Origin of the sequence: Chryseobacterium sp. P1-3, from assembly GCF_000738495.1 — a bacterium.
Lineage (GTDB): Bacteria > Bacteroidota > Bacteroidia > Flavobacteriales > Weeksellaceae > Chryseobacterium > Chryseobacterium gallinarum.
Map to the genome: position 1 here is coordinate 922,743 of NZ_JPEQ01000007.1, position 40,785 is coordinate 963,527.

Below are 40,785 nucleotides of genomic sequence, written 5' to 3' on the forward strand. Positions count from 1 at the left end.
GAAAGAAAGTTCTTTACCTCCAAGCTGTTCAAAGTCTTTCATAGCTCCGTTCTCGAAAGTAGAAACATAGTAAGCTGCAGTCTGATGAGGATTTTCACCGTATCTCAGATCAGATACTTTTTTGTATGAAGCATTTAAATACGTTGGATATTCTTCATCTAAAAGCATTCTTGAAATAGCAGCATCATAAGCAGAAGTAAGGTTGAATACTTTTCCTGCAAGCTTTTTACGGGTTTCAATGTAAGTGTCTCCATTTTGCTCCATTTCCAGCTTTACTGTTGTATAGTCCTCCACATCAGTAATTACGGTTACAGAATCAAAGTTTTTTGCTGCAGAACGAAGCATTGATGGCCCTCCGATATCAATAAACTCTACTTTTTCGTGTAAAGAAATGTCTTTGTTCACATTTTCAAAGAAAGGGTAAAGGTTTACGATAACCATGTCAATCAGACCAATTCCGTGTTCCTGAACGGTTTTCATGTGCTCTTCGTTGGTACGGACTGCTAAAAGTCCGCCATGAACTTTTGGATGCAAGGTTTTCACTCTTCCGTCCAACATTTCAGGGAAATTGGTAATTTCATCGATCTGAACAGGATTTAAACCAGCGTCTTTCAAATGTTTGAACGTTCCTCCTGTAGAAATCAACTCATAATTCTGAGCTTCCAAAAACTGTGCGAATTCTATTAAGCCACTTTTGTCAGAAACACTGATTAAAACTCTCTTTTTACTCATTACTTTCAATTTTTACTTTTCACAGTTATTTCAAACTGTACCCGGTTCTTTCACCTCCGGATTACTTTTTATTTTACTTAGATTTTTTTGATAATGTAGCAATGTATCAGTCTAGCAATGTAACAATACCTTCAACATTGGTAAATTGGTACACTGGTACATTGTTATATTTATTAGTTTCCCAGTACCTTATTGATCGCTAAGGGAAATATTTCATATTCGATCTGATGAACTTTCTGGGCTAATGTTTCAGGAGTATCGTCAGCAGTTACTTCAAAAGATTTCTGAAGAATAGCTTCTCCCTCATCAATACCCGGAGTCACAAAATGTACCGTTGCCCCACTTTCTGCTTCCCTGGCTTCAATAACGGCGTTGTGTACATTCATTCCCCACATTCCTTTTCCTCCGAATTTCGGAAGCAATGCCGGATGAATATTAATTATTTTACCGTTCCAGTTTTCACAGAATTCAGGTTTCAAAATGGATAAAAATCCTGCCAGTACAATAAGGTCTGTATCTTGTGGAATTACTTTAGCCAATTCGCTGCTGAAATTCTTTCCTCTTGGAATCAGTATGTTTTCTATATTATGATTCTTTGCTCTTTCCAATCCGAAACATTCTCTGTCTGCTACCACTAAAGCCACTTTTGCATTCTGGATCTCTCCCGAGTCAATAGTATCAATGATTCTCTGCAGATTGGTTCCTGAACCGGATACGAGTACTACAATGTTCTTCATTATTCAGATGCTAGATATCAGATATCAGATTACAGACTTAAAGTCTGATGTCTGGTGTCTGAAATCTGATGTCATTTAAAATTTCAAATTGATTTTTTCTGCTCCTTCAGTGATTTCCCCGATTTCGTAAGCATCATCTAAAAGGTGTAATATTTTTTCTGCATGTTCCGCATCTACTACGATCACCATCCCTACACCCATATTGAATGTTCCGAACATTTCTTCGCGGGCTACTCCACCTCTTTTTTCCAGTTCAAGCATTACACTTGGTATTCTGATTTTTGAACCGTCAATAGATGCACAAAGTCCTTCAGGAATAATTCTCGGAACGTTTTCATAAAGGCCTCCGCCTGTAATGTGAGCAATCCCGCTTACTTCGATTTCTTCCAATACTTTATGAATATCTTTATAGTATAATCTTGTAGGCACTAAAAGGGTTTCGTATAAAGGTTTTCCTTCAAATTCTTCTTCAAAATCCGGGAATACTTTTCTTACTAAAGAGAATCCATTTGAGTGGAACCCTGAGCTTGGCAATGCAATAATTTTATTACCTGCTTTAATTTTGGAACCGTCAATGATCTGGTCTTTTTCTACGATTCCTACACAAAATCCTGCCACATCGTAATCTCCCGGCTGGTACATTCCCGGCATTTCAGCAGTTTCTCCACCGATTAATGCACAGTTGTTATCTTTACAGGCTTCCACCATTCCTAAAACGATTTCTGCTGCAATTTCAGAATCCAGCTTCCCACAAGCCAGATAATCTAAAAAGAATAAAGGTTTTGCACCGTGGCACAGAATATCATTGGCACACATTGCGAAGCAATCTACTCCGATAGAATCGTATTTCTTAGTATCTAAAGCCACTTTCAGCTTGGTCCCTACTCCATCTGTTCCTGAAACAAGAACCGGATTCCTGTATCCTCCGATTTCATAGAAAGCACCAAAACTTCCCAAATGATTCAATACATTGGAATTGTGGGTTTCACCGACCGCTTTTTTGATCTTGTCAACCGTTTTGTATCCTTCTTCTTTGTCTACTCCTGCTGATTTGTAAGTGTTGCTCATGTCTGCTTAGATTTTTAGATTTTCAGATTTCAGATTTCAGACTATTGGTATCTGGCTTCTGGAGTCTTGTATCTTTAATATTTCAATTACTTTTATATTCAAATTTAGAAAACAAAAAAAGCCGACAATCTTTTCAGATTATCGGCCGTTATTTTATCTCAGAATTTCAGAGCCCACAATTTTCCCTTTATGAGAAAAACATTGTTTATAGGAGGTCTGAATTTTCATCTCTTTTTCTTTTTGCAAAAATAGTAATTTTAAATGAATATTCAAATTCTATTTTTCAAGAATAGATTCAATGGCTGCAATCTTTTTTATTTTCTCCTTTAACTCATTGTCTTTCTCTTCGTTAGAAATCTTTTGAGCTGCTTTATCAAAGTTATCATTGAAGAATGGAAGAGAGAAAGTTTCCACCACATTTCCTCCATGGAAAGGGAAACGCTTCGATGCAGCTTCCAAAACTCCTGCTCCACCTCTTCCTCCGGGAGATGTAGACATCAGTAGCATTGGCACTTCGTTCCATACGGTTCTGTCTTTGATTCTTGACACCCAGTCGAACACATTTTTAAACGCCGTGGAATAGGTTCCGTTATGCTCTCCTAAAGCTACCAATAACACCTCTGCTCCATCGATTTTTGCTGCAAAATTATAAGCTTCCTGCGGAACACCGTTTGCCAATTCTCTTTCATGCTTATAGATTGGCATTTCGAAAGGATTTAGATCGATTACTTCCACTTCTGCATTTTCAAACAATGTTGATGCATAGGTTACCAATTGTTTGTTCATGGAAACTTCTGAGTTACTTCCTGCTATTGCTAAGATTTTCATATATAATTTTTTTTTAAAGTTATATGAATAGCTACCGGTTGGTTGATAGCTATTTCATACTATTTTAAGTTTAAGTTTAAGTTTAAAGGATACAAATTTAGTTTTTTATTTAAGATAAGAAGGCAATTCCATGGGTACTTCCATTAATAATATTTCTGTGTCTTCCACTGCTTCGATATTAAAGCTTTGGGTATCCCAGATTCCTAATCCGTCTCTTTCATTCAGAACACGGTCCCCTACTTTTGCACTCCCTTTCAAAACAAATGCGTACACCCCGTTTCCTTTTTTGTTGAGCATATAATTTTTACCATTGCCTTTTTTAAAGTTGGCTATATTAAACCATGCGTCCTGATGGATCCAGACCCCATCATCATTTTTATTCGGGGATAAAATCTGTTGAAATCCGTTGATTTTTTCACCTTCTTTGATACTTTTCTGATCATATCTTGGCTCTACATTTAATTCTCTTGGAAAAACCCAGATCTGCAGAAATTTTACTTCTTCATCTTTATTTTTGTTGTATTCGCTGTGCATAACCCCGGTTCCGGCACTCATCACCTGGATTTCACCTTTTCTGATGACTGCAGTAGTTCCCATCGAATCTTTATGTTCCAAATCTCCTTCCAGAGGAATGGAAATAATTTCCATATCCCTGTGCGGGTGGGTTCCGAATCCCATTCCCTGGGAAACGGTGTCATCGTTTAACACTCTCAATACCCCAAAATTCATTCGGTCCCTGTTTTGATAGTTTGCAAAACTGAATGTGTGGTAAGAGTTTAACCAGCCGTGATTGGCATGGCCTCTTGAATCTGCTTTATGATATACTGTTTTCATTTCTGTGATTATTTATGATGCAAATGTACGGGATGCGGACGGTAATAAAGTTGATGTAGGTTAAGAAAGGAAATTGGGCAGCAAAAGGCAATGAAATGACTGATTATTTTGCGGTATGAATGTATGTTATTCGATTAAGCAATACCGCAGATTTGTAAATCTTTAATTTTAAACTTGGGTACACTTCAAATGCAATATTTTTAACTTAAAAAGACTAAAAAAACTTTTGTGACTTTTGTGGTTGAGTTCTAACCACAGATGACGCAGATTGACACAGATGTTTACGGATAGCTTTAGCACACAAGTAAGTAAACACACCAGTTTAATAATAAAAATCTTGGATTTTTTAAGCTTTTGTGTACTTCTAAACGCTAATGCTCTTAACTTCAAAAACTAAAGTGTTCAAAACTCTTGCGACTTTTGTAGTTTTAATTTTAACCACAGATGACTCTGATTTTCACAGATGTTTATGGATAGCTTTATTAATATGTAATTTGAATTCTATTAAATTAATTTAAAAATGTACCTGTTGAATCTCTTCTTCAATTTCCTTAGGAGTTTCATCTTCAGATTTAATAAAGATCATGGTTACTAATGCTCCAATCAGCATACAAATTCCACCAACAACTACATAATCCATTGCCTGTTTGCCAAAAATGCTGCTTACAACAGGACCTCCGAATAATCCGTTGATGATCTGTGGTATGACAATAAAGAAGTTGAATATTCCCATATACACTCCCATTTTCTTTTGTGGGATGACTTCAATCAGCATGGCATAAGGCATGGCAAGGATACTTGCCCAGGCAAATCCTAATCCTACCATTGAGATCCATAAATTGTTCACATCTTTGATAAAATACATGGAAATGAGTCCTAAACCTCCACAAAACAACGCCAGGGCATGGGTTTGTTTCTTTCCGATCCATTTTGCAATAGGAGTCAATAAAAACGCAAAAGGAATAGCCCAGAGATTATACATTCCGAAGAGTTTTCCTGTCAGGTCTCCTGCATCATTAAATGCTTTTGAATGTGTATCTTCCGGGGAAAGTCCCATATGATGCGTGGCCAGAGCGCTGGTTGTAAACACCCACATGGTGAAGAGTGCAAACCAGGAGAAAAACTGAACAATACCCAGTTTTTTCATTTGTACAGGGATAGTTGCAAAATCCTTAAAAATATCTGAAAATCCGGATTGTTTTTTTTCTATTGCTTTTCCATCTTCAAATTCAGCAAATTCTTCCGGAGAGTATTCCCTGGTTGTAATGATGGTATATAAAATGGCTATAATAAGTAACGCAGCACCTACATAAAAAGAATAGATCACGTTATCTGCCACATACCCTTTGGGAGCTTCATTGGAAATTCCAAGTTTTGTAAGCCAATCCGGCAAATATGAACCCAATACCGCACCGATACCTATTAAAATTGTTTGCACTGAAAAACCTATTGTCCCCTGATGTTTTGGGAGCATATCCCCCACCAGCGCCCTGAAAGGCTCCATAGCGATATTGACAGAGGCGTCCATCATCGCCAAAAAAATAACAGCCAGTAAAAGGGCATTCGCAGCAAACATCTGTGTAACTGATGCTGCATTCGGCAACAATACCAATCCTATGGCGCACAGAACAGCACCTATCAGGAAATACGGTTTCCTTCTCCCTAAGGGGCTCCAGGTATTATCTCCCATATGCCCAATGATAGGCTGAACGATTAATCCTGTAATGGGCGCCACTAACCAGAACCATGATAATTCATGAACATCAGCTCCTAAATTACCAAGAATGCGGCTCGCATTTCCATTTTGTAGTCCGAATGCCATCTGAATACCTAAGAATCCCATACTCATATTGATGATCTGGGCAAGTGAAAGTTCCGGTTTTATTTTTTTTGCCATATTATCTTCCAATGTATTATTTGGTTTTCAGTTGCCGGATCAATACCTCTTCAAGAGGTGTTTTTTCAGCCACTACTTTATCTACCACTTCATTAGGAACCGTCATAGACAGTACATATTGTCTGATCTTCCAGCTTCCATTGATTTTTTCTACCACCCCGGAGCCTCTGCATATTTTCATCTGGGTATCCAGTAATTCATCAAACCAGGCCAGTTTTCCGTCTTTACTGAAATAAACATTCCTTTTAAGAGCGGTAAAATTCCAGGTTTTCTTTTTATCAAAATGGGGTTTTGCCCAAATCATGAAAGCTTTTTTTATCCCAGATTTCTGTGGCATCGGTCCCGATGAAGGTGGACTCGTCAGCAAAATAATTAAAGTAAGTATTGTAATCTGCCTTTGCTGCTGCTACATTGAAAGCATCAAGCATTGTACTGATTTCTGTTTTCTCCTTTTCAAACCCGTTTTTAGATTGTGCTGAAAGCACGGTAAATCCAAGTAAAAGAATCACATAAGCGGTTAATAATTTTTTCATATAGCTAATCATTTATTTTTCAAGCTCAATAATCAATGAAGTTTTTGCAGGAATGACAATGTTGTTATGAAGCATCCATTCCTTTCCTGAAATCACGTCTTTTCCTTTTGAAAATCCTTTTAATGATTCTTCAAAACGTTTCAAATCTAACGCCTGATCTTTTTCATTATTGTTAAGGATCACCATAATACTTTCTTTTTCATTGTATCTGAAATAGGTAAAGACGCCATCCTGAGGAACATAATTTTTAGTTTTCCCGGTATGAATTACCTCTTTGCCTTTTCTCCAATTCAGTAATTTTTGGGTAAATTGAAAGAAGTCTTGTTGTTCCGGCGTCTGCCCTGCAGGGTTAAATGCGTTTTGCTTATCGGACTTCCAGCCACCCGGAAAATCTCTGCGAATATCTGCATCACCCCCTTTATTTTTGTCGCCCCGCATTCCGATTTCTGATCCGTAATAAATCTGGGGAATGCCACGTACCGTTGAAATCAGGGTAAGACCCATTTTGTATGCCTTAGGATCTGCATTAAAGATTTCATTCCATCTTTCCGTATCATGATTTTCAAAGAAAACCAGGATATTATTGATATCCGGATAGAGGAAATCGCTGGTAAAAGAGTCATAAATTCTGATCATTCCTGTATTCCAGCCTTCTTTTTCTTTCAGGGCTTTAGGCATATCTGCGAACAGCATAAAATCCATTACAGACGGCAAATTAGAATTATATCCTGCTGCTTCTCCCGTTTTAGAATTTTTCTGCCACGCTGAAATTTGCCCTGCCGTATACAACCAGGTTTCTCCTACAATATTAAACTTCGGGTATTCATCGGTAATAGCCTTCGCCCATTTTGCCATAACGTCCTTGTCATTGTAAGGATAAGTATCTACACGGAAACCGCCTAATTCTGCATATTCAATCCACCAGATGGCATTTTGGGTTAAATATTTTAAAACCAATGGATTTTTCTGGTTGATATCAGGCATTGTTGTATCAAACCATCCGTCCAGTGCATATTTTTTATCAATTTCTGAAGCATTGGTATCAAACTGGGTGGTTGTTTTATAGTTTGAGCGTTTGAAGCCTTTATCTCCGTCATTAAACCAATGGATCCAGTCTTTTGCGGGAAGATCTTTGATCATCCAGTGTGAAACGCCCCAATGGTTGGTTACGTAATCCATAACCAGCTTCATATTTCTTTTATTCAGTTCACGGGAAAGATTTCTGTATTCTTCATTCGTGCCATAGCGGGCATCAATTTTATATAAATCGGTTTGAGCATAGCCATGATAAGAGTAAACTTTCTCATTGTCTTCATTCACTGGTGTAAGCCATACTGCCGTAGCGCCAAGATTCTGAATATAATCAAGGTTGTTGATAATCCCTTTAAGGTCTCCACCGTGTCTTCCGTTAGGCAGGTTCCGATCTGCCTTTTCAGTTAATTCCGGGTTTGAATCATTTTTTTCATCTCCATTAGCGAAACGATCCGGCATAATCAGATACATAACGTCCTTAGAGGTAAAAGATTCACGATCTGCAGATCCGGGGTTTCTCTGCTTCAGTTCATAGGTATAAGTTCCCAGGCTTTTTTTACCCTTCTTAACATTGATGGTAAACTTTGGAACATTAATTTCATTGGTATTTACGGTAATAAAAGCATAATTAGGATTTTCTACTTTCTGAATATCTTTAACACGGATACCATCTGAAAGTGAAATTTCATTATGGGCAATATCTTTTCCATACACCAGGATCTGAAGTTCGGGATTTTTCATTCCCTTCCACCAGAAAGCCGGTTCTACTCTTTCCAGTGTTTTCTGAGAAAAAGCGGCAGAAGCTATGGAGAGGGTGAGTACTGCATATATTGTCTTCATATTAAAGTTCAATTTAGCATTAAATTTTCAAATATTCCTGCAATATATTAGAATTCATGCCTTATACCCAACATTTTTAAAATTTTTTATTGAAAATATTCACGTATCTAAAGTTCTTTAGAAAAAACAAACATATATAAAATACCCCGGACATTGAAAACAATGAACCGGGGCACCTTAATGTTTATTCTTTAAAATTATTTTACAGGTTTAACAGAGATTGCAAAACCTCCGCTTCTCGCCATTTTAAAATTAATTTTTGATTTGCTGGTAATTTCTTTTTTATAGATATTATAGCTTTGAGGATTGTCGATATAATCCGCATCTTTTCCATCTTCATAAACTGTCGCTACATATTTTTTTCCTTTATCCAGGAATGAGAAATCTACAGTATAATCACGTTTGTTTTCATCGGTAATACCTCCTACAAACCAGTTTTCGGTACCTTTTGCTTTTCTTGCAGTGATTACATAATCTCCCGGCTCTGCAGATAAGATTTTCGTATCATCCCAATCTGCTGCTACATCCTTGATAAACTGAAATGCATCCATATGCTTTTTGTAGTTCTCCGGAAGGTCTGCCGCCATCTGAAGAGGCATGTACATCGTTACATACAGTGCCAATTGCTTAGCCAATGTAGTTTTTACAAAACGCTTATCTCCAGGGAAGTAATAATCCAGCTTAGTCTGGAAAATTCCCGGTGTGTAATCCATAGAGCCACCCATCCATCTTGTAAACGGAAGTACGGTCTGATGATCAGGCTTATTTCCTCCGAATGCTTCATATTCTGTTCCACGGGCTGCTTCTGCAGAAATATAGTTCGGATAGGTGCGGCTCTCTCCTGTTGGACGTACAGATTCGTGAGAGTTTATCATAATTTTATAGTCGTTTGCTTTTTCAGCAATTCTATAATAATGATTGATGGTCCATTGAGAATAATGGTGCTCTCCTCTCGGAATAATATCTCCTACATATCCGGTTTTTACAGCGTCATATCCATATTTATTCATTGTCTGGAAAGCTTTATCTGCCCATCTTTCATAATTCGTTGCAGAACCTGAAGTTTCATGATGCATAATCAGCTTAATTCCTTTGGAATGAGCATACTCATTCAGCATTTTGATATCAAAATCCGGATAAGGGGTAATGAAGTCAAAAACATATTCTTTGGAATTCCCGAACCAGTCTTCCCAACCGATGTTCCATCCTTCAATCAGAAGTCCCTGGAATCCGTTTTCCGCTGCGAAGTCTATGTATTCTTTAACTTTTGTATTGTTTGCGGCATGTTTTCCGTTTGGAGTAAGCTTTGTAAAGTCTGTTTTGCCTAAGTGTACGTTTTCAGCCGTAGAATATGCCCATTGGGATTTTCCGATGATCATTTCCCACCATACTCCCATGTATTTTGTAGGATGAATATAAGACGTATCGGTATATTTTGTAGGCTCATTAAGGTTGAAGATCATTTTAGAATCCATCACTTCTTCTGCTTTTGGAGCAACGATGATGGTTCTCCAGGGTGTTACCGATGGAGTCTGGATATATCCTTTTGCTCCTTGCCTGTCAGCCGTTAAATGGGTTTTGAATTTAAAATTCTGTGCATCCACTTCAAGGTGTGAAGCAGGGTAATCTAATACTGCTGCTTCAGCAACGTTGATGTATAAAGGATTTTTTCCTTCTTTCTTAAGCATTAACGGAGACTGCACTGCATTTTTCACTAAGGTCTGTGAGGCATTGGCGTCAAATGCTTTATCCCATTGCGCGGGAATTTCAGACACTTTTGTTTCCTGGTACTGATATTCCTGGGAATCGTAATCTGCTACGATCCACCATGCTTTCATATCGGTAGGAAAATCGATTTCAGAATCTTCTTCCCTGATTACGAAATAGTTCAGGTTTTTCTGTTGTGGGAATTCATACCTGAACCCTAATCCATCATTGAACAATCTGAATTTTACCACAATACTCCTGTCTGTAGAAGCCTGATTCAGCGTAATTGCCAGCTCATTATAGTGGTTAATATAATTTTTCTTTTCTCCTAAAACCGGCTGCCAGGTTTCATTTTTAGAATCTCTTTTTTCATCGATTTTTGCAAAACCGTTATTCAGATCGAACTTTGCATCTTCCGGCTTGGCTATTTCAGAAGCAAATTTTATGGCTTTGTCTTTAAATAATCTTAATCCCAGTTTAGAATCTTCAACCACTACAGCCCCATTGTATTTCAGGTTATAGTAAGGTACCCCTTCTTTTAACTGGAAGTTCATTTCAAACTTCCCGTCCGGGGATTTTAAGGATTGAGCTTTTACGCCTGCAAACATCATTGAGAGCAAAAGTGCTCCAACTATAATTTTCTTCATAATGACTATTTATACTTAAAAAAAATAAATAAAGTGCTGCAATAAAGCAGCACTTTGCTTTATCAATGTAATACTTATTATAATTTTGTAATGGTTAACTTATAATACGCTGAATTATGCAAATCCAGTTCTATTTTATAGTTACCTGCTTCTGAAACCTTATATCCATGGTCATCAGTTACCGTACCTTCAGCATTGAAATAGGTTTGTACTCCTTTTCCTGAAATCAGGGTTTCATCAGCATTCTTAGGCTGAATTTTAAAAGTCCAGTCATCGTTGGCTCTGAACTTAAATGACCCGGCATTGCTCAATGCGATGGAATTGATGACATAAGTCTTTGTGGAAGGATTGTATACAAAATCAGTATCTGAATTCCATCCTGTAGGAGTTGCATCACCGATCACACCAAAGTTTGCCAACACGGAGGAATAGGTATTGGCTGCCCAATCTACTTTAATATAGTATGTTCCTGCTGCAGGTGCTTTGATATTGTCTCCATCCAGCTTCAATTTGCCTGAAAGGGTTCCGTCATCTCCTTTATTTCCCGGCCAATCCTGATTGATAGAAAATTTATATTTTCCATCCTCGTCACCGGTTACGGTATTGATCCAGATAAACCCTCTGTATTTGTCATTTTTCTCAGGGGAAAACAGATTAGGTGAATTATCCGGAGCCCAGTTTGCATAACCCGCTGCCCCAGCATAGCTACCTGGCACATTGATTTTAGGGTATACCAAATCCGGATTAGGAGTATAGGGAGTTACTTTAAGGGCTATAATATTGGAATAAAAAACAGCTGATCCCACAGAAGTTTTCAATCTTACTTCGATGTCATTCACTATATCCGGTTTTGCACCAATGTTGAACATTGCTGCATTAATAGCGGCATGGGTAGCTGTACCCGTCACAAGGTCGTTGGAGAAATCAATGGTTGCACTTTTTTTGAAGTTATCACCTTTGATTCCGAACTCTACTTTCTGATTGGGAACGACAGCAATATTAAATATAGGTTTTGTCCATGTAAATGTGATGACAGGATCATTGGCATTAAGTTCATTAAGAATAATTGCACTTTTATCCGCAGTTATTTTACCGGCAGATGTTTCATTAATGACAGCCTGATCTTCATCTTTCTCACAGGAAAAAATTAATAGTCCGGTAAAAACCAGGGCCAATATTTTGAATAGATTTTTCATTTTTAGCAGAATTTAAATTAATATCCGGGATTCTGAATCAGGTTAGGATTCGCAACAATGTCTTTAGCCGGTATCGGGAATAGATTTCTATAGCTTTCCACGGCTTTACCGTCTTTTACATTTCCTTTCCATGGCCATAGATAATCTCCTGTTGTAAACCTGTTGAAACGGATAAGATCACTTCTCCGGGTCATTTCCCATGACAATTCTCTTGCTCTTTCATCTAAAATAAAATCAAGATTGATAGAAGATACGTTTCCGTTTGTATTGCCATAAGCACGTTCTCTGAGCTGGTTAATATATCCAATGGCAGTAGCCTGATTTCCGCCGGCACCTCCTCTAAGTACAGCTTCTGCATACATCAGGTAGATATCTGCTAAACGATATAACGGAATATCTGCTTCTACCCAGTTGTTATGAGCTCCAGCTGATCCATTGCTTTTAATGTTTTTGTATTTGATAAATGCATATCCATCATTGAAAGACCCAAGATCATTGATTTCCAAATTCTGTCCAGATGTATAGAATCTTCCTCTTTTATCACTTCCGTTAGCTGGAAACAGGCCTACAAAAGCCTTTGTAGTTCTTAAACCACCCCATCCAACATTGATCCCGAAATCAGAAGAAGGCATTGTTCCTCCAACCGCAGCATGCACCATATAAGTTGTTCCCCCGTTGGTCTGTGTATTGATTCCATCAAAGTTTACGCTCAGGATCTGCTCCGGATTATTAACATTATTATCTGCAAGGAAAAGCTCATCGTACTTAGGTTTTAAAGAATAACCAGCTGCAATTACTTTATTACAATAAGTGATACAGTCTGTATTTCTCTGGGTTCCTGTATACACCTCAGCATTTAAATATAATTTTGCCAGTAAAGACCATACGGCGGCTTTATCTGCTCTTCCGTATTCATTGGTTCTGGGATCTTTTAGTTCATTGGCTACGGCAAGAAGTTCAGATTCGATAAAATTAAATAAAGCTTTTCTTTCTATTCTCTGAGGGGGATTTTTAGAGCCCGGCATATAGGATTCATCTACAAAAGGTACGTTTCCGAACATATCAATCGCATGGTAATATGATTGTGCTCTCAGGAAGCGAGCTTCAGCTCTCATCAGTTTTGCCTGGGTAAGATTATCTCCGGAAATCCCATTGGATGCTAATTTTTCATCCGTCACATTTCTCAGAAATTCATTACAATAAGCAATTTCTGTAAATACCCTGTAATACATTGCTGCAATGAACTCATTGGAAGCATCCCATGTCATTTTGTGAAGGGTATGAAGGTTTCCATCGTTCCACCCGATTACAGCTTCATCAGTTGTCACTACGTTCAGGTTGTACAATAGTCTTGTATACTGGGAGAATCCACCATTGATTCCATTAATATCGCTATCCGGCTGGTCCCCGTCTCCACTGATTTGTCCTCCCATGGCTAATCCTCCGTAAAGCTTTGCCAGGATATTTTTATAATTGGCAAAATCCTTATAAACGCTTGCTGAAGTAACGTCTGTAATCGGCTCTCTTTCAAGATCTTTAACACATGAAGTTGCAGTTAATAAAAATACTGCAGAAAGAGGTAATACTATATTTTTAAGTTTGATCTTATTGAGTCTCATCTTAATTCTTATTTAAAATTGAAAGTTAAAGCCTAAGGAATAAATTCTAGGCATTTGATAGTAACCATTGTCTATTCCACCAAACACTTCAGGATCTACTCCTGAGTATTTAGTAATGACAAAAACATTCTGTGCCATTCCATATACTTTCAGATTGCTTCCTTTAGAGAAAATTTCACCAAAGTTGTAGCCGATATTGATATTGTCTAATCTCAGGAATGAGGCATTCTCCACATAAATATCGGATTTATACTGAGGAACAGCAAACTTATACTGTGGTGCCGTTGAAAATACATTCTGAAGGTACTCATTTGTAGAAGCCGACTGCAGAGAGCTGTTTGATGCTGCATTATTATATACATAATTTCCTAATACAGCCCTTGCGCTTAATGCAAAATCCCAGTTTTTGTGAGAGACTTTAGTAGAGAAACCTAAAATAGCATCAGGGGTAGTCGATTTATAATAATACATGTCTTTTGTAGTGATTGCTCCATCTCCGTTTCTGTCTACATATGCACCATCAACCGGCTTCCCGTTGGCATCATATACCTGCTGGTATACCCAGAATGAATTAGGGGCATATCCTACAGCATGAGCCTGGATTCTGTTTCCAGCCGCTCCTTCTATCCCTCCGACTTCCATATTAAATGATTCATCTGCCCGGTCTTTTAATTTTGTAATAATAGGTTTGTAATGGGTCGCATTAAAGCTTACTTCCCAGGTTGTTTTTTCAGTTTTAACAGGGATTACCGTAATACTTCCTTCAATACCTTCATTCTTCATATCACCGATGTTCTGCCAGCTTGCATTACTTAAACCTCCTGCAGGTTCATCCGCATATACAAGAAGATCTTTGGTATCTTTTCTAAACACATCAATGGAACCTGTAATCCTGTTTTTACTAAATCCAAAATCTAACCCTAAGTTTTTCGTAGTAGTTGTTTCCCAGGTAAGGTTTGGATTGTAATTAGCCGGTCTGAACATATAATAAAATTCGTTTCCGAACTGATAACCGGCTCCCGGATAACTAGGATTGTAAGCTGCAAAAGCCGGGTAATTATTAGGCTTATTACCGTTAATTCCCAGTGCAGGCAATTCCTGTTGCCCTGTTTTACCCCATCCTGCTCTCAGCTTTAAAGTACTGATGGCTGATACATTTTTAATGAAGTTTTCTTCATTGAGTTTCCAGGCTACAGAAACTCCCGGGAAAACACCCCATACATTATCTCTGGTTCCGTTAAAGAATCTTGATGAACCATCTTTACGAATAGACCCTGATAAGATATATTTGTTATCTATAGTGAAAATTGCTCTACCATAGAAAGATATCAGTGTGTTTTGAGAAGCAAAATCCAGGTCAGTCACATTATTACCATTTCCTCTATATGTTATTGCTCCTGGAATTGAAATACGAAAATCCTGATAGGCATATCCAGCTGTAATATCTACTCCTGTGTTAATTGCTGATATATTTTTGACATAATTTAAATAGGTTTCCAACAACTTATTTTTCTTCTCCATAGAATAGAAGTTAGAGCTTCCTTTGTCATCAAAGCCTGATTTGTATCTTCCATCTTTAAATTTATGTCCCTCACTTTTTGTATAGTCATAACCGGCATTAACATTAAAACGCAAATCCGGGAGAAAATGAAATTTATAATCTAATTGAATATTCCCTAGCCCTCTGGTTACCGAAGAAACATCACGAACTGCATTCAGCATTGATAAGGGGTTTGCATTGGCATTACCATTCAATTTATTTGTAAGAACCCCATTTTTATCTTCTGTTACAAACCATTCATAATAGCCTCCATTACCCGGTACAATATTCGTATTGTCATAAACGGATTGTGTAGGGTCAAAATAGGTTGCGGCTTTAATTACTCCTCCGTCCACAAATCTGTTGTCAGTAAAAGTTCCTTTAGCATTCACATTCACTGATAAATGATTGTCAAAGAATTTAGGATTCAAATTCAAACCTACGGATGTTCTTCGGAATGAGTTTGTTTTAACAATACCATTTTGTTCGTTATATCCTAAAGACAAACGATAAGGTAATCCTTTAATTCCTCCTGTGAAGGCAACATTATTGTCTGTTCCCCATGCAGTCTGGTAAATAACATCCTGCCAGTTGGTATTTGAATTTCCAAGTCGTTGTTTATAGCTGTCCGGAGCGTAGGTATTTACAAAATTTCTGAATTCATCAGCGTTGAGTACATCCACATTACCCATTTTTGTAGATAAGGAAGTTACTGTTGAGAAATTCACCTTAAATCTTCCGGAACTTCCTTTTTTGGTAGTAATCAAAATAACTCCGTTAGAAGCTCTGTTACCATAGATTGCAGTGGCTGAAGCATCTTTCAGGATATCAAATGTTTCAATATCATTAGGATTAATTAAAGCTAATGGATCTGAAACTCCATTGACTCCTACAAAATCCTGGGGAACACCATCAATTACAATTAAGGGCGAGTTTTCTCCGCTTAAAGAAGATGCCCCTCTAATCCTGATTTTAGTACCAGACCCTGGAGCACCACTGTTATTGGTAACCTGTACTCCCGGTGTTTTACCCTGGATCAGTTGTCCGGCAGAAGTAGCACCTCCGTTGAAGTCTTTTGCCGTTACAGAAGTAATAGACCCTGTAAGATCAGATTTTTTCTGTTTTCCATACCCGATCAATACAACTTCTTCAATCTTCTTCTCCTTTGTGACAGAGTCTGTTGTCTGCGCATGCATTATTGTACCGGCCAATAAAAAAGCGGGCGCAACTTTTAATACCGTTGTAAAATTCTTCACAATTTTTATTTTTTATATAGTTTCGTTTTTGTTCATTTTGGCAAGAAGCCAGCTTTGCAATTTATAAAAAAAATAGAATTATCATAAATTTAATATAAATTAGGATAAAATTATGTATATTACGATACTTTTATAAATTAAATATCTAAAATTCAATATATTAAAGGATACTATGTTCTACATAATATAGGTTTTGATTTATCATTAAGTTAAACAACTGTTTAACCTAATTTCATCTTTGGCCTTTAAATTAGTATTAAAAATCATAATAACTCCACAAATAGCGGTATTCAAGAGATAATCCTTATCTTTGCAGTTAAAACTTTACTATAAATGTCAAACAGAAAGATGATTACGGCAGCTTTGCCTTATGCAAACGGCCCTGTTCATATAGGACATTTGGCAGGTGTTTATATTCCTGCGGATGTTTACGCAAGATTTCAGAGAAGATTAGGAAAAGATGTAGCGTTTATCTGTGGTTCGGATGAGCATGGGATTCCTATTACCATAAGAGCAAAAAAGGAAGGTGTTACTCCACAGGATATCGTTGACAAATATCACGAAATCATTAAAAAATCGTTTTCTGATCTGGGAATCTCATTTGATGAATATTCAAGAACGACTTCCCAAAAGCATTATGAGACCAGCCAGGACTTCTTTAAAGTTTTGTATGAAAAAGGAAAATTCACAGAAGAAGTTTCGGAGCAATATTTCGATGAACAGGCAGGAGAGTTTCTGGCTGACCGTTATATTGTAGGAACCTGTCCAAATTGTGGCAACGAAAATGCATACGGTGATCAATGTGAAAAATGTGGCTCTACCCTTTCTCCTTCAGAATTAATCAACCCGAAATCAATGCTGAGCGGAAATGTTCCTATCCTTAAAGAAACCAAAAACTGGTACCTTCCTTTAAATGAATATGAAGATTTCCTGAATGAGTGGATCATTGAAGGTCACAAAGACGACTGGAAACCGAACGTATATGGTCAGGTTAAATCCTGGTTAAATGATGGATTAAAACCACGTGCCATGACCAGAGACCTGAACTGGGGTGTTCCTGTTCCACTTCCGAATGCTGAGGGTAAAGTATTGTACGTGTGGTTTGATGCACCGATCGGATATATTTCTTTCACTAAAGAATGGGCAGAGAAAAACGGAAAAAACTGGAAAGATTACTGGCAAAGTGAAGACAGTGATCTGGTACATTTTATCGGAAAAGATAATATTGTATTCCACTGTATTATTTTCCCATCAATGATGAAAGCTCACGGAGATTACATCATGCCAAAAAAATGTTCCGGCTTTTGAATTCCTGAACCTTGAGAATGATAAAATTTCCACTTCAAGAAACTGGGCAGTTTGGGCTCATGAATATGTAGAAGATTTCCCTGGTCAGCAGGATGTTTTAAGATATGCACTTCTTTCATCAGCTCCGGAAACAAAAGATAATAACTTTACCTGGAAGGATTTCCAGACGAAGAATAATTCTGAGCTGGTAGGTATCTTCGGAAACTTTATCAATAGAGTTGCAGTTCTTATCCATAAATATTATGACGGTATTGTCCCGAAAGGTGATGTAAACAGTCCTGAATTACAGGAAATAAATAAAGCTGCAAAAGAAATTTCAGGATTCCTTGAAAATTACGAATTCAGAAATGCGTTATCCGCTTTAATGAATCTTGCCCGTTTCGGAAATCAGTATCTTCAGACAGAAGAACCATGGAAAACCATTAAAGATACTCCTGAAAAGGCAGCCCAATCTTTATTCGTAGGAGCACAAATTGCCGTTGCTTTAGCTCAGTTATGTGAACCATTCATGCCGTTCAGTTCTGAAAAGCTATTGAATATGTTCAATGTTGAAAAGAAAACCTGGAATGATATTGAAACACAGTCGGTTTTAATTGAAACAGGCCATAAAATTAATGAAGCTTCTCTTCTTTTCTCAAAAATTGAAGACAACGTTATCGAAGCTCAGATCCAAAAGCTTGAAAACACAAAACAAAACAATAAAAAAACAAATCCTAACGCCAACCCAATGAAAGAAGAGATCACCTTTGATGATTTTACGAAAATAGACTTAAGAACAGCAACGATTTTAGAAGCTGAAAAAGTGGAAAAAGCAGATAAATTATTAAAACTTACCGTAGATACAGGCGTAGACGTAAGAACGGTGGTTTCAGGGATCGCAGAAAGCTTCACTCCTGAAGAAGTCATTGGCAAACAGGTAATGATTTTATTAAACCTTGCTCCAAGAAAAATCAGAGGAATTGAATCCCAGGGTATGTTATTATTAACTACTAAACCGGACGGAAAATTATCTTTCGTTACACCGGACGACAATGTTGAAAACGGTATCGAAATCGGATAATTACATTCCTATAAAAAGACTAAAGGCTGTTTCTTATGAAATAGCCTTTTCTTTATAATATGAGCCCTAATTCATTCATATTTGTTCTCCGATAGATGTACATATTCTTTCTAGAGACAGGTTTAGGTTAAAACTAATGGAAAATGAAAACATAAAAATAAAACGGACCAAGAGTCCGTTTCTATTGATGTTGAATATGTTTTAAGATTTAAATATTGTTTCCATTCATTACAGGATGGCTTTCAAATCATATCTTAATCAGCTTTGCCAAATAAGAATCTTCATCCTTCATGATTCTTTCTATGGCAAAACCATTGTGCTGAGCTGCATTTTTTAAAGTATTAAAATCCAGGTACAGCCAGGTAATCGGCTCTTCGGATTCTCCTTTATAATGAACTACATAATCCAGTTCTCCATAATATCCACCGGCGGGAATATAGATTCCCCCATCCTCATCACGGTCGAACATATAAAGGATATCCGTACTGTCAATTAAAATTTGTCCTTTGTCATTTAATAAAGCATACAGCTTTTGAAGATACGTATCAATTTTTAGAAAGGCTTTCGAAAATTCCTGTACCATTCATCAGCAGTAAAATGGTATCGAAGGTTTCTCCTGAAAAATCAAGTATATTTTCACAAATTGTTTTTTTGATGCCTCTCAGCTTGCAAACCTCAATAGATTTTGGAGAAATATCTAAAGCTGTTACATCAAGATTTCTTTCGTTCTGAAGATACAATGCGTGAGAACCAGCTCCGGCGCCTATATCCAGGATTTTCCCTTCTGATAATCTCAATGCTTTTTGCTCAATAGCATTCATTTCTTCAAAACCTCTGAATAAATAATCTACCGGAAGCTCATCCAGTTCAGAAATTGAAGTTTCGGTCTGCAAATCTTCAGGATTTTCATTATGGTAATAATCCCAGATTGCTCTGCCCATTAAATCTTTCATGGCACAAAGATAAGACTTCAGGGTCCAAAGTTCAAAAATCATCATTACTCTTAAGCTTCAACCTTCATCTTTATGTTTATCTGATGTTGATTCAAACTTTGTTATCCCATCGATTCTTTTTCTTTATGCCTGTCTGGCTGAGATTCATTTTCAGCGGCACCGGCTTTCCAGTATGAATAAGCGTACAACTCTTGTGAAGTCCAGTTCTTTTCTTTTCTAAGATAAGTACGGATTTCTTTGACACTTGAAAACTCACAAGCTACATAACCAAATTTGCTGGCCTCAGGAATGGCAATACTTTTAACAGCATCAGCAATCTCACTTTTCAAATGAGGTTCAGCATTATGGAACCATTTAAATTCTATATCAGCTTTAGTATGAAGTGCCTGTTCATCTTCTTTTCCGTGAACTTCCATGATACAAATTCCTTTTGCGGTTTCGGGTAGTGTTTCTAGGATAACGCTGAGAACAGGAATAGCCGTAGCATCCCCTACCAGCAAATACCATTCCGCCTCAGGATAAAGCTCTTTCCCATCCCGGCGCATCATGATCCCTAATTTTGAGCCTGCTTCAGCTTTTCTCACCCATCTTGATGCGGGTCCACCATCTCCATGGTCTACAAAGTCAATGATCAGCTCATTTTTCTCCAGATCAATTCCTCTGTGAGTGTAGGTTCTGATTGCCGGGGCAATTTCTTTAGCCGGATATACCCACTGATGATTATCATCAAGCATAGGGAAATGAATTTCATTGAGCCCGGCCGGCGGAACAGCAATTTTATTATTATCTCCTACAGTAGTTTCTTTAAATAAGGAAACCTCCGGTGAATATAGATAAACTCTGATAAAATGATCAGTAATATATTCTTTTCTGGTTACTTCGGCAATAATCTGCCCGGTTGGAATTTTAGCCATAACTGAATTTTTTAAATTAAAATCCGGTTTCCGATCAACATCAGAAACCGGATTTATAGAAAGTATTGTAGTTCAGATCAGGACTATAGAGCCTAATCTGATTTTTTTAAAATTCGAAAGTATAGGACAGATTAAATGTTCTCCCTCTTCCTTTATAATTAAATAATTCCGGAAGTCCGTAGGAAGAATATAAAACCTGGGAACGTTTACTCCAGATAGTCTGGTAATCCGTGTTAAACAGGTTTTGGATCCCTAAATTGAGTTTACCCCAATTGAACCGGTATCCTATCATTAAATCTGAGGTATTATATCCATCAATCACATTATTCAACTCATCTGTCAACTTGAAATTCTGTAACGACTGAAATCTGAATGACCAGTTTTTCAGATTGTACCCAATGTAGGTAACCAATTTTGATGGCGAAGCATTATAAATCTCCTGCTTTTTCCATTCTCCTTTATTGTCGACCTCAGACTTGATCAAAAGCCCGCTCGCTCCGAAGTAAACACCATTACCCAAAGCGTAAGAAATTTCAGCTTCAATTCCCATATTTCTTAATTTCAGGTCATTGACCAGAATCTGGAAAGTCTTTTTATCTACAGTGACACTTTTATCCGAATTACTTAAAAAACCGGCTACCTGGGCTCTCAAACCTCCTTTATTAACACGGTACCCCACTTCAAACTGATTGGTTTTAATCGCCTGTAATGGCTGATCTTTCACATTAATACTGGATACAACATTCCAATGGGTACCGTTGATTTCATATTTTCCAATTCCATAATATTTTGCAGGATCAGCCAGACTTGCTCCTTGAGAAAACGTTCCCCAGATCTGGTGCTGGTCATTAAGCTTATACAATAATCCTGCATTAACCAGAGTTACATTATACGAACTTTGGCCTCCCGGAATCGCTGATGCTGATTGCCCATACCCCATTGCCATCTGTGTCTGCTGCTCTGAGCCTACAAAATCATCCATTTTAACTGTAATGCTCTGATAACGTACTCCTGCATTGAGCTGTAATTTGGGGAAGATATTGTATTTTGCCTGAATATATCCTGCATAACTTTGTGAATGATTGGTAGGGTATCTTCCCAGCCTGTATTGTGTTTCATTAATCAAGCCACCACTGGACATGGTTTTGGAAATATCATAAACTGATTGGTTTCCTTCAAATTTTTCAAAATCGATATCGGCTCCATACGTGACGTTCAGTCCGCGCCAGGATTTGGATAACAAGGCTTTGATTCCCGAATAATAGGTATCTTGCTGGGAAGAAGACATATAAGCAATTTTTTTATTTTGCTGTAAAGTTACATTTCCCGGGAAGGGATAAAACCCCAGTTTTTCACCACGGGTAGCAAATTGTACATACAGATCCTGTCCTCCCAATATCCCGTTTCCGGTATATGCTACAGTTCCCATATAACGTTCCGTACCTATATTTTTATCAGAAGAAAAACCGTCCCTCATTTCGAGTAAAGATGCATTCTTCTGAGTGAAAGCACCTAGGTTTTCACCTAAAAACAAACTTCTGTCTCCATTGAATTTTGAATTGTAATATTGAACTGAAGCTGTTATTTTATGTTTATTATTAAACTGATACCCTCCAGTAGCTAAAATATCTATAGATTGATTGTACTGAAGATCAGTTTGTGTAATATCGGTAAAAAGTTGTTTCTTGTCTGCCCCGTAAGCCCCTCCATTTTGTTGATAAGCAACCCCCAATCTTCCAAAAAGCTTTTCTCCTTTTCCAGCAATAGATTGAGCAGCACGGAAATCATGATCATCTTTCCCCATAAAACCTGTACGCACACCCAATTCGGTTTCTCCACTGATTCCGTTTTTGGAAGGAATTTTGGTAATAATATTGATGATTCCTCCGGTAGCATTGCCGCCATAAATTGAGCTTGCCCCGGAAAGGATCTCAATTCTTTCGATATTGAAAGGGTCAATAGCATCCAGCTGACGGCTGATTGCCCGGATACTGTTCAAAGAAACCCCGTCAATCATAACCAAAGCGGAGCGTCCCCTCATATTTTGTCCGTAGTTAGTTCTCCCTTGTGGGCCGATATCCATACCCGGAACCAGAATAGAAAGCATTTCTTTAATAGGAACACCACTCTTTGCCTGCTCCTGTATTTTTTCTTTCTGTACCACCCAAACCGTACCCGGAATTTCTGAAATTTTTGTTGGTTTTCTGGAGGCTACAATAACCACATCGTCAATACCTTTAGAGGCTATAGAATCTGTAATGGTCTGGGAAAACATTAAACCCGATGCCAATAGACCTATGAATGCATACTGCTTTTTCATTCCTTTTAATAAAAGTTTTTTATAATCCTGCAAAGATAATTCTTATTTAGAAAGAATAAAAATAAGATAGGGAAATTTTTCATTGCAGTTATAAAGATTATAAGAAGGAAGTTCCTACGAATATAAGCTATAAACGTTATCATAATTTCCCATGGAGGTCTCCAGCTTTCCTAATAAAAGCGCAAGATCCCAGCCCAATGAAGGACCAGGATCTTACTGTGAAAAACAAGGTTATTTTTTATACCGCAGGGCCGGCTGCGTCTTTAATTTCTTCTAATAATTTTTTCCGTTCACGAAGTCTTCTTCTTGCGATCACTGATTTACCTCCAAGCACTCTCACAAATCTGAAATACCGGAACCGTTTTGCTCCGAAATGATGTGTGATAACATAAAATAATACTCCAAAACCCGCCAGTGTAATATATCCGAATATTTTTTTGGTCGCTATAATAACAGCGTTAAGCTGAATTGTTTTCATATTAGCCGCTACATTCTGGGGACTCACTGCCATTCCATCCATATAAACGGCCAGATCTCCTACCGCAACCACCTGAAAACGGTATTGAAACCATGAGTACAATGTTGAAAAAATCCCTACTGCCAAAAAGGTCCTCCAAACTAGTACCAATCCTATGGCAGCAAGCATTTCATCCATTTCAAGTTTGTCCAGTGTATAGAACCATACTGAAATAAATAAGGAGCACATTCCGTATCCTTTTAAGAACATAGGCAGATACCAATAGTCATAATTGAACTCCAATACCATAGAAAAGTACATAATAATAGCATAAGCTGTCATAGCAGCAAAACCTGAAAAAATATACATTTTCAATGGCTTTTCTTTTTTAAACCAGAATACAGCAATGACACCCGCCATAATAATTCCCGGAACCATCAACACACTCAGTCCTGCATTTGTGACCTGATCATACCCCAGAACCCCTACAGCAAATGTAGTCTGAAGAGAAGCCGTTCCTAAAAACATCCCCAGCCAGAACAACATAAATAAACCATGCTGAACATTATTTTTGGTAAAAATCCTGAAAGACAGATACGGACGTTTTAATGTTAACTGCCGGATGGAAAGCAATGCAAAACTTACAAAAGCCGCTATACTTGCATTAATGATATTCTTTGAGTTCAGCCAGTCCTGCTGTCTTCCGAAAGCATATACATAGGCTGAAAACATGAATGTAGATATAAACAGCAGAATACTCAGCCAATCAATATAATGTAAAGGTACTTTCAGGGCGAAGTATTTATTATGCATAAAAATCCAATGAATCAATGCGAGCATAAAGCATAAAACAGATGCCAGTATATAAAACTGCTGCCAGTTATAAAGAAGGGAAAATTTTGCTGCATAGTATGCTGCTACCTGGTTCATCACCAGCACAAACGTATAAAACACGCCATAAAACATTCCCCGGTTTCCAATCATAACCATCAATGGCAGGAAGAGCTCTATTGTGACCATCATTTTCATAAACCCGATACACAGGGAGGTTGCTACAAAAATCATTGGCTGAAGAGTCGTTGCATTCACATAGCTCAACAATCCTAACAATATCAGCAGTAAGACCATTTTATCTCTGACTTTGAACCTCATTTTAATTCTGAGGACAACAGGCATACAGGCTCCCATTCCGATTGTGGTTGCATAATTCGCCCACATAAAATATTCTGTTAACGATCCGGTTCCGCTTACCAGATAGCTGATATTTCCCGTATACACACCTCCCAACGGCATTACCACAGCAAGCAGCAATACAATCAGTAACAGCTGTATGGGTTTGGGTACCCAATCGTTATATAATCCTTTATTGTACATGATTTTTTAGATAACAGATTTCAGATACCAGATAGCAGACTTGTTCGTCTTCAGATTCCTTACACTTTGTCTGAATCTGATATCTTCGATCTTTTTAGTCCTGATTGATATTCACATTCATATTCATTCCTGCACTCAGCTTATCCAGGTCTTCTTTTTTTATTGGAAGCTGTAAATTCAATTCTTACAGGAATTCTTTGCTGTACTTTGATAAAGTTTCCGGTAGAGTTATCTGTAGGTACACTGGAATATCTTGATCCGGTAGCCGCAGAAATTGCTGTCACTACTCCTTCAAATTTCTTTCCTCCTAAAGCATCAGCAGTCATGGTGATCTTCTCTCCCACTTTAATATTAGGCATCTGACTTTCAAGGAAGTTTGCGGTCACCCATTTTTGTCCGTTTAATACAATTGTAGCTACCTGTTGTCCCGGTTGAATCAGTTGGCCTTCAGAAATTGTTCTTCTTCCCATCACACCGTCATAAGGAGCGGTAATAACAGTATAAGAAAGGTTGATCCTTGCCATATCCAAGGCAGATTTTGTTCTTTTAATTTCAGCATCATTGATCCCCAGTTTACTTTTAACCTCTGTTGTGGAAAGGCTGGCTGATTGTTTTTGATTAACCAGCGTTTCATACGCTGCTTTTTGAGCATCATATTCTGTTTTTACCTGGTCATATTGTTGTCTGGTAACAGCTTCTGCAGCCAAAAGGTTTTTATACCGGTTTAAATTCTGTTCCGCATTCCACAATCTTGCCTTTGCTCCGGCAATATTGGACTCCATAACATTGATATTATTGGAAACGGTATTAACGGAAGAGCTTGTCGCTGTTTTCTGGGCCATTGCATTTTGATAAGCCGCCTCAGCCTGTCCTAATTGGGTAAGGATTTCCCGGTTGTCAAGAATCACCAAAGTATCTCCTTTTTTAACTTTTTGATGCTCAATGAATTTAATTTCTTTAATATAAGCAGATACCCTTGTATTGATCGGATTAATAAATTCCTCTACCTGAGCTGCTTCCGTGTAGGTTTTGTTTCCGATGTGGAAATATTCACGTATTAACCAGAATAATCCGAAGCCAATCACCAGAAAAACGATGATATTGGAAATGACTGCCCTGATTTTATTTTTCTTATTTTGTTTTTTTTTGCCTTCACCGCTTGGTCTTACTGGTGCTGTATTTTGAGTGGTTTGTTCCTTGTTTTCCATTGTGTTGTTTTTCAGTTTAAAAAATTAAAGTGTTCCCGTAGATTTCAAAAGGTTATAATATTGATACAAGACATTAATCTCTGCATTGGCATAATCCAGTTCTGACTGTAGTTTCTGGTTTTGCGCATCAATCATTTCCGCCTGTACCGCCAACTGATTCAAATACTTCGCTTCTGTAATTTTGTAGTTCTCTTCTGCCAGTCTTTTGGAATCGTTCAGAATTTCAGCCTGCTGAATAGCTTCCTGGTATTTTGTATAAGCCGCATTCACACTCATATCCACGTTTTGCTGTACTAAAGTCATTGCATCATTCGCCTGATTTTTTTGCAGCTCACCCAATTTTACTTTTTCTTTCGTCTTATAAAGACTGTCTATGTTATAACTTAAAGAAACACCCGTCTGCCAGCCTCCTGAATACATATCCAGGACAGGATTTCTTGTAGTAATAGGTCTTTGTAAGGTATATCCACCAAATCCTGCGATGGTAGGCATATTATCGGTTTTAATAATTTCTATATTTTTGTCGGCAACATCTATATTCTTTTTCGCTGATTTGAGCAAGGGATTGCTGTCATGAGCAAGATGGGTATAATATTCCATTCCGATTCCTGCATCTTTATTTTCTAAACTTTCCGTTGGAACGATTTCCGTATCAGAAGATAAACCTAGCGCAATATTTAAATTATAGGTAAGGATTTTCCTGTTATTGGCCAACGCCAGGATTCCCTGGTCTAAATTTTTAATAGCCAGTTCGGCACGGATCACTTCATTTCGGGTTACCATACCCTGCTGATAGAATTTCTGAATATTCTTAAGGCGTTCCAAAGCCAGTTTTTTGTTGTTCTGAAACACTTCTTCCTGGTTCATGATTTTATAAACATCCAGATAATTTGAAATCACTAAAAATTTCACATCCTGTTTGTTTTTTTCAAGATCCAGCTCAGAAAGCTGCTCACGAAGTCCGGCCATTTCTATAGACTTGTTGACCAATCCTCCTTTGAAGATCAATTGTGTAGCCTGTACAGCATAAGAACTTCCATAATGAGGCATCGGAACTTTGGCAGAATTCGAAAAATCTTTATCGATGGCAACGGCATCCCCCAGATAAAACTGGCTTGTAGATGCAGTAATCGTAGGAAGCTTCTGAAGCTTGACAATATTTGTGTTTTGTTTCGCAATATCTATATTTTGCGCTGAAACTTTTAACTGCTGATGGTTTCGGACTGCCAGTTCGGAAACCTCACCTGCGGTCATCTGTTTAATTTGTTGTGAAAAAAACAGCGCAGGGAAAGCTGCTATCAGAACTGATAGTGCTGTTTTTATTTTCTTTGTCATTTTACCTTGTTTTACAGATGCAAAGTTAGGCTAACAACAAAATCAATCAAATGTTTGATTTTTGGAAAAAGATGTTCAAATGTAAGATTTCAGTTTTCAAACTGATGTCTGTATTGTGTAGGGCTTACCCCAAGATGTTTTTTAAAAAAGTGTGAAAATGAATATTGATCACTGAATCCAAGGATTGAAGAAATCTCTGAAACCGGTTTATTAGACGAGTTTAAAAGAACCTTTGCTTCATTGATTACAATTAGGGCAATAATCTGGCTGGCAGACTTTCCTGTAATTGACTTCACTACTGAGGAAAGATGTCTGGTTGTAATTGATTGCCGTTCGGCATAAAACTCCACTGTTTTTTCTGTAAGATGGTATTTCGAAAGGTCTGTAAGAAACAGGAAAACAATTTCTTCCTGTCTTGTCATCTGGTTCATGGAATTATTATCTTCCTTGGAAATTATTCCGGCCATCTGATAACAGAAGACGGAAAACAGATGTTCTACCATTTCCTTTTTATATAGCATTTCCGTTTCAGAATCCAGGATATATTTCAGGAAATTGACACTTTTCCAGACTACTTCCATTTCATTTTCAGGAAAAGGGACTCCTTTATTCATTTGTTGCCTGAAGTAACGGTAGGTGATCAGCCGGTTGAATTTCAAAGACAGGGCCGAGATGAATTCTCTTTTATAAGAAACCATACGGGACTGAAAATCATCGCTTACGGAAACAACTTCGTAAATGGTCTGAGGATCGGTTACCATAAACATATTGGCAGAAACTTCCAGATCACTGAAGTGCTGACGAAGCTTGATTGTCCCGGATTTTATGAAAATAAATGCCGGATTATCGGGACGGAAAGGTTTATCAACAGCAATTCTCTCAAAAATATTACGCTGTGTAAAAATTTCAACGCCGAACTTTTCTAAGGCAGACATAACACAAATGTAAGCAATCTTACCAGTGATTACAAAATTTTATTATTTTAGCGTTTACCAAATTCTACGTTACTATGAGAAAGGTTGATTTATTATTTGCGGAATATAGCAAGAGCCATAGAAACGCAACCAACAAATTCATCCATTGGATCTGTGTACCTTTGATTTTCTGGACAATTCTGGGTTTTGTATCCCTGATTCCGGCACCGCATCTCTGTATTTCTTACTTCGGATGCATCAGTGTGGCAAGCCTTATTACCGTCATACTGATTACTTTCTTCTACCTTAGGCTTTCTTTACGGATAAGCATTATTATGCTTTTTTTGATGTTTCTGATGGAACACTTTATTTACCTCACCAATATTCAATTTGGCAAACAATCATGGGTGATCTATCTCATTATTTTCATCATCACATGGATTTTTCAGTTGATAGGACATAAAATAGAGGGCCAGAAACCTTCCTTTCTGAAGGATCTTCAATTTTTATTAATAGGGCCCATTTGGTTATTAGGTTTTATTCTTAAAAAAACGGGAATCAGATATTAATCAAAGTTATCAGTAATTAGCAATAAGCAATTGCTCATAGATTTTAAGCATACTTTTTGATGGTATCTTGGAAAAACAACTATGAAGAGTATTATTTTATCTTCACTTTGCCTGATCCTTATCAATTGTAGTAAATCAGGACCGGCTCAACAGGAAGCTAAAGCTGATTTGGTAGACATGATCTCTGAAGACAAAGTTTCTGCCAATGTACCGCCACCAAGTTCGATTTCTGAAAAGCTTTTTCCGGATGAAAAGTCAACCACAACCTCTATTTCAGAGCATAAGGCAGATACTATCCGGAAAGTCATCAAAAACGGAGATATGAGAATTCAGGTAGGCGATATTAAAAAAGCACAAAACCAGGTTAATGATATTCTAAAGAAAAATAACGCTTATATCCAGAAAGAGGATTTCCAGAATACAGACATGGATGAAAATCTTAATCTGGTTATCAGGGTTCCTTACAAAAGCTTTGATATTCTTATCAATTCTTTTTCAGACGGTGTAGGTTCTGTTTTATCAAAAAATATTTCATCCAATGATGTTACTGAAGAGTATACTGATATTTCCATCAAATTAGCCAATAAGAAAATTTATCTTGAAAAATACCTTGACATGCTCAAAAGAGCCTCCACCACAAAGGACATGTTGGAAATACAGGAAAAAATCCGGGGACTGGAAGACGAAATCGATGTAGCCGAAGGAAGGCTTCGTTTCATTGATGATCGAGTTAATTACAGCACTTTGAACCTTAGCTTATACAAGGAAAAGGTAAGAAGCTCAGCAACTTCTAAAATTGGTTTTGGAAGCCGTTTTATAGACTCTTTCACCGAAGGTTGGAACAGTTTTGTAAGTTTTTTTCTTGGTGTCATTTCACTATGGCCTTTCTTTTTGATTATTCCTTTTATGATATTTCTCTGGCGTAAGTGGAAGTTGAGAAAACGAAATAAGTAAACATTCTTACATGGCCCATAAAGAATAGCCATTCATCTGTTTTATCCTGCAACCAAGTTAAATATTTTCGAGTAATTTCATATAAAATCCGGGCATCTCCGATGCCCGGATTTTTATTTTTAACTAGCTATTAAAATGATCCTTTACTGTTTCCAATACTTTTTCATCAGACATTTGCTGGGAGGTCCCCAATGTAATCTCAAGATCCCTGTATTGAGCTGTATCGTGCAGGAAATGCTTCAATTCCTCCTGGGTAACACCAGGACCGGTGATAAACAATTCCTGGGTATTGGTCAGCAGGCGTTCAACTTCTTTAAAAAATTTATTCCTATTGGTAATTTCAGCATTATTTCCTGCATTTTCACTGGAATTGCCATGCTGTATCTCTGCTTTCACAGGTTTGCAGAGAAAGAACTCCGAAACATTTTGGGCATCATGATTTTTTACTACGATAGCCTTTTCTGTGTCGATCCATATTCCTGCTAATTTTTTGTCAGACATAATTTATTCTTTTAGGATTATACCTTGTAAAAATCAAGAATAATGCAAAGCATACGTTAAGGGCTGTTAAATGTTTTTAAAGGTAAAAATAGAATTGGAAGAGACCGAAACAGGAAGAAACAGATTACCGCTCAATTTACTATCAACATCATTTTACTTATTTTCCCAATACAAATACTGCCGGAATCTTGTGAAGCTCAGGCCTTTGTTTCTGCCAGTCCTTTATCGTTTTTGTTTTAATAAATTCATGTTCTGCATCATTGATATTAGCAGCGATACATAGCCTGGTATTAGGTGATAAGAATTTACACAGGTCTTCAAAAAGCTGGTTGTTCCTGTAAGGAGTCTCCATAAAAATCTGTGAATATCCGGTTTTCTGGACCAACCCTTCCAGATTCATAATCTGTTTCTTTTTTTCCCCTTTATCAATAGGAAGGTAACCATGAAAGGTAAATTCCTGTCCGTTGAATCCACTGGAGATTAAGGCCAGAATAATGGATGAGGGTCCTGAAACAGGAATCACCCTGACATTTTTTTCGTGGCACCATTTTACAATAAGATTTCCCGGATCAGCAATACAGGGTAAGCCGGCTTCTGAAAGCAACCCAAAATCCTGACCTTTAAGCATCAGGTCTTGAGCTTCTTTGATATCAGCATTTTCAGTGTATTTATCCAATAAGAACAGTTTCAGATCTGCCTGCTTTTTTTCAGGAGCAAAAAATTTGATTACCTTTCTTGCGGTCTTTTCATTTTCTACAAAGAAATAATCTGTTCGCATGATATATTCTTTCAGAACAGGAGAAAAATGAGTAAGAGGCGTATTTTCTGATAAGTAAGCAGGGAGTAAAAAAAGCATTGTATTAATTTTTTTTAGTTCTTTTATGTAATAAAGGGTTGTGGGAAATATTCAGACCGGTCCATATAAAAAGCAGCAGATTTTTTTATTTAAGTATCTGGTTACTGATTTCATTGCAGCCTTTTTCCAATAGCTGGAATACTTTTTCAAAGTCTTCCATACTTCCCCAGTAAGGGTCAGGCACTTCTGAATTTTTATGATCCCCCAGTACTTCTAAAAATAAAGAGACCTTCTGACGCTCCGCTTCATTTTTAGCTTTGGAAATCACGTCCTCGAATACATCAATATCCATACAGTATATTTTATCGAAGATTTCAAAGTCTCTCCTGGTGATCGGTCTTGATCTTTGACTGGAAATATCAATACCATGATTGGCAGCTGTCTTAATTGCCCTTTTATCAGGATGCTCCCCTTCATGTAATGAAATGGTTCCTGCAGAATCTACCAGAAAATCAGCCGGAACCTTGGTTTTCATAATTCCCTCTGCCAAAGGGCTTCTGCATATATTTCCTAAACAGATCATTAATATATTCATATTTTATCTTTTGCTATTTAAAAGTAGGAAACAAAGGCCTACAAGCCTTTTTATCCTGACAAAACTAAATAAAAAATGAAGAATAAAAACTATTCTCCACTTTTCTATTTCAACTAAACTATTATTTCCTAACTTTTGATTCTTTCTGTAAGGTCTTTTACATACTTCTTGACTTCTTTATCAATTTTTGATACATCCTTGATGGTATCACAGGCATACATTACAGTAGAATGGTCTTTTCCTCCCATTTCTTCACCAATTTTGGTAAAGGTAGCGTTGGTAAATTCTTTTGAAAAATACATAGCCAGCTGTCTTGGAAGCGCAATTTCTCTTTTTCTTGTTTTAGATAAAAGCTGCTCTTTTTTGATCCCGAAATAATCACAAACAACTTCCTGTATATAAGGAATATTGATAATTTTCTTTTGATTGGCAGCAATCTTATTAATAGTCTCTTTTAATAATTCTAAGCTAAGATCTGTTTTATAAATAGTAGAATAAGCAATCACAGAGTTAATAATCCCGATAAGTTCTCTTACATTGGTTTTAGCTTCTGCAGCAAGGAACTCAAGCATATCATCAGGAAGAACAATTCCGTCTCTGCTCAGTTTATTCTCAATAATTCTCTTACGTGTAGTTAGGTCAGGAGATTTGATTTCTGCAGAAAGTCCCCATTTGAAACGGGAAACAATTCTGTCCTGAATATCCATGATGTCAGCAGGCGCTTTATCTGACGTAAGGATAATTTGTTTTCCATTTTGATGCAGGTGATCAAAAATATGGAAGAAACTGTCCTGAGTAGCAGATTTTCCGGATAAGAACTGGATATCATCAATAATCAATACATCCACCATCTGGTAGAAGTTGGCAAATTCTGTCTGCTTATGAGCTTTCGCAGCAGAGATGAATTGCTGGATAAATTTCTCTGAAGACAAATAAAGAACTACCTTATCAGGAAACTGGTTTTTTACTTCCAGTCCTACCGCCTGGCCTAAGTGGGTTTTCCCTACTCCATAACCTCCATATAAAAATAACGGGTTAAAAGCTGTTGCACCGGGTCTTTTTGCGATTGATCTTGCAACCGTAGCGGCAAATTTATTACTTTCTCCTTCCACATAATTATCGAAAGAGAAGTCGGCCTTCAAATTAGAATCAATATTTACTTTCTTGATTCCCGGCACTACAAACGGATTTACAATATTGGATGAGAATCCTTGCGGCATCGTCTCCTGCACTTTAGGAGTCGGTACACTTTTTCCTTTCATATTCATGGTAACAGGTTTCTCCAGTCCACTTGGCCTGTTTTCCATTACTGAATACCATAATTTAACGCCTTTTCCAATATTTTTTTTCAGGGCTGCTGAAAGAAGCGATAAGTAATTGTCTTCTATATATTCTTTATAGAAATCACTGGGAACCATCAAGGTCAGGTTATTATCAACCAATGAAAATGGCTGTACTTTATCAAACAATAAATCAAAAGATTTTTCAAGCTTTTTTAAATCAGAATTATCCTCAGCCGCGTTCAAATTATCACGCATAAACTGAAGACACCTCTGCCATATCATCATTAAATTTTCATCCATATTTAGCCCCGATTAATTGTTCGTTAGTACTGTTTTTTTGAAGGAAGACAAAGGTCCAATTTTTTCTTTTTAAAAAAAAATATTGCAGGTATTGATTATTTAAAAATATATTTGTATGTATAATTTTAACCAAAAAATGATACACACAACACACTCAATACGAGTACGTTACGGAGAAACAGACCCTATGAAATATGTATACTACGGAAATTATGCCGAGTACTTTGAGGTAGCCAGAGTAGAGCTCTTCCGAAGCATAGGAATGTCCTACGATGAAATTGAAAACCAAGGCATTTGGCTGCCGGTTTCAGAGTATAAAATTAAGTATATCCGGCCGGCTTTATATGATCAAAAATTAGAAATTCATACCTATATTAAAAAAATCCCTGGAGTAAAAATTGAATTTGAATATGAAATTTACAATGAAGAGCATATTAAAATAACGGAAGCTTCCACTACCCTGTTTTTTTTAGATTGCAAAAACCAATAAGGTTATCAAATGTCCGGATTTTTTAATGAAGCTTATTGAAGAAAACTGGATAAGGAGATAGGTGATAGATGTCAGATGTCAGATGTCAGATATCAGATGTTAGATGTTAGATGTCAGATGCTAAATGGATGGATAGATAGATTGAAATCTGGAATTGCAGGAGAGAGATGGGTTGGGATAGCTATAAATAGGGAAATTACATCAGCAACTTAAACATAAATACTGAAAACTTTGAATTTTAATTCGCACCTTTGTTCTTATAATAACAATACCTTTAATTACTATTTATGAAGATTGCATTTTTGGGACCCCACGCCAGTTTCACCCAGCTTGCGGCCGCACAGCTTTTTCCAGAAGAAGAACTTGTACCACAGGCTAGCATTCTGGATTGTTTCAGTGCTGTGGAAAATGGCGAAGCAGTAAAAGCAGTAGTTCCTTTGGAAAACTCTATAGAAGGAACCGTTTCCATGACATTGGATTATTTATACAAAACTCCTTCCATCAAGATTGAAGCTGAAGCTGTAATGCCTATTGCGCATCATCTGATGATTCATCCGGAAAACACTATACAGGATATTGAAAAAGTATATTCGCATCCGCAGGCATTGGCTCAAAGTTTCCATTTTTTGGATACTCACTATAAAGAAAAACCAAGACAGGATTTTTCGTCTACAGCAGCAGCGGCCAAATATGTTTCGGAAAATAAGGATCTCAAAATTGCAGCAGTTGCCAATCAGTTTGCTGCCAATTTATATGGATTAGAAATTATTAATCGTAATATTCAGGATTTTGAACAAAATCATACCCGGTTTATTATCATTTCAATGCAGAAAAACACATATGATAACAGCAGACTGGAAACTCTAGGCGAAAAGTCAGGGATGCTGATCACTTTGCCGGAAGATCATCCGGGAGGCTTGCATCAGGTATTGTCTGTTTTTGCCTGGAGAAAGATGAATCTTAGTAAAATAGAATCCAGAACTTTAAAAACAGGATTAGGTAATTACTTTTTCTTTATTAATGTTGTTGGCCCATGGAAAGAAATTTTACATGACAATGCACTGAAGGAGCTGGAGTCTATCAATGCCGAAGTGGACTTTTTAGGAAATTATAAAGAATTTCTTTTAGAAAGCTAAATATTTTATTGTACAACATTTTTCAATATAAACACTGTCATTCTGACGGTGTTTTTTTTTAATACATACCTTATCTCGCGGAACAAAACATCTCATACATCAACATTTAAGGCATGTTATTATCTTTTTGTACAAAACTGAAATAATAAAAACCTTTTAATATATAGTAAAAATACTATAGTAAAATTTTAATCAAAAAAATATATTTCAATAGAACGAGAGTTAGAAATATTTTTTATTACATTTGTCTCAGTCATATTTAAAGATAATTAATTCGTAATGGTATTATGAAGTATATTGAAATATAATATAAACATATGTTTAAATATTATTCATCATAATACCAGTAAAATAAAAAAAATAATAATACGGGGCATAATTTTTGCTATATTTAGAACTTAGAACTATTAAAACTTTGATCATGAAAAAAAAATTTTACAGCTTACTTTTAGCATGTGCAGCTTTCCCTCTATTTTCACAGGTTGGTATTAATACTGCTACTCCGGCTGCAACACTTGATGTCAATGGGACATTAATAGTACGCGATACTCCACAAGCTACTGCTTTACCCGGTTATCAACTCTTAGCAAGCAATCAGGGCAGTGACCAGGTTTTCGTTATGGATCCGCAACTTATTATTTCGGCTGCTAATGTAAACCCATCCATGTATGCCGCTAAAAAAACTGCAGGAATCAGCCTTTTAAGCCTGGGACTTTTCCCTTCGGGCTTCAGAGCAGTTAACTTCCTGGCAGCAGAAAGAACCTTAGGATCTGCCAGCTTATTCAATGACACAGATAATTCTTATGTAATTCCATCCACAGGTGTTTATGCTGTAGGCTTTACATTCCGTTATGGAACCGGCCTTCAGGCTTCATTGTTAGCAAATAACCCGGGGGTTGGTATAGTAAGAACAAGAGCTGGTGTGGCAACTACTATAGACAGCCGTCCGTTCAGTGGAGCTAACCTGCTTGTATTGAGCTTGACAATTTCCGAAAGTTCTCTTAACTCACTCTATTCCTTCCAGGCAGGAGACAAAGTTTCATTTGGTCTTGTCGGATCAACAGCGTTGGACGTAGGTTTATTAGGATCCAGTGTTGCTTCATTCTACATTTACAAGATATCTGATTAGTAAAACATATTGTTAGTTATTTATACAGTTGATCCATCACAGAATTGTGATGGATTAATTTTTACCCATATTCAAACATTTGTTTATATTTGATAAAAACTATATAATGAATGAACTGCTCATTATCATATTAATCATAGTTGTTTTTGTCATTTTCAAGAACCTGAATAATAAAATCAGAAATCTTGAAAAACAAGTTACCGATCTTAATTCCAAAATAAATGCCCGGTCCATTCATTCTGAACCCGCCGAGCAGAAAGCCGCTTCACGACAAGATGAACCTTCCCCGGCTATTTCAAATAATAAACCCCTCAGGAAAGTTGTACAATTCAATAAAAACAATAACGAACAGATTCCGGTAGCTGAACCAAAAGATTGGCTACGACCTGTCTTAGATTTCCTTAAGCAGAATGCCCTTACCGTCATCGGGATTTTTACCCTGGTTCTTGGTATAGGTTATTTTGTAAAATATGCTATTGATAAAAACTGGATCGGAGAAGCTGCAAGAGCCGGAATAGGATTTTGCACCGGTGCCGGAATTATACTGACCGGTCACTTCCTGAGAAAAAATTATGCAACATTTGCCTCCATTATTACCGGCGGAGGAACTGCCGTCCTATATTTCACAGCAACCATTGCTTTCAGGGAATATCACCTTTTCACCCAGAATACAGCGTTTGGTATCACGACATTAATCACCGTCATTTCCATTGTTCTTTCTTATTATTACAGGAGTGAAATATTGATTATCTTTTCATTGCTGGGAGGATTTTCAGCGCCTTTAATGGTCAGCACAGGACAAAGCAATTACCTTTTCTTATTCATTTACATCAGTCTTTTAAATACAGGAATGCTGGCAGTCACCTTCCTTAGACACTGGAAAAGTGTGGGATGGACTGCTTTTATTTTCACTACCCTCTACCTGTTCACATGGACATCCGAAAAAACAGAGCTTCTCAGCATTGTATTTTATATCATTACTTATCTTATTTTCTACCTCTTTGCCCTTCAGGACTACATCAGGAAAAATATACTTCCGGTTCCGGATATTTTAATGCTGGCGCTAATCAACTTTACCAGCACTATAGGACTTGTGTATACTTTTAATGCATTGAAGTATGAGCCTGTTATTATCTTCCCTCTCCTATTTGCTTTTATCAATACCATTCTTTTTTTCAGGGAATATACAAGAAAGAGCTCCGGGACTGCTTATTCTGTTTTTGCAGGAATTACAGTGAGTTTAGCTACTCTAGCCATTGCTCTTCAGTTCAGGACACACCTCATCACCAGCGTATGGGCCATAGAGGCAAGCTTACTCCTTTTTATATGGAAAAAAACGGATCAGAAAATTTTTTAAAACGTGTTTTTACATTCTCTTTCCATTGGTGATCATTGCCCAGATTCTGACATGGACAGAATATTTTAATGCTAAAAACCTCAGTATTATAGTAAACCCGGTATTTTTAACGAGCCTGGTAACTATAATTTCAACAATTTTTAATTTATATTTATTAAAAGCCACTGAAACAGAAAAGAAAGACAGCTTTTGGGAAGCTTCCACACCGGTAATCAGCTATGGAATTATTTATACAGCCATCCTGCTGGAAATTATCTATCACATTTCCGGCATGTCCTGGGCTGCAATCACTCATATAGGACTATTGTTCAGCCTGTATTATATTTTTGTTATTTTACTTTTCAGAAAGAAACAAAATATAAGCAATAGTCTTCAGACAGGGTTTATTTATATATTCCTGTTTTTATTAACGGTTAATGCATCTGTCTCTTCTTCATCTGTTGTCACAGACATTCTATTTAAAAAACTTTCATCGGGATTTTATTTTGTACATCTGCTCCAATGGATACCTTTTATATATATAGTCTTCCAGGTTGTTCCTTCCTCAGGGTTTCACAAACAACCCGTTTCCTACTGGATACTGTCTTTAGCCTTCACTATTGCTGTAAGTTTCGGACTTTATCATCTGTATATATTTGCCAATACTCAAGATATTTCACAGTATTATGTGATTAAAAAACATTTTAATGTTCTTTATCTTCCTATCATATGGGCCATCCTTGCCAGCATCTTTATTTATACCGGGTTGAAAAAAAAACATTCAGGAATATAATAAAATCGGTTTTGCGCTTATAGGAATGATGGTGATAAAACTGTATGCCTATGATGTATGGCAAATGGATAATATCTCAAGGATAAGTGCATTTATTATTTTAGGAATTATCTTATTAATAAGCTCTTTTACATTTCAGCGCCTTAAGAATATGGTTAAAAATATGGTTGACAAAAAGGAGAAAAAGAAGGAAAGTTCAGACCCTCCGTCCGGCTAATCATTCTTATTTCTAAATAAAATTCAAAACATTTTTAAATTTTATTTACATTTTACAAAAAATAACTATATTTATCACGTTTTTAACAGTTATATATTCTGATTATGAAAAAATTACTCTACTCTTTTTTACTATTGTCCTCTGCAACTTTATTTGCACAACAAAACCCTAGCATCAGGTTTGCTGTTGCCAATAATATTATTGGGACGGTAGAGATGTTCAATGCAAAAAAAAACGATTGTACAAAGTTCAAAGGTATATAGCAGTGCTGCCAATCTTCCTCAAACCCTGAAAAAATACAGCTTTATTTCTACACAAGGATTTACCGAGTATAAGATCAAAAATGGATATGAAGGGCTAGACAGAATCTCACTGGCAGACCTGAATGCGCAATATGATATTCCGGCAGACACCCCGGTTTTTATCGAAGGATATGAATTTACCGATACCAATACCCTGGTTTATGGAGATATCCTGGGTAAAATGGAAGCAAAAAATTACAATGGTAAAAAAACACTTTTCATTTCCACTTCCAGATAATTAAAATACCATAACAAAATAAAGGATACCGTAGCCCGGTATCCTTTTCTGTTAGTATTTATTATTCCATTTCTTCCTGAGCTCTTCGTAAATTTTCTTTTCAGTAGAATTGTTTCCCGGCTCGTAAAGCTTCACATCTTTAATCTCAGCAGGCAGAAAATCCTGATCTACAAAGTTTCCTTCATAAGAGTGGGCATATTTATATTCTTTGCCATAGTCCAGGTCTTTCATCAGCTTCGTGGGTGCATTTCGCAAATGAAGTGGTACCGGAAGGTTTCCCGTCCGCTTCACCAATGCCAGCGCCTCGTTGATCGCCATATAAGTTGAATTACTTTTGGGTGATACAGCCAGATACACTGCTGTTTCACTTAATATAATCCTTGCTTCCGGATTTCCGATAACATTTACTGCCTGAAAACAATTATTGGCAATAACCAGTGCGTTAGGGTTAGCCAGCCCTATATCTTCAGCTGCTAAAATAAGCATGCGTCTTGCAATAAATTTGATATCTTCTCCTCCTGCAATCATCCGTGCCAGCCAATATACTGCGCCATTAGGATCACTTCCGCGCATTGATTTGATAAACGCTGAAATAATATCATAATGCTGTTCTCCGTTTTTGTCATAAAGTGCCATTGTTTCCTGAAGAACCTCCAGAACATCGGTATTGATGATTTCCTTGGTTTTTGAATCCTTATACTGGTTCAGAACAAGCTCTACCGAATTAATCAGTTTCCTGGCATCTCCTCCTGAATATTGAATTAAAGCTTCTTTTTCCAGAATTTTAAAATCCGTACCTTCTTCTTTATTATACCTTTCTGAAGCAATATCAATAAGTTCTTCCAGCTTTTCATAGCTCAATGCTTTCAGAACATACACCTGGCTTCTTGAAAGCAAAGCCGAAACTACTTCGAAACTCGGATTCTCAGTGGTAGCCCCTATTAAAACAATCCAGCCTTTTTCTACCGCATGCAGCAATGAATCCTGCTGTGATTTATTGAAACGGTGGATTTCATCAATAAATAAAATGGGAGATTTTCCGGAAAACAGATTCTGCTTCCTGGCATCCTCAATGACATCACGAACATCTTTCACTCCGGAGGAAACTGCAGAAAGTTTATAAAATTTCCTACCCGATTTCTCCGAAATAATTTCCGCTAATGTTGTTTTTCCTGTTCCCGGAGGCCCCCAGAAGATCAGGGAGTTCAGGGTGTTGTTTTCGATCATTTTCCTGATCGTCCCTTTCTCTCCGGTAAGATGCTCCTGCCCCAGCACATCATCCAGTGTTTTAGGTCTTAATTTTTCTGCTAATGGAATATTTTGATTCAAGGTAATTTTATTTTTTGAGATAAATATTTTATGTTTCAGATCTCTGAAACTTCTAACAAAATTAAACTAATTTTCATTTTTTTACCCTATTTTTGCATTGTTTTGAAACTTACATTCAATAAAATCATCACATTCCCGTTGGTAATTTTGATCAAATTTTACCAGTGGTTCATCTCGCCGTTACTTCCTAAAAACTGCCGCTACGAACCTACCTGCTCACATTATATGCTGGAAGCGCTTCGCGTCCATGGTATATTTAAAGGGTTCTGGCTGGGAGTTAAAAGAATTTTGAGATGTCACCCATGGGGCGGAAGCGGATATGATCCGGTGCCTCCTCATCATAAAAAGCAATAACAAACTATTAAATCAATAGAAAAATGAATACTTTTTTTTTCAGAATTTACCTCACCATATTTGTTTCATTGATTACCCAGTGCCTTTTTGCCCAGCAATATCCAGGAGGCTTATCTGACGGTACATTAGAAATCAACGGAAATAATACACCCTG

The 40,785-nt window shown here is 37.0% G+C and carries 32 protein-coding genes and 4 pseudogenes (1 of these 36 cut by a window edge); 11 read left to right on the forward strand and 25 right to left on the reverse strand.

The features are described 5' to 3' along the window. From purH to HX13_RS12715, 13 genes are all read right to left on the reverse strand, one after another. Window positions 1–732, reverse strand: partial view of a bifunctional phosphoribosylaminoimidazolecarboxamide formyltransferase/IMP cyclohydrolase gene (gene purH, locus HX13_RS12655; RefSeq protein ID WP_050021357.1) — the 5' end (the start) only. It extends 786 nt beyond the left edge of the window; the window shows 732 of its 1,518 coding nt (coding positions 1–732); its start codon is at window positions 730–732; its stop codon lies beyond the left edge, outside the window. A gap of 173 nt (window positions 733–905) precedes the next feature. Further along, window positions 906–1,469: a phosphoribosylglycinamide formyltransferase gene (gene purN / locus HX13_RS12660; protein ID WP_050021358.1), complete on the reverse strand. Its 564-nt coding sequence runs from the start codon at window positions 1,467–1,469 to the stop codon at window positions 906–908. 75 nt (window positions 1,470–1,544) lie between these two features. After that, window positions 1,545–2,537: a phosphoribosylformylglycinamidine cyclo-ligase gene (purM, locus tag HX13_RS12665; protein ID WP_050021359.1), complete on the reverse strand. Its 993-nt coding sequence runs from the start codon at window positions 2,535–2,537 to the stop codon at window positions 1,545–1,547. A gap of 276 nt (window positions 2,538–2,813) precedes the next feature. Further along, the gene (locus tag HX13_RS12675) at window positions 2,814–3,365 is read right to left on the reverse strand and encodes an NADPH-dependent FMN reductase (protein WP_050021361.1); all 552 of its coding nucleotides are present in this window, start codon (window positions 3,363–3,365) and stop codon (window positions 2,814–2,816) included. A gap of 105 nt (window positions 3,366–3,470) precedes the next feature. Next, a complete protein-coding gene (locus tag HX13_RS12680) occupies window positions 3,471–4,199 on the reverse strand; it encodes a pirin family protein (RefSeq protein WP_050021362.1) in 729 nt (242 codons plus the stop codon). A 514-nt stretch (window positions 4,200–4,713) separates the two neighbouring features. Then, window positions 4,714–6,096: an MFS transporter gene (locus tag HX13_RS12685; protein WP_050021435.1), complete on the reverse strand. Its 1,383-nt coding sequence runs from the start codon at window positions 6,094–6,096 to the stop codon at window positions 4,714–4,716. A 16-nt stretch (window positions 6,097–6,112) separates the two neighbouring features. Next, window positions 6,113–6,400 carry a nuclear transport factor 2 family protein gene (locus tag HX13_RS26055; protein WP_316931294.1) on the reverse strand — a complete coding sequence of 96 codons (288 nt, stop codon included), beginning with the start codon at window positions 6,398–6,400 and terminating at the stop codon, window positions 6,113–6,115. Continuing rightward, on the reverse strand, window positions 6,375–6,629 hold the full coding sequence (locus tag HX13_RS26060) for a nuclear transport factor 2 family protein (RefSeq protein ID WP_316931295.1): 255 nt from the start codon (window positions 6,627–6,629) through the stop codon (window positions 6,375–6,377). Before HX13_RS26060 ends, HX13_RS26055 begins: the two co-directional genes overlap by 26 nt. 12 nt (window positions 6,630–6,641) lie before the next feature. Then, window positions 6,642–8,501 carry a glycoside hydrolase family 13 protein gene (locus HX13_RS12695; protein WP_050021363.1) on the reverse strand — a complete coding sequence of 620 codons (1,860 nt, stop codon included), beginning with the start codon at window positions 8,499–8,501 and terminating at the stop codon, window positions 6,642–6,644. Window positions 8,502–8,698: 197 nt separating this feature from the next. Continuing rightward, entirely contained in the window at window positions 8,699–10,855 is a 2,157-nt protein-coding gene (locus tag HX13_RS12700; RefSeq protein WP_050021364.1) for a glycoside hydrolase family 97 protein, read from the reverse strand. A gap of 77 nt (window positions 10,856–10,932) precedes the next feature. Further along, window positions 10,933–12,051: a SusE domain-containing protein gene (locus HX13_RS12705; RefSeq protein WP_050021365.1), complete on the reverse strand. Its 1,119-nt coding sequence runs from the start codon at window positions 12,049–12,051 to the stop codon at window positions 10,933–10,935. 17 nt (window positions 12,052–12,068) lie between these two features. Beyond that, window positions 12,069–13,670, reverse strand: a complete 1,602-nt coding sequence (locus HX13_RS12710) for a RagB/SusD family nutrient uptake outer membrane protein (protein WP_082129204.1) — start codon at window positions 13,668–13,670, stop codon at window positions 12,069–12,071. Window positions 13,671–13,682: 12 nt separating this feature from the next. Continuing rightward, complete coding sequence (locus HX13_RS12715; protein WP_050021366.1) at window positions 13,683–16,466, reverse strand: SusC/RagA family TonB-linked outer membrane protein; 2,784 nt, start codon at window positions 16,464–16,466, stop codon at window positions 13,683–13,685. A 333-nt stretch (window positions 16,467–16,799) separates the two neighbouring features. On the opposite strand from HX13_RS12715, the pseudogene metG reads away from it, so the two are divergent. After that, window positions 16,800–18,834, forward strand: a pseudogene (gene metG, locus HX13_RS12720) (methionine--tRNA ligase). 247 nt (window positions 18,835–19,081) lie between these two features. Here the strand turns inward: metG and HX13_RS12725 are convergent. The 7 genes and pseudogenes from HX13_RS12725 to HX13_RS12755 all read right to left on the reverse strand — a co-directional run bounded on the left by HX13_RS12725 (window position 19,082) and on the right by HX13_RS12755 (window position 28,330). Then, window positions 19,082–19,787 (reverse strand): annotated as a pseudogene (locus HX13_RS12725) (class I SAM-dependent methyltransferase). A 101-nt stretch (window positions 19,788–19,888) separates the two neighbouring features. Further along, window positions 19,889–20,701 (reverse strand): siderophore-interacting protein, encoded by an 813-nt coding sequence (locus HX13_RS12730; RefSeq protein ID WP_050021367.1) that lies wholly within the window; start codon window positions 20,699–20,701, stop codon window positions 19,889–19,891. Window positions 20,702–20,807: 106 nt separating this feature from the next. Beyond that, window positions 20,808–23,021 carry a TonB-dependent receptor gene (locus HX13_RS12735; RefSeq protein WP_050021437.1) on the reverse strand — a complete coding sequence of 738 codons (2,214 nt, stop codon included), beginning with the start codon at window positions 23,019–23,021 and terminating at the stop codon, window positions 20,808–20,810. Between the two features lie 238 nt (window positions 23,022–23,259). After that, a complete protein-coding gene (locus tag HX13_RS12740; RefSeq protein ID WP_050021368.1) occupies window positions 23,260–24,852 on the reverse strand; it encodes a hypothetical protein in 1,593 nt (530 codons plus the stop codon). 94 nt (window positions 24,853–24,946) lie between these two features. Further along, window positions 24,947–26,060 (reverse strand): annotated as a pseudogene (locus tag HX13_RS12745) (HlyD family secretion protein). 24 nt (window positions 26,061–26,084) lie between these two features. Then, window positions 26,085–27,395, reverse strand: coding sequence for a TolC family protein (locus HX13_RS12750; RefSeq protein WP_050021369.1), 1,311 nt, complete (start codon window positions 27,393–27,395; stop codon window positions 26,085–26,087). An 89-nt stretch (window positions 27,396–27,484) separates the two neighbouring features. Next, window positions 27,485–28,330 (reverse strand): helix-turn-helix domain-containing protein, encoded by an 846-nt coding sequence (locus HX13_RS12755; RefSeq protein WP_050021370.1) that lies wholly within the window; start codon window positions 28,328–28,330, stop codon window positions 27,485–27,487. Window positions 28,331–28,404: 74 nt separating this feature from the next. On the opposite strand from HX13_RS12755, the gene HX13_RS12760 reads away from it, so the two are divergent. Both HX13_RS12760 and HX13_RS12765 read left to right on the forward strand, forming a co-directional pair. Continuing rightward, window positions 28,405–28,878 carry a DUF962 domain-containing protein gene (locus HX13_RS12760; RefSeq protein ID WP_050021371.1) on the forward strand — a complete coding sequence of 158 codons (474 nt, stop codon included), beginning with the start codon at window positions 28,405–28,407 and terminating at the stop codon, window positions 28,876–28,878. Between the two features lie 81 nt (window positions 28,879–28,959). Further along, window positions 28,960–29,832 (forward strand): DUF4349 domain-containing protein, encoded by an 873-nt coding sequence (locus HX13_RS12765; RefSeq protein WP_050021372.1) that lies wholly within the window; start codon window positions 28,960–28,962, stop codon window positions 29,830–29,832. A gap of 123 nt (window positions 29,833–29,955) precedes the next feature. Here HX13_RS12765 and HX13_RS12770 read toward each other — a convergent pair whose 3' ends face one another. The 4 genes from HX13_RS12770 to dnaA form a co-directional block, all read right to left on the reverse strand. After that, window positions 29,956–30,333 carry a hypothetical protein gene (locus tag HX13_RS12770; protein WP_050021373.1) on the reverse strand — a complete coding sequence of 126 codons (378 nt, stop codon included), beginning with the start codon at window positions 30,331–30,333 and terminating at the stop codon, window positions 29,956–29,958. A gap of 157 nt (window positions 30,334–30,490) precedes the next feature. After that, on the reverse strand, window positions 30,491–31,189 hold the full coding sequence (locus tag HX13_RS12775) for an SAM-dependent methyltransferase (RefSeq protein WP_050021374.1): 699 nt from the start codon (window positions 31,187–31,189) through the stop codon (window positions 30,491–30,493). Window positions 31,190–31,274: 85 nt separating this feature from the next. After that, window positions 31,275–31,724 (reverse strand): low molecular weight protein-tyrosine-phosphatase, encoded by a 450-nt coding sequence (locus tag HX13_RS12780; protein ID WP_050021375.1) that lies wholly within the window; start codon window positions 31,722–31,724, stop codon window positions 31,275–31,277. A gap of 128 nt (window positions 31,725–31,852) precedes the next feature. Beyond that, window positions 31,853–33,307, reverse strand: a complete 1,455-nt coding sequence (gene dnaA / locus HX13_RS12785; RefSeq protein ID WP_050021376.1) for a chromosomal replication initiator protein DnaA — start codon at window positions 33,305–33,307, stop codon at window positions 31,853–31,855. 136 nt (window positions 33,308–33,443) lie between these two features. On the opposite strand from dnaA, the pseudogene HX13_RS12790 reads away from it, so the two are divergent. The 7 genes and pseudogenes from HX13_RS12790 to HX13_RS12810 all read left to right on the forward strand — a co-directional run bounded on the left by HX13_RS12790 (window position 33,444) and on the right by HX13_RS12810 (window position 38,948). Next, window positions 33,444–33,858, forward strand: a pseudogene (locus HX13_RS12790) (acyl-CoA thioesterase). Window positions 33,859–34,084: 226 nt separating this feature from the next. Next, window positions 34,085–34,933, forward strand: coding sequence for a prephenate dehydratase (gene pheA / locus HX13_RS12795; RefSeq protein ID WP_050021377.1), 849 nt, complete (start codon window positions 34,085–34,087; stop codon window positions 34,931–34,933). Between the two features lie 421 nt (window positions 34,934–35,354). Beyond that, entirely contained in the window at window positions 35,355–36,062 is a 708-nt protein-coding gene (locus HX13_RS12800; protein ID WP_050021378.1) for a hypothetical protein, read from the forward strand. Window positions 36,063–36,168: 106 nt separating this feature from the next. Further along, window positions 36,169–37,419 (forward strand): DUF2339 domain-containing protein, encoded by a 1,251-nt coding sequence (locus tag HX13_RS24285; RefSeq protein ID WP_238555286.1) that lies wholly within the window; start codon window positions 36,169–36,171, stop codon window positions 37,417–37,419. A gap of 25 nt (window positions 37,420–37,444) precedes the next feature. Then, on the forward strand, window positions 37,445–38,191 hold the full coding sequence (locus HX13_RS24290; protein ID WP_238555287.1) for a hypothetical protein: 747 nt from the start codon (window positions 37,445–37,447) through the stop codon (window positions 38,189–38,191). Window positions 38,192–38,219: 28 nt separating this feature from the next. Next, window positions 38,220–38,408 (forward strand): hypothetical protein, encoded by a 189-nt coding sequence (locus tag HX13_RS24295; protein WP_238555316.1) that lies wholly within the window; start codon window positions 38,220–38,222, stop codon window positions 38,406–38,408. Between the two features lie 222 nt (window positions 38,409–38,630). Further along, window positions 38,631–38,948 (forward strand): hypothetical protein, encoded by a 318-nt coding sequence (locus tag HX13_RS12810; RefSeq protein WP_050021379.1) that lies wholly within the window; start codon window positions 38,631–38,633, stop codon window positions 38,946–38,948. Window positions 38,949–38,999: 51 nt separating this feature from the next. Here the strand turns inward: HX13_RS12810 and HX13_RS12815 are convergent, their stop codons facing one another. Further along, a complete protein-coding gene (locus HX13_RS12815; RefSeq protein WP_050021380.1) occupies window positions 39,000–40,277 on the reverse strand; it encodes a replication-associated recombination protein A in 1,278 nt (425 codons plus the stop codon). Window positions 40,278–40,379: 102 nt separating this feature from the next. Here HX13_RS12815 and yidD point away from each other — a divergent pair, with 102 nt between their 5' ends. After that, the gene (gene yidD / locus HX13_RS12820) at window positions 40,380–40,631 is read left to right on the forward strand and encodes a membrane protein insertion efficiency factor YidD (RefSeq protein ID WP_050021438.1); all 252 of its coding nucleotides are present in this window, start codon (window positions 40,380–40,382) and stop codon (window positions 40,629–40,631) included. Window positions 40,632–40,785: the final 154 nt, after the last annotated feature.

Bases quoted from the DNA above. Each gene is read 5' to 3' on its own strand.
- purN (WP_050021358.1), bottom strand. From the start codon at position 1,469: ATGAAGAACATTGTAGTACTCGTATCCGGTTCAGGAACCAATCTGCAG.
- purM (WP_050021359.1), bottom strand. From the start codon at position 2,537: ATGAGCAACACTTACAAATCAGCAGGAGTAGACAAAGAAGAAGGATAC.
- HX13_RS12675 (WP_050021361.1), bottom strand. From the start codon at position 3,365: ATGAAAATCTTAGCAATAGCAGGAAGTAACTCAGAAGTTTCCATGAAC.
- HX13_RS12680 (WP_050021362.1), bottom strand. From the start codon at position 4,199: ATGAAAACAGTATATCATAAAGCAGATTCAAGAGGCCATGCCAATCAC.
- HX13_RS12685 (WP_050021435.1), bottom strand. From the start codon at position 6,096: ATGGCAAAAAAAATAAAACCGGAACTTTCACTTGCCCAGATCATCAAT.
- HX13_RS26055 (WP_316931294.1), bottom strand. From the start codon at position 6,400: ATGATTTGGGCAAAACCCCATTTTGATAAAAAGAAAACCTGGAATTTT.
- HX13_RS26060 (WP_316931295.1), bottom strand. From the start codon at position 6,629: ATGAAAAAATTATTAACCGCTTATGTGATTCTTTTACTTGGATTTACC.
- HX13_RS12695 (WP_050021363.1), bottom strand. From the start codon at position 8,501: ATGAAGACAATATATGCAGTACTCACCCTCTCCATAGCTTCTGCCGCT.
- HX13_RS12700 (WP_050021364.1), bottom strand. From the start codon at position 10,855: ATGAAGAAAATTATAGTTGGAGCACTTTTGCTCTCAATGATGTTTGCA.
- HX13_RS12705 (WP_050021365.1), bottom strand. From the start codon at position 12,051: ATGAAAAATCTATTCAAAATATTGGCCCTGGTTTTTACCGGACTATTA.
- HX13_RS12710 (WP_082129204.1), bottom strand. From the start codon at position 13,670: ATGAGACTCAATAAGATCAAACTTAAAAATATAGTATTACCTCTTTCT.
- HX13_RS12730 (WP_050021367.1), bottom strand. From the start codon at position 20,701: ATGGCTAAAATTCCAACCGGGCAGATTATTGCCGAAGTAACCAGAAAA.
- HX13_RS12735 (WP_050021437.1), bottom strand. From the start codon at position 23,021: ATGAAAAAGCAGTATGCATTCATAGGTCTATTGGCATCGGGTTTAATG.
- HX13_RS12740 (WP_050021368.1), bottom strand. From the start codon at position 24,852: ATGTACAATAAAGGATTATATAACGATTGGGTACCCAAACCCATACAG.
- HX13_RS12750 (WP_050021369.1), bottom strand. From the start codon at position 27,395: ATGACAAAGAAAATAAAAACAGCACTATCAGTTCTGATAGCAGCTTTC.
- HX13_RS12755 (WP_050021370.1), bottom strand. From the start codon at position 28,330: ATGTCTGCCTTAGAAAAGTTCGGCGTTGAAATTTTTACACAGCGTAAT.
- HX13_RS12760 (WP_050021371.1), top strand. From the start codon at position 28,405: ATGAGAAAGGTTGATTTATTATTTGCGGAATATAGCAAGAGCCATAGA.
- HX13_RS12765 (WP_050021372.1), top strand. From the start codon at position 28,960: ATGAAGAGTATTATTTTATCTTCACTTTGCCTGATCCTTATCAATTGT.
- HX13_RS12770 (WP_050021373.1), bottom strand. From the start codon at position 30,333: ATGTCTGACAAAAAATTAGCAGGAATATGGATCGACACAGAAAAGGCT.
- HX13_RS12775 (WP_050021374.1), bottom strand. From the start codon at position 31,189: ATGCTTTTTTTACTCCCTGCTTACTTATCAGAAAATACGCCTCTTACT.
- HX13_RS12780 (WP_050021375.1), bottom strand. From the start codon at position 31,724: ATGAATATATTAATGATCTGTTTAGGAAATATATGCAGAAGCCCTTTG.
- dnaA (WP_050021376.1), bottom strand. From the start codon at position 33,307: ATGGATGAAAATTTAATGATGATATGGCAGAGGTGTCTTCAGTTTATG.
- pheA (WP_050021377.1), top strand. From the start codon at position 34,085: ATGAAGATTGCATTTTTGGGACCCCACGCCAGTTTCACCCAGCTTGCG.
- HX13_RS12800 (WP_050021378.1), top strand. From the start codon at position 35,355: ATGAAAAAAAAATTTTACAGCTTACTTTTAGCATGTGCAGCTTTCCCT.
- HX13_RS24285 (WP_238555286.1), top strand. From the start codon at position 36,169: ATGAATGAACTGCTCATTATCATATTAATCATAGTTGTTTTTGTCATT.
- HX13_RS24295 (WP_238555316.1), top strand. From the start codon at position 38,220: ATGGTGATAAAACTGTATGCCTATGATGTATGGCAAATGGATAATATC.
- HX13_RS12810 (WP_050021379.1), top strand. From the start codon at position 38,631: ATGCAAAAAAAAACGATTGTACAAAGTTCAAAGGTATATAGCAGTGCT.